The organism is Proteiniborus sp. (genome assembly GCF_040308045.1).
Classification (GTDB): Bacteria; Bacillota; Clostridia; order Tissierellales; family Proteiniboraceae; genus Proteiniborus.
Map to the genome: position 1 here is coordinate 1 of NZ_JAWRHZ010000043.1, position 41,226 is coordinate 41,226.

A 41,226-nucleotide genomic window follows, 5' to 3' on the forward strand; every position below is an offset into this window, starting at 1 on the left:
TCAGGCTTTATGCCTGCTCTCTTGATAGCCTCCTTTGCTGCAACTACTCCTAAGTCAATTGCAGACTTAGAAGCTAAGCTGCCTCCAAAGCTTCCTATTGGTGTTCTAGCAGCACCAACTATTACTACTTCTCTCATTAAAAAACCCTCCTTTTTTAGTTATGCTAATTTATATAGCAATCTCTGTGCCAAAATCAAAATCTGAATTATAATCGATGACAAATGGCTTGCTTTCAACGTTAATATTTTTTAGAGAGGAATACGTTTTCATGCTAAGGAAGGCATAGGTTAATCAAATTGTAGAAATTATTCTACAATTTTTCAGAATATTTCGACTGGATATTGTGGAAATGTCTGTTATGTGAGCTTGACAGAGCAAAAAAAGATGTAGCTATTTTTCTACACAAAAATGTGATTGTAGAAAAATAGCTACATGTTTAGTCAAGACCCTTCGTAAGTAAGGCTTATACTGTCCGTCTTAGGGTGATAGGATACGTGTCAGATTATACTGTCCGTCACGTGGTGACAGTTTTCTTAATTGTATTTATAATTCGTTGATATCTAACCCGTATGCATCTATTTTTTTATATAGGGCTGTTCTGTGGATTCCAAGTATTTTTGCTGCTTCTGTTCTATTTCCATCAGATTCCTTCAACGCTTCTCTAATAGCTTCTATCTCCGCTTTTGCTACTACGTCTTTTAATAATAGTTTGTTTTCGTCACTAGAATCTACTTCTTCCTTTACCCTATATGTCATATGATCAGGTAAGTGCTCTGGGCAGATGATATTACCCTTTACTAGGTTTAAAGCTGATTCTATTACATTTCTAAGCTCTCTTACATTTCCGGGCCATTGGTAGCTTTGGAAAATTTCCATAGTCTCTTGGGATATTTTTTTTGGTTGTATGCCAAGTTTATTAGATAGATCTTCTACCATATGTTCTGAAAGTAGAGGAATATCATCTAGTCTGTCTCTTAATGGCGGTATATTTAGTCTTATTACATTTAGACGATAGTATAAGTCTTGTCTGAACTTTCCTTTAGCTATTGCCTCCTCTAGTTCTTCATTTGTAGAAGCTATTACCCTTATGTCTAAGTCTATTCTTTCTGTTCCTCCTATTCTTTCAAATTCCCTTTCTTCTAATACTCTAAGAAGCTTTGTCTGCATCTCAAGGGGCATTATTCCTATTTCATCAAGAAGTACAGTACCTCCGTTAGCAATTTCTAACTTACCTAGTTTTCCTTCTTTCTTAGCACCTGTAAAAGCACCCTCCTCGTATCCAAAGAGCTCTGCTTCTAAAAGTTCTTTAGGTATTGCTGCACAGTTTATTCGTACAAAGGCTCCATATCTTCTGTAGCTGGCTTTATGAATACCATGGGCAAAATATTCTTTTCCAGTACCACTTTCTCCTTTTATGAGTACAGTTGAATTGCTATCTGCTGCTCTTTTAGCCACTTCCTTTAAATGCTCCATTCTTTTGTTTTGAGTTATTATATGGTCAAAAGAATAAGTAGCTTCGTGCATCATTTTAATTTCGCCTTTGTATTTATCAACATTTTTTTCATATGTTTCTATTCTATGGACAAGAGATTTAAGTTCTCTTACGTCTTTAAATAACACGCTTCCTATTGCACCTAGTACTTTCCCATCCTTTACTATAGGTATACGATTTGCAATCATGTCTTTTCCCTGTATCTTCTGTATATCATTAACTTCTTTTTTCCCTGTCTTTATAACTATATGGAGTCTTGTATTATCTATAACCTCATCTACATGTTTTCCTATTACATCCTTTTCTTTTATGCCTAGTAGTTTTTCGTAGTTGAATTTAACTATGTTTCCTTCGGCATCTACCAGCACCATCCCCTGGTACTCATGGTCTAGTACATCCTTCATGACATCTAAGCTTTGCTCAAGCTTTGTTAATTCAAATTGTTGATCAGTAGTATCATAAAAAACATTTTTTAATATAATTAAGTTAAATATATGATTATTGTCTTTAAAGAAAGGTGAAATTCTAATTGTTATGTCTCTACCTTTAAATATGGCATTCCTCTCTATTGTAAAGTTGGGATTTAGTAATGCTTTGTTTACTCCTTTATCTGCAATAATAGCAGCAAACGCCTTGTTATTAACTTCTTCTTTTTTCATTCCTAGTATTTTTTCACTACTACTATTTGAATATAAAATTAATCCTTTTGTATCGGTTATTATTATGCCACTGAATACAGATTCGACTACGCTATCTATTAGCCTAGTCAAATCCTCTCCAATATTTTGAAAAGTCTCTGTGAGTTTCATATTATCACCCTCTACCTCTTCAATTTTACATTTTTTACTTTTTTTATTATTCTATATTGATTAGGGAAAATCCTGCAAACATTAATGGAGAATGGAGAATTAATTAAGGATTAGGAATTAAAATTAGGAATTAAAGAATAAAAAAAGAGACCAAGTTGAAACCTCAGTCTCTCTATCCATATGAATACCTAAACCATCGTTACACTATTGTTACACTATTGTTACACTATTGTTAAACCAGATCCTTCGCTCACGCTCAGATACCATAGGATGACAATTCTTGTTTTAATAATTCTCAATTCTCAATTCTCAATTGTTTCACTATCGTTTCTACTATTCTTTCTGCTGCATGCCCATCTCCATATGGATTTACAGCATTGGCCATTTTATTATATTCTTCTTTGTTATTTAGGAGTAAATCTATTTGATTAAATACATTTTCGTATTCTACTCCAATAAGTCTTGCTGTTCCTGCCTTTATTCCCTCAGGTCTTTCTGTTTCTTTTCTAACTACTAGGACAGGCTTACCTAGTGTAGGTGCTTCTTCTTGTATTCCTCCAGAGTCTGTAACTATTAGATAACACCTCGCTTGTAGATTTGCAAAAGGTAAGTAATCAAGAGGTTCAATTATATGTACTCTTTCATTTCTACCTAGTATTTTATTTGCTATCTCTCTAACCTTAGGATTTAAATGTATAGGGAATACAACTTCAACATCTTTATTTTTGTTTACCAAATCATTTATTGCATTAAAAATGTCTTCCATAGGCTTTCCAATGTTCTCTCGTCTATGGGCAGTCATAGCAATAATCTTCTTATTTTTATAATCTAATTTATTTAATAACTCGTCTTCAAATATATAGTCATCAGATACTACTTGTAAAAGTGCATCTATGGCAGTATTTCCAGTTATGAAAATCTTATTGTCATCATAACCCTCTCTTAAAAGATTTTGTCTGCTCTCCTCTGTAGGAGCAAAATGAAAATCAGTTATAACTCCAGTAAGCTTTCTATTAGCCTCCTCTGGATAAGGAGAATACATATCGTGGCTTCTTAAGCCAGCTTCTACGTGTCCAATCTTTACCTTATGATAAAAACCTGCCAAAGCTCCTGCAAAAACTGTAGTAGTATCTCCTTGAACAAGAAGCACATCAGGCATAAAGTCTTTTACAACCTCTTCAAGTCCTTCAAGTGCTCTAGAAGTAATCTGTGTAAGAGTTTGTCCAGGTTTAAAGATATTCAAATCATAGTCTGGTACAATACTAAATATATCTAATACTTGATCAAGCATCTGTCTATGCTGAGCAGTTACACATACCTTATGCTCAATAAGTGAATTTTCATTGAGCTTTTTAATTATAGGTGCCATTTTCACTGCCTCTGGTCTTGTCCCAAAAACAGTCAACACTTTAATTTTATTCATTGACATCTATACCCCTTTATCATCTTTTTTCTCTGTTCTTTTTCTTTGCATCAATTACTCCAACAACCCCAAATCTTACAGCCCCAATAAGCACTAATGTTAGTACAATACTAGTAGCTATTGTTCCGTATTCAGGCTTCAAGCCTGCCATTAATATAGCTGTTGAACCAAATACAGCACTTACCATATAAAGTATCAAAACTACTTGTTTTTGGCTAAGTCCTTTAGCCAATAGTCTATGATGTACATGGCCTTTATCTGCTTCCATTATAGGTCTTTTATTAATGAGTCTTCTAAATATTGCAAATGCAGTATCAAATATAGGAAGTCCTAGGGCTAATATAGGCACTACTATAGTAATAGTAGCTACACTCTTCATAACACCTTCCATAGCAACTACTGAAAGCATATATCCTAAGAATAGGGCTCCTGTGTCTCCCATAAATATCTTAGCTGGATTAAAATTATGTGGAAGAAATCCAAATGCAGAACCAGCAATTATTGCGCACAATATCATTACCATACTTGTGTCAAAATAATCTATACCTGCAGCTACGAAAAATAATGATACTGCAGCGATAGCTCCTACTCCTGCTGAAAGTCCATCTAGACCGTCAATAAGATTTAGAGTGTTAGTTATTCCAACTACCCAGAAAATAGTTACTGGTATGGAAAATACACCTAGATTAATAATACCATGTTTAACAAATGGATTCCCAAAAAACTCAATTTTTACATCGCCCATTATAAGGACTGCTGCCGATAATATTTGAAAGAATAGCTTCCATCTTGCAGACATAGGTTTTACGTCATCTATAATACCTGTTATTACTATTATAGTTCCACCTATCATAATAGAAACCATTGTTTTGTCAATTGGAAGGAATATTAGCATAGATATTATTGAAGCTAAATAAATTGCAAGCCCACCTAATCTAGGAATAGGTACTTTATGTACCCGCCTGTCATCCTTAGGCACATCAATGGCACCTATTTTCTTTGCTGTGTATTTAGCCAATGGTGTCAATAAATAAGATAATATTATTGGTATAAGAAAGACTACATAATAATTAGTCATATTTAGCACTCCTCTTCTTTCGGGTAAGACTCGATGAATTGACATAAAAAAAATTAGTGAAATCAATTATTAGCCAAGCATATCTTCTAATTTTGATTTTACTCTAATTAACTTGTTTAGTCAATCTTAGTAAAGTTAATTGAAATATATGGAAAGCAACACGCCCATGTAGTTCCAATGTTTAAGGCTTTTATTACAAATTAATTACAGTTTAAATTCAAATTTTATTAGCTCAATTCCAGCTTCTTGTAGCATATTGGTAGATAATTCATCTGGATAGTCACCACTAAAAACTACTCTTTTTATACCTGCATTTATTATCATTTTTGCACATAATACGCATGGTTGGTCTGTTACATATATTGTTCCACCTTTTATACTAATACCTGAGTTTGCTGCTTGTACTATGGCATTTTGCTCAGCATGAAGACCTCTACATAGTTCATGCCTTTGTCCTGAAGGAACTCCAAGTTTTTCTCTTAAGCACCCAACCTCTTCACAATGCTTTAAGCCTATAGGTGCTCCATTATATCCTGTTGAAAGAATTCTTTTATCCATTACTATAAGTGCGCCAACTTGTCTTCTAGTACAGGTTGACCTTTTTTTCACAACGTTTACTATTTCCATAAAATATTCATCCCATGATGGTCGCATGTAATTTTCCCCCTTTGTTATATAACAGTAGTTTAACAGTAGTTGAGCAATCGTTACACTATCGTTAAACTATCGTTACACCATCGTTACACTATCATTTATATCATTCGCAAGCAGAGCCTTCGTAAGTAAGGCATATCCTGCCAGTTTCAGGTTGACAATTCTTTTAATTCTCAATTGCATTACTTATCTTTTGACGTAAAAAAATGGAGATGGGTTCCCCCATCTCTATTTTGTTCCGAATAATCTGTCTCCTGCATCTCCTAATCCTGGAAGAATGTATGCATGGTCATTAAGTTTTTCATCTACTCCAGCAACATAGATGTCTACATCTGGATGATCTTTATGAACAGCTTTGATACCTTCTGGAGCTGCTATTAAGCACATAAGCTTAATATTTGTCACACCTCTATCTTTAAGGAATGTGATAGCAGCCTTTGCAGAACCACCTGTCGCAAGCATTGGATCAAGTAAAATAAGTTCTCTTTCTACTGCATCATAAGGAAGCTTACAGTAATATTCTACAGGCTCAAGGGTTTCAGGATTTCTGTAAAGTCCTATATGTCCAACCTTTGCAGCTGGAAGTAAATTCAATAGTCCTTCTACCATTCCAAGTCCTGCTCTTAAAATAGGTACTATTCCAAGCTTTTTCCCAGCTATTACTTGTGATGTAGTCTTCGTAAGAGGAGTCTCAATTTCTATGTCCTCAAGTGGTAAATCTCTGGTAACCTCGTATGCCATAAGCATAGCAACTTCTTTCACCAATTCCCTAAATTCTTTTGGTCCAGTATTTTTGTCTCTAATAAATGTCAGCTTGTGCTTTATTAATGGGTGATCCATAACTATAACTCTGTTCACAAACATCTCTCCTCTCGATTTAAAAATTTCCATCAAACATTATATCACATATTTGTTTTCTATGTCTTTAATTTTATTTACTCTTCTTTCATGTTTTCCACCTTGGAACTCTGCCTTTAACCAAGTATCAATTATTTCAATGGCTAAATCTTTTCCTGTTACCCTAGCACCGATAGCAAGAATATTAGCATTATTATGCTCTATTGACATTCTTGCTGAGTAGCAATCACCACATAATGCACATCTTATTCCAGGAACCTTATTGGCAGATATTGATATTCCTATTCCTGTACCACAACAAATAATTCCTTTGTCGCATTCACCATTTTTTACTGCCTCAGCAACTTTTGCTCCAAAGTCAGGATAATCTACTGACTCTGTAGAGTTTGTTCCAAAGTCTATATATTCTATGCCTTTTCCGTCTAAATATTCTTTAATATGCCCTTTAAGCTCGTATCCTGCATGGTCACAACCTAATCCAATTTTCATATTATTCCTCCTCATTTTTTTCAGTTAATTTTTCCATAACATTAATAAGTGCTTTTTTTATCTCTATTAAACATTTTTCATATTCTTCCACTGGAAATCCATAAGGATCCATAATATCATCGTGTTTTCCTTTATCCTTATATGCATATTCTGTCAAGGTAAATGTTTTATCTATGGCATTATTGCTTATGGTTGCTATTGCTCTTTTATGTCTATTTGTCATTGCAAGGATTAAATCAGCCTTATCTAGCATCTCTTTTGTAAGCTGTCTTGATTTGTGACTAGATATATCAATTGAATGTTTCTCCATAGCTTCTATAGCTTGCAGTGATGCAGATTCTCCAGTTGCAGCAAATACTCCTGCAGATTCTATGTTGATTTCGTCTTGCAAGCCCTGCTCCTCAACCATATGTCTAAAAAGCCATTCTGCCATGCTGCTTCTGCAAGTATTCCCAGTGCATACGAAAAGAATGGTTTTCAATATATTACACCTCCTGCTGCTTTTTTCATTCTATTCATAATTGCTTTTCCTATACCTTTTTCTTCTACTCCTTCAGCTATTATTATATCTACATTTGTCTCATCAAATTCTCTTAAAACATTGAATAAGTTAGCTGCTATAGTCTCTAGAAAATCCCTGTCTCCAACTATAAGTGTATTTTCATTTTTGTATTTATAATAGGTCTGCTTAGTCGCCATTATGCCTACATCCATTCCCTTAGATTCATATTCTTTGGCAAGCTGTGTTGTTTTTTGAATTATTTCCTCTAAACTTCCCTTAACTATAATCATTTTAGCATTAGGAGAATAGTGCTTGTATTTTTGTCCAGGTGATTTGGGAATAATATTTTTGTCAATAACTTCAATAGCTCTGTCATATTCTACTTCTGGCAATACAGTCAACAAATCTTCTACTGTGACACCACCAGGTCGTAATATAGTAGGGATATCTCCAGAAATATCTAGAACAGTAGATTCTAGACCTACTCCTGTGCTTCCTCCATCAATTATCATATCAATTTTTCCAGATAAATCATGTATTACATGAGAAGAGTTTGTAGGACTTGGTTTTCCTGAAGTATTTGCACTTGGAGCTGCTATGGGAAGCCCTGAATGTTTTATTAACTCTAATGCTATATTGTTATTTGGCATTCTTATAGCTACTGTAGATAAGCCACCTGTTATCCTATCAGGGATTTTATTAGTTCTGTTAAATATAAGGGTTAAAGGACCAGGCCAAAATCTTTCCATAAGTAAGTATGCTTTCTCTGGAATATTTTCCACCAAATCATCAAGCTGAGCTATGCTACTTATATGAACAATCAATGGGTTGTCCTGAGGTCTGCCCTTGGCTAAAAATATTTTTTCTATTGCAGTTTCATCTAATGCATTTGCGCCTAAACCGTATACAGTTTCTGTAGGAAATGCAACAGTTCCACCACCTTTAATTATTTCTGCTGCTTCTTTGATTTTATTAAGCTCTGGATGAGACGGACTTATTCTTTGTATTTTAGTGTTTTTTTCTTGCATTATTTTTCCCTTCTTTATCTTTTGCTTATACAATTCTATTATCTGCCTTCTTAAAATATATATTATATTAGCTTTATAAATAATTCAATACATTATTGCAAATCAGATAACTGTTATTATTGCTCAGGGAGTGATATTATTGACTCAAACTTTTTTGATAACTATTATAGGTACATTAGTAGGTGTTGTTGGAACAGGTTTAGGTGGATTGGTAGCATTGTTTATAGTTAAGCCAAGCTCAAGGTTTATTGGAATACTGTTAGGAATTACAAGCGGTCTTATGCTAAGCGTAGTTACTTTTGACTTACTTCCAGAGGCTTATGAAATAAGTGGCTTAGGTACAGAAATATTAGGTATTTTTCTTGGAGTAGTAACAGTAGTTTTTATCGAAGGTTTTTTCCCTATTAGTGGAAAAGATAGCTTTTCTTCTAATTCTAAAAGGCGTTTTTTTAGGACAGGAGCTCTTTTGGGCATTGCAATAGCTATTCACAACTTACCTGAAGGATTAGCTGTAGGCTCTGGATATATGTTTACTTCAAAGCTTGGTATGACCATGGCTATAATAATTGCCTTGCATAACTTTCCTGAAGGATTGGCTATGGCTGCTCCACTCAGATTAAGTGGTTCATCTGCCTTTAAGGTATTGAGTCTTACTATTCTGGCTGGTATACCTACTGGCGTAGGTGCTTTTATTGGTGCATTATTAGGAAGTGTGTCTGATCTTTTTATAGGTTTGTGTCTGGCATTTGCTGGTGGAACTATGCTTTACATAACCTGTGGTGAAATGATTCCAGATGCTAAATCATTACATAATGGAAGGTCGTCTACTATGGGGATTGTTGTTGGATTTGTTATGGGGATAATTGTGTCGGTAAAGTTATAGGTACAAAAATAGTCGGGAAATCCCGACTATTTTTAGTTTACTTGTCTAAGTTTTTCTGCTTGGGCGCTTGTGATTAGTGCATCTAGCATTTCGTTAATATCTCCATCTAAAAATGCCTCTAATTTATAAACAGTTAAGTTAATTCTGTGATCTGTTATTCTTCCTTGTGGGAAGTTATATGTTCTGATTTTAGCACTTCTATCTCCAGTTCCAACTTGATTTCTTCTAGCTTCTGCAATTTCTGCATTTTGCTCTTCCATCATTCGGTCATAAAGTCTAGCCTTTAATATCTTAAACGCCTTTTCTTTATTCTTTAACTGAGATTTTTCGTCTTGACATGCTACAACCATACCAGTAGGTATATGTGTAAGTCTTACAGCTGAGTCTGTAGTATTAACACTTTGTCCTCCATTACCTGAAGAACGATACACATCAACACGTATATCTGCTGGACTGATTTCTATATCGATATCATCTACTTCTGGTAGCACTGCCACAGTAGCAGTTGAAGTATGGATTCTACCGCTTGACTCTGTAGCAGGAACTCTCTGAACTCTATGAACTCCACTTTCGTATTTAAGCTTACTATATGCGCCTTTACCTTTTATCAAGAATATAACTTCTTTAAAGCCGCCTATTCCTTGGTCATTAGAGCTCATCATTTCCATTTTCCAACGTTGTCTTTCAGCAAATCTAGTGTACATTCTAAATAAGTCCCCTGCAAAAATGCCTGCTTCGTCTCCTCCAGCTCCTGCACGAATTTCAACAATAACGTTCTTTTCATCATTTGGGTCCTTTGGCACAAGAAGTGCCTTTAATTCTTCTGTCAGCTCATCACATTTTTGAGTAAGCTCTTCAACTTCTAGCTTTACAAGCTCCTTAAAGTCATCTTCTAGCTTTTCTTTAAGCATTTCTTTAGATTCTTCTAATTGATTAACTACATCAGTGTACTCTCTATATTTTAATACTATAGGCTCAATTTCAGCATGTTCTTTAACATATTTCTGCCATTCTGTTATGTCGTTTATTATTTCTGGATCGCTTATTTTTTTACTTAGCTCTTCATATTTTTCTTCTGTAAATTTTAATTTATCTAACACGATTCTCACCTCTTCACTACGGAATTGTCCAGTTTAATATTATATCATATTTTCGTTGTTTACGCTACTTTTTTTAACAGTAGTTGAACAGTAGTTAATCTATGCGTTCATCTATGACAACATAGATTCTCAGTTGCTTCTAATTCCTACCACTACTCTATCATGCCCTGCTAAATCCTTTATTATCTTGATGCAATGGGGATGGTTCTTTTTGCTTATGTCCACAGGACTAGTTTTCTTGTCATCTAGCAGTTTTTTTAAGGCAGAACCTTGGTCATATCCTATTTCCATTGCTAAAATTCCATCATCAGAAAGATATTTATCATATCCATTTACTATTCTTCTATAATAGTCTAAGCCATCTTCTCCCCCATCTAGTGCAAGCTTTGGCTCGTATTCTGCTACTTCCTTTTGTAGCTCTGATATATCTTTTGTTGGAATGTATGGTGGATTGGATACGATTATGTCTATTGAGTTTTGTAGTCCTAACTTATCGATTGGTTCAAATAAATCTCCCTTAAGAAAGGTCACTTTTGATTCTAAACCTAATCTTCTTGAATTTTCAGTAGCCACCTGAAGAGCAGTGTCACTAATATCTACTGAATAAACATGAACATTTTTTAAATAATGCGCTAGGCTCAAAGTAATGGCTCCGCTTCCTGTACCAATATCTACGATTTTTAGTAAGTCTTTATCATTAAAGTACCCTTTATTTACAATGTCTATTATATATTCAACTAATATTTCTGTATCAGGTCTTGGAACTAGCACTCCTTCTTTTACATAAAAGTCTAGGCCCATAAATTCTTGCTTTTCTAATATATATTGAATAGGATATCCACTTTTCCTTTTATCAATAAGTTTTAAAAACTTATCCACAGATTGACTGTCAACTACTTGGTCTTTATGTGTATAAGTATATATTTTATCAACATTAAGCACATGGCAAAGTAATAGTTGAGAGTCAAGAAGGGGATTGTTATATTCCCCTTCGCCCAAAGTTTCTATACCTATTTTAATTAAATCTTCTATTGTATAGGCAACTACCAACGGTCTGCCTCCTTATCATCTACTAAAACTCCTTTTAAAGCCTCTATAGCCACTTCAATCATTGAATCATCTGGTTCTCTAGTTGTAGCTATTTTCTGAATTAGAAGTCCTGGATAAGAAAGAATATATGCTAACTTGCTACCACTTCTTCCGATAATCCTATTTACTTCATATGATATTCCAGCTATAACTGGAAGCATAATAATTCTTATTAAAAATCTCTTTAATGGATTTGGCCATCCAAAGAAAGAAAATACTAGTATACTTATTATCATTACCATAAAAAGAAAACTAGTTCCGCATCTAGGATGAAGAATAGGGTATTTCTTTACATTTGCCACAGTAAGCTCTTCTTCGTACTCATAACAGTGGATAGTCTTGTGCTCTGCACCATGATATTGAAATACTCTCTGTATATCTTTCATTTTTGAGATAGCAACTACATATACTAAAAACATCAATATTCTAATAAGTCCTTCTATTAAGTTTAGAATTATTGGTGCTTCTATGCTTCTCTTTATTAGATTAGTGATAAATGTTGGTCCTAGCATAAATACTACTACTGCAATTAACATTGAAATAAATACTGAAATATACATTGCCACATTCTCTGCTTTATCTTTAAAAATCTTCTCAAAAAACTTATCTATTTTTCCTGGCTCAGTGGCTTCTTCCTCCTCATAAAACTGTGCTGAATACATAAGGGACTGCACACCTATAACCATGGCTTCTACAAGGCCTACTACGCCTCTAATAAAAGGCCATTTTAAAAATTTGTATCTCGTTGATAATGTATTTATTGCTTCCTTCTTAAGTTCTATTTGATTATCGGGCTTTCTTACAGCTATAGCTATATCTTTAGGCCCTTTCATCATTACTCCCTCAATTAACGCCTGCCCACCAATAGTGGTTGCATGCTTTGGTGTCCTCTTTACATCTTTTATTTTTGGCAAAAAAACCACTCCTAAACTATAGTTTATAAATGTTATTATAACACATAATGGCAATATTGAATACAGAAGCAAAAAGTCAGAGGTTGTCCTCTGACCTAATAGTATTATTTATGTTTATTGTATTAATGACCTTATTTTTACTATATCTGACCAGTTATTAGCTGTTATTAATTCAACACCTGCAAGTCCTTTTTTAATGCTCTCTATGTCTCCCTTCATATGGGCTATGTCATTAGACATTTTGTCATGCTCTGCCTTATTTACCTGTGCTAAATGTTCTAAGGCTCTAAGAATTTGAGTATGTTCATCTAGCTTTGCCTTAATAGGTTCAAGTTTCTCATCTAGTTTCTTATCTAGTTTCTTATCTAGCTTCTCATCTAACAAGTCACCTAATAATTTTATTGTTTCTTTATCCATAAATTCACCACCTTTAATATATAGATTCTCTTACTAATTTTCGGACAATCGATATATGTTAAATATTATTATACATTATTAGTGATGATTTTGTTAGTAGTGAATTTAAAAATATTTTTAAAAAAGACGTAGATATACTCTATATCGCTCAATTTCTCAATGTAGCCTTCATTCTATTTTCACTTAATATAATATCAATAGCATCTTTTATGGATTTAGTTACTATATCTGAATGGGCCAAGAGTTTTCCGCTGCAGCCCTCGTTTTCTATAACAGCTATTGATATTTTGCATATTTTAAACATCTCTATATCGTTAAAGCCATTTCCTACACAAATAGTCTTTTCTGCACCTAGCTTTTCTACTATTTCTTTTTTTGAAATGCTTGCCATTTCTTTTGGAAAGGTAGCCACATTAACTCCAAGCATCATACACTCTTTTTCTACTGTCCCGTAGGTATCAGCAGTGAGGATGTATATATTGGCATATTCTTTTAGCTTCAAAATAAGCTCTTTAGCATCATCTATAAGTTTTCCATCTACTGCTATGGTTCCATTATAATCGAATACTACATTTTCTATTTCTATCTTTCCTATGCCTGGTATGTTATAATTTAACATAAAAAATCTCCTATCATAAGATTTGAGTACAATATTAGTAACATTCCAAATGCAATCATTAATGATATTGCTTGGTATGTACTCATATTACCTTGTCCATAGTTTACCATATTGATAGTTGTATCTTCAAGAGTTTTGTTTTGTATTATCCATATATTCCTTCAATATATTCTCTTGTTTTCTTATCTCTTGGAGCATTAAATATTGTTTCTGTTTCATCGTATTCTACAAGTTCCCCATCTAATATAAATGCTGTGTAATCTGATATTCTTTTAGCCTGTTGCAGATTATGAGTAACTATGATTATAGTATAGTTTTCTGAAAGTTTTAGGAGCATTTCTTCTATATTAGCAGTGTTCTTTACATCTAGAGCTGAGCATGGCTCGTCTAGCATCAATACCTCAGGCTCTACTGTAAGTGCTCTTGCTATGCAAAGTCTTTGCTGCTGTCCACCTGATAATCTCAACGCAGACATGTTCAAATCCTTCTTAACTTCTTCAAATAGTCCAGAAACTTTTAATTTGTTTTCAACTATTTCATCTAGCTTTTTTCTATTCTGTATTCCATAGTACATAGGAGCATAGGTAAGGTTTTTGTATATCGACATAGGAAAAGGAGCAGGTTTTTGAAACACTATTCCTATCCTTTTTCTCATATCATCCTTTGAATAAGATAAAATATTCTTACCATCAAATTTTATTTCACCCTGAGTACTTCCGCCGTTTTCTTCTAACATTCTATTTAAGGCAGCTAAAAGAGTTGACTTTCCACAACCTGATGGTCCTATTATTGCAGTTATTTTATTCTTTTTTATTTTCATATTTATATTATTTAATATTTTTTTATTCCCATAATATGCATCTAGGGATTTCAATTCTATAATATCCATTTATTTAAGCTCCTTTCGTTTAAATGTGAGAGCCATTGACAATATATTTATAATAAAAAGAAGCATTATCAGCACTAATGCTGTTGCATATGATTTCTCTAATGATATTCCCTCTCCTGTAAGAATGTATAGGTGAAATGGCAGTGCCATTACTGGAGAAGATAACGAGCTTGGAATAGGAGCAAATATTACTGCTGCTGTAAGTATTATAGGTGCAGCTGCTCCCATAGCGAAGCCTCCTGCCAATGTTATAGCAGAAACTATGTCCGTCTTACATATAGGTAAAATTAACTTGAAGAGAGTATATGACTTTGATACTCCAAGGGCATAGGATGAATTTATTAATGATGAACTAACCTCTCTTAATGTTTTCTCAACTCTTACCTCAATAAATGGGAATATCATAATCCCTAAAGTTATTCCACCTGATAATAAAGATCTGCCCAGTTTCAGATTAGCCACTAGAAGTGTATATCCGAAAAGTCCTAAAACTATTGAAGGAACCCCTGCCATACATTGTACTATGACATGTACTATGCCTTCTATTTTTTTAGATTCGCAATAAAATGTTACATAAACTGCTGTCGAAACAGCTAATATTGTTGCAAATATACATGCAATGAGCATTAAAAGCAAGCTACCTACAATAGCTGGAAATACGCCTCCTTCAGCTCCTATAGGAAAACCTTTAGGATTTCCAAATATGAATTCAAGGCTTATGGAGTTTATACCATTTTTAATTATATAAATAAATATAAATGCTGTTGAAGAAAGTACTATTATTGCACTTAAAATAATCCACAGTTTAAATAAAACTGCCTTAATCTTTTCCTTCATAATATTTCACCCTCAAGAATTACAAGTTTATATTCTTTTTTACATAATAGAGTACTGTGTTAATAACTAAAAGCATAGCCATCAATACAAATCCTGCTGCAAAAAGTGCATGATAATGCAAGCTGCCTACTTCTGCCATTCCCATTTCAAGAGCAATAAGCGAAGGTATGGTCTGTGCTTTTCCTAATAACTTTGGTGTCATAGGAGCATTTCCTACAACCATCATCACTGCCATAGTTTCTCCCATGGCTCTGCCTAGTGCTAGTACCGTAGAAGCTATTATGCCTTTTTTACTTTCAGGCAGAACAACTTTTCTTATAAAATAGTTTTTAGAAACACCTAAGGCTTGAGAAGAAGGCAAGTGATTTTCATATATTTTTTCCATAGTTTCATCACATGTAGATATTATATAGGGAAGTACCATTAATGAGAGAAGTATTCCTCCAGCTAAAACAGATTCTCCAGTTGGAAAGTCAAATTTGACCTCAAAGAACTTTACTAACACTAAAAGCCCTATGAAACCATATACTACGGAAGGTATTCCTCCTAAAATATCTATTATTCCTCTTATTATAACTCTTCTTCTTCCACTAACATATCCAGACAACAGTAATGCACTACCTACTCCTATTGGTAATGCTATGACAATAGCTACAAAAGATACATACAATGTGCCTAGTATTAGGTTTAGTATGGATAGCTTATCTGGAGATGATAAGGGGTTCCATGTCCTACCTGTTATAAATTTAAATACGGACACTTCCCTGAAAAAAACAAAACTTTCTTTAAATATAAATATTATTACAAACCCTAGTAATAATAAGGAAAATAGGGTTAGTAGTTTTATTATGATACTAAATGCCTTATCTAAAAATTTATACATGTTAGCACCTCACAAAGAAACTCTTCATTACGAGATTCTTCGCTTCGCTCAGAATGACGCACAAGTGTGTTCAAAATGACACAGACTTTTCATCCTGAGCCTATTGCGAAGGATCTCATAATAACAAAAAAATTCAGAGGCAGTTAGCCCCTGAATTTTTCTAGTAATTTATCTTACAGGCACAAATCCCATTTTTTCAACAATTGCTAGGCCTTCCTCAGATGTAACTGCATCCATAAAAGCTTTTTGCTCGGGAGTTAATTCTCCTCTTTTAACTACTATTAATGGTCTAGATATTTTATATGAACCGTTTACTATGTTTTCTTCTGTAGCTTCAATTCCATCTACTTTTAAAGGTATAAGCTTTCCTGCGTTTTGATTAACCATTCCAAAGGATGCATACCCTATGGCATCTTTATTTTCAATTACTTTTGTTACTAGAGCTCCCATTGAAGGTGATTGTATAGCATCTTCTCTGATTTGAGCATCTTTCATTACGCTTTTTTGGAATACTTCGTGAGCTCCACCGCTTAAGTCTCTAATAACTACTACTATTTCTCTATGTGGAAGACTACTTTCAACTTCGTCCCAATATTTATATTCGCCTGAGAATATCTTTCTAACTTCTTCTGTAGTTAAATCATCTTTTATTTGCAAAATAGGGTTTTCTGGGTTTACAGATACTGTTAAGGCATCTATTCCTAGTTTAAATACTTTTGCATCTCCGATTTTTTCTAATTCTTCGTCTTTTATTTCTCTAGCCAGCATACCAAAATCAGCAGTATTATCTAAAACAGCCTTAACACCTGCACCTGAGCCTCCAGCAGATACATAAATAGCTATATTTTCTTCTGGGAAGCTTGCATCTACTTTGTTCCAAGTAGTATATCCTTCAATAAAATCAGTTGCTATTGATGACATTACTGGTGCTAATGTAGATGAACCATTGAAAGTCATTTGAGCTTTAAATGTGCTTTCTTCCTTAGTTCCTTCATTAGCAGCTGTTTGATTTTCTTCTGCTTGGTTATTTTCGGCATCAGTTGATGCTGGAGTTTCACTTGAACATCCTGTTAAGGTTAGTGCAAAAATTAATAATAGACTTAATAGAATACTTATAGGTTTTTTTGCTTTCATTGATATTCCTCCTAGTGTAGCTTAATTTTTTACCCACTAGAATTGTATTACTTATGTTAAATTTTTACCAATAATTCTTTTCTATAGCTTGTCTAATATGTATAGATAAATTCTATAATTGCAAAATTAAACGCCCTACTACACCGAATATCATCTCATCACTTTTACCATCACAACTACCAGTAAAACTATAAATAATGCTCCACTAATAATAAACACCTCTAGCCCATATTCAGTTAGGAAATCCATGATTAAATCTAAAGTAAATTTTCCATTGTTATTCTTTGTATCATCATTAAATGCCTCTGTATCATCAAGCAAGTCTCCAATCTGGTTTTCATTTTCATCATTTTCTCCAATTTTATGCTCATTGTGAAACACATATTCGATATTCCCTGTTATATTTCCATCATCTAAAACTTTAGTACCCCAATCTGCTGATAATTCATTAATTAGCTCTATTATTTTTTCTCTATCTTCACCCTCGGCTATAGTTGGCTGACCTGCTTTTATCCTTCCGGGGATTATGCTAGTATTTATTATTCCATTCTTATTTATTTCCATATTAAATATCATAGTCTGAGAATTTCTTTCGTCTTTAGTACCAAATACAAAATTGCCTAAGCTATAAACTATGGGCCTATCTTTGTAAAATTCAATTCCTTGAAGCACATGAGGATGATGCCCCATTATACAATCAGCACCATTGTCAATTAGCTCTTTAGCTATAGCTACATCGTTGTCCCTAGGATAGTCTGCTCGCTCAATTCCCCAATGTAATGTTACTATGAGAAAGTCTACCTTTTCCTTTGCCTGTTTTACAGCTTGCATCATATTTTTTGCATTGCCATCATAACCATTTGTTGTTCCTGCTCTATTTTCTGTCGCATACCAATCTACATGAGGTGTTACTCTAGAAAAGCCTAAAAATCCGACTTTGATTCCATTTATCTCCCATATAGCAGGTTCAAAAGCTTCTTTAATATTCCTGCCGCCTCCAGTGTATTTAATGCTATACTTGTCTAAATTATCTAAAGTCTCTACAAAGCATTCTCTTCCAAAGTCAAGAGTATGATTGTTCCCTAGTGTAACTCCTTTAACTCCTGCATTTACAAGACCTTCTAATGTTTCAGGCTTAGCTCTAAATGTAAATTCCTTCTCTTGGGCTTCACCAACAGTGCCTACTGGACATTCTAGATTAATCAAGGATAAGTCAGAGTCTAAAAGTACCTCCTTTAAGTTCTCCCAAGGATAGTCAGCACCATGTGTCTCCATGTATTTTCCTATCCAAGAGCCTAATAGTACATCTCCTGCTAATGATATAGTTACACTATCTTTTTCAGCATATAAAAAGGTAGGAAGAGCTAAAAACATTATTAGAACTATTAATATTATTGATATGCGTTTTTTGTTTAAAATCATTCTCTACTTCTCCTTTAAAGGGTTTATTTCTATTATTACCCTAATTTCTGAAAAAGTTTAAGGTTAAATAAAAAAAACTATCTACAATGCTAGATAAAAAAAGGCTGGTGTGTCTGCCAGCCTATAAACTCTTTATGCAAAAGGAACCGTCCCCTGTGCTTTTTTTTCTCTTAAATAACATTCTCCACAAAGTGATTCGTATTCAATGCTGTTTTCACGGTCTATAGCTACTTGGTCGCCTTCAAATACGAACTTTCCATTAATTTTTCTTGCATTGCATACTGCTTTTTTGCCACATGAGCAAATAGTTTTTAGCTCTTCTATACTATGAGCTATTAGTAATAGTCTTTCACTACCTTCAAAGCCCCTCATCTGAAAATCGGTTCTCAGTCCATAGCAAATAACTGGAATATTCATCTTTACTGCTATTTCAAAAAATTCATCAATTTGATGCTTCGTCAAAAATTGTGCTTCATCTACTAAGATGCAATCTATATTCCACTTTTCTTCATTCCATTTCTGAATCTCATCATAGACGTTCTTATCTTTTTCTAATAGCATATCGACCTCTCGTGTTATACCTAGTCTAGATACTGTCTTATTTCCACCCTTTGTGTCTATAAAAGGTTTAATTATGATGACTTTCATTCCTCTTTCTTCATAGTTATATGCTACCTGCATTAAGTTAGTTGATTTACCGCAATTCATAGCTCCATATCTAAAATATAGCTTCGCCAACTCAACACCCCCAGAATATCAATAAGCCAAAACGTGATTCTTCACTAGCGCTCAAAAGGACAATAAAACAATAAAGGTTAGAAGCCAATGGCAACTAACCTATCAGACAGACTTAAGTAGTTATTATTCAATACCATATTTCTTCTTAAATTTATCAACACGTCCACCTTTATCAACAAATTTTTGACGTCCTGTAAAGAAAGGATGGCATTCTGAACAAATTTCAACTCTTAATTCTTCTTTTACTGAACCTGTTTCAAAAGTATTTCCGCATGCACAGTGTACAGTAGCCTTTTTGTAATTTGGATGTATACCTTCTTTCATTGATTTCACCTCTTTTCAAACTCTTGTTTACTGTATATTTAAAAGTAATCAGTTTTCAACTAGTATAGTATAGCATAAATCAAATACTATTTCAACATATTTTAACGATAGTGTAGCGATAGTTTAACGATTGTTTAACTACTGTTCCCCTAATGTTCTACTCCTACATTCTATTTCTAATACTACTTATAAACTCTTCATTAGTCTTTGTCAACATTAATTGGTTTATTAAAGATTCTGTAACTTCTGATACTGGAGCATTGCTCAATGCTTTCCTAATACCCCATATTGTTTCAAGCTCTTTTTGGTTCATAAGTAAATCTTCTCTTCTAGTACCAGACTTGTTTATATCTATAGCTGGGAATATTCTCTTTTCTGAAAGCTTTCTATCTAGATGGATTTCCATGTTTCCTGTTCCTTTAAATTCTTCAAATATTACATCGTCCATTCTACTGCCTGTCTCCACTAGGGCTGTAGCAAGTATTGTAAGACTTCCACCTTCTTCTATATTTCTTGCTGCACCAAAAAATCTCTTAGGCTTATGTAATGCCCCAGGATCTATTCCTCCTGACAATGTTCTACCTGTTGGCGGGATTGTAAGGTTATATGCTCTAGCAAGTCTTGTAATACTGTCTAAAAGTATGACTACATCTTTACCATGCTCTACTAGTCTTTTTGCTCTTTCAAGGACTATTTCAGCTACTTTTACATGATTTCCAGGCAATTCATCAAAAGTAGAATATACAACATCACCTTTAACAGATCTTTTCATATCAGTAACTTCTTCTGGTCTTTCATCTATTAATAATATTATGATTTCCATTTCAGGATGATTTTGTGCAATACCATTTGCTATTTTTTTTAGAAATGTAGTTTTACCTGCCTTAGGTGGTGCTACTATCATTCCTCTTTGTCCTTTTCCTATGGGTGCTATTAGGTCTAATAATCTTGTGGATAATTCGCTGTGATTTGTCTCTAATGTGATTCTCTTGTTAGGGAAAATAGGAGTCAATGTTTCAAAATCTGGCCTTCTATTAGCAGTTTCAGGGTTTTCATCATTTACTGCCTTTACATATAATAATGCTCTGTATCTTTCTCCTGATTTTGGCGGCCTAGTTATACCAAAAATTTTATCTCCAGTGCCTAAATTAAATCTTCTTATCTGAGAAGGCGATACGTATATATCTTCATCTCCAGATAAATAATTATCAGAACGTAAAAAACCGTAACCATCTGCATGAAGCTCTAATATGCCTGAAGCTTCAGATGAATCTGAATTTTGAGTATTCAAATGTATTTTTTCGTGCGGTCTTTTTGCTATGGTTTCAGTTAATGTAAAACCATTATTTTCCTCATTCTTGGGTTTCTCTTCATGAGACTGTTCTTGTGTAGAATTCTGTAGAATAATATCTATCAGTTCATCTTTTTTGTACTTTGTAATGCTTTTTATACCCAGATTTTTAGCTATCTGGCGAAGTTCATCCAACTTCTTTTTTTGTAAATCGTCTGGATTCAAATTTACACCTCCGAAAATAGTTAAATATATATCAATTTCCACAATATCGTAATATATGGGAAAAAAATAGACGTTGAGTAAGTGCCCTTGAGTATCCTATAAAATTCAGATAAGTAGATAGCCAGAATATACGATTCTGTACTAGTCACTTATGCAGTAGCTAATCATAAGAAAAGTAAAGGAGAAGGGTTTTAATTAAATTAATAGTACCATTTTTTTGGTTTTTAGTCAACAAGTTCACAAGATTCTAGTATTAATTTCCTGCAATCTTCTACAGTTAAGTATATCATAACAAAATGCCCTATATAGGGCATTTTATCTTTTTATTTTGCGTATTCAGGTTTTTTGTCTAATTTATGAATAGTCTCAATAAATCTAATAGTTCCTGTTTCTGATCTTGCCACCATTGAATGGGTTTTAGCCACATTATTTTGATGATAAACTACTCCTCTTAATAGCTCACCATCTGATATACCTGTAGCTGCAAAAAATACTTCGTTTCCTTTTGCTAAGTCATCCATAGTGAGTACTTTATTTACATCTCCTATACCCATGCTTATACATCTCTGCTTCTCTTCATCATTCATCGGATAAAGCTTTCCTTGGAACTCTCCACCCATGCATTTAAGTGCTGCAGCAGCAATTACACCTTCTGGCGCTCCACCAATTCCTAGAAGTATGTCAACTCCTGCATGCTCAAAACAAGTAGCCATAGCAGCTGCCACGTCTCCATCTGTAAAAAGCTTTATTCTAGCTCCTGCTTTTCTTACTTTATCTATAAGTTCAGTATGTCTTGGTCTATCTAATATAGTAACAGTTAAATCAGATATATCTTTATTTAGAGCTCTTGCTACTGCATTTAAATTTTCTTCCACAGGTGCATCTATATGAATTTTTCCTGCTGCCTTTGGTCCAACTGCTATTTTATCCATATACATATCTGGTGCATGAAGTAGGCAACCTCTAGGTGCCATAGCCACTACTGCAATGGCATTTGGCAAGCCTTTAGCTACTGCTGTAGTTCCATCTACTGGGTCTACTGCAATATCTACCTTTAAGCTTGTGTTAATACATCTACCTATTTGCTCACCTATGTAAAGCATAGGAGCTTCGTCCATTTCTCCCTCGCCAATGACTACAATACCATCGATATTGAGAGTATCAAACATCTTTCTCATACCGTCTACTGCAGCTTGGTCTGCCGCATTCTTATCTCCTCTTCCTAAGTATCTTGCGCTGGATAATGCAGCTGCTTCTGTAACCCTTACTAAGTTTAAGGCTAGATTTCTATCCATTAATTAACCCTCCTAAGTTTAGTGTTCCTTAATATTTATATAAATAGTATATTCCATTTAATGTTTATTTGTCAAAAGTATATCACATAAACAGAAAAAAGCCAAAGGATATATACCCCCTTTGGCTAAATATACTATTTTATTTTGGTACACCTTCCCAATCTTTTAAGAATCTTTCTATTCCTATATCGGTTAAAGGATGGCCTACCATAGCCTGGAATACTTTGTATGGCACTGTAGCAATGTGAGCTCCAGCCTTTGCTGACTGAATCACATGCATAGGATGTCTTATACTTGCGGATATTATTTCTGTAGTTATTCCATGTAAGTCAAAAATATCTACTATATCTTCTATTATATCCATGCCTTCATTGCTTATATCGTCCATTCTGCCTACAAAAGGACTTACATACGCAGCACCTGCTCTTGCTGCAAGAAGTGCTTGACTTGCAGAGAAGACAAGAGTTACATTAGTTTTGATTCCTTTTTTACTAAGTATACTAACAGCCTTTAAGCCTTCCTTTGTCATTGGAATCTTGATGACTATATTTTTATGAATCTTTACTAGCTCTAAAGCTTCCTTCACCATTCCTTCTGCTTCTAGGCTAATGACTTCTGCACTAATGGGTCCATCTACTATGTTAGTTATTTCATGAATAACTTCTTTAAAATCTCTACCTTCTTTAGCAATAAGAGATGGGTTTGTAGTAACTCCGCATATTACTCCCCAATCGTTTATTTCTCTTATTTCATCTATATTGGCTGTATCGATAAAAAGCTTCATTAAATCACTCCTTATGCTCTTCCTGCAGAGCCAAACATAATCATTTTTTCTGCTATTATCTTTTGCATAGCTTTTCTTGCTGGATCTAATAGCTTTCTAGGGTCGTATTCATTAGGGTTGTTTTTAACCACTTCTTTTACAGCATTTGAAAAAGCTATTCTAATATCTGTATCTATATTTATCTTATTTACTCCAAGGCTTACTGCTTTTTTAATACTTTCCTCAGGAACTCCTGATGAGCCGTGAAGTACTATAGGTATATTTAATCTTTCTTTTATAGCTTTTAGTCTATCAAAGTCTAGCTTTGGTTCTCCCTTATATTGGCCATGAGCTGTTCCTATAGCTATTGCTAGTGAATCAACTCCTGTTTCCTTAACAAATTTATCAGCTTCATCTACATCTGTAAATGTAGCTTCTCTTGCTGATACGGTAATGTCATCTTCTGTACCGCCTATTTTCCCAAGCTCTGCTTCAACAGATACTCCCACAGCGTGTGCTAGCTCAATTATTTTTTTGGTTATGGCAATATTCTCATCAAGCTGATGCTTTGAGCCATCTATCATAACTGAAGTAAAACCATGTCTAATACATTGCATTATTTGAACAAAGTCTGTCCCATGATCTAGATGGATAACTACTGGAACCTTTGTATTATTTGCAGCTATTTGAGCCATTTTAGCTATGTATTCAACTCCTGCGTATTTTAATCCACCTTGGCTAGCTTGAAGAATAACCGGTGAATTTGTTTCCTCTGCTGCTGCAACTATAGCCTGCACTATCTCCATATTATTTACATTAAAAGCACCTACAGCATATCCATTTTTATGAGCATGCTGAAGAACTTCCTTTCCTGATACTAGCATGTAAAAAAACCTCCTTTAAATTATATGACTATACTAATTAATTTGATGATAAACTAAACTCAGGATGACAATACCCTTACTTCTTATTCGCATCATTATTTTGATTTATAGCATCTATGCATTCAAAGCTGTTTTCACGTAGGACTATCTTTTCCTTGGATATAAAATTATTATAGTCATCATTATTTTCTGCATATATTAGTTTTATACCCTCGCAATTCATACATTTTAACTCTATTCGGTCTGGAAATATGTTCATCTCTATGTTATTGTCTCCACAAGTACAGCTAAGGAGTCCCTTGTTATCTAATTCTCTTATCCTTTCAAGAGACTTCATCATTATTTCATGATTATTGAAATAATCTAAAAACTCTAGCTCCTTGTAGATTCCATCTGCACTTCTTTCACATTTTTCTAGTATTTCATCTACTTCTCCCTGACTTACCATAAAGCATATTTCTATACCAGATTCTATACATCTAGTAATTATGTTTCCTCTCAAAATCTGTTTTAATGTATATTTAAATGTATGTTTGTCTTGACATACATAACAATCTATATCCATCCATAAAGACTTATGGTCCTTAGTCTTTATTATAGCATTATGTTGGCCACAGGTACATACTAGCTCTGTTTTCTCATTTGAAAAAAGCTCAAATATGGAAATATCATGAACTTTAAGACTTCCACATGCGCTACATCTTACAGCAATTGCTATATTTGTATTTACAAGCATGACCTTTCAACCTCCTTACTATATTTTAATTCTCTATTTGAATAATAATTCCTTCTTTATTAAAATATTATTCGAATAAAAAAAAGTAGCCAATACAGGTATTCTTACCTATTAGCTACTTTATGAATAATTCTTAATATTTATGAATATTTCGTCAAAATTCTGTTTTTTTAACAATAGTTGAACAATCGTTAAACTAGATCCTTCACTAGAGTTCAGGATGACAGAATGAAGAGTTCCTCAGTTCTCAATTATTTTAACCCAAGTATTTCACGTGCTTCGTCCGGTGTGGCTACTTCTCTGCCTAGCTCCTTAGAAATTCTAACTATTCTCTCAACAAGTTCTGCATTAGACTTTGCAAGGACTCCTCTGCTATAATAAATATTATCTTCAAAGCCAACTCTTACATGACCTCCAAGAGTTATTGCTGCTGCTGCTAATGGAAGCTCAAATCTGCCTATTCCTGCAACAGTCCAAGTAGAACCAGTAGGTATGCTTTCCACTAAGTACAAAAGATCTCTAAGTTCAGCTGTTATGGCTCCCGGAACTCCCATAACAAAGTCAAAATGAAGTGGTGTTTCTATAAGCCCCTTTTTAACAAGCTTTAAAGCATTATTTATCATGCCTCTTTCAAACACTTCAAGTTCTGGCTTTACCCCTAGCTCTTTCATCTTCTTTGCAAAGCTTTCCATGTATTCTTCACTATTCATAAATACATCAGGCCCAAAGTTACATGTTCCACAGCTAAGTGTAGCCATCTCAGGCTTTAGTTCTACAGGTTGAAGTCTCTCCTCTGGTGTATGCCATACTGCTCCTCCAGTTGAAGGTTGAAATATAACTGGACATTTTGCTTCAATCTTTTCCTTTATTTCTTTATATACTTCATAATCTTGAGTAGGATTTCCTTCACTGTCTCTTGCATGTACATGCACCATAGCTGCACCTGCTTTATACGCCTCATAAGCTGCTTCTGCTATTTCGTCTGGGGTTAATGGTAAATTAGGCTGTTCCTTTCTAGTTACCTCAGCTCCAGTTAGGGCTACTGTAATTATTAGTTTATCCATCCACTATTCCCCCTTTTTTCTTTGCTTATCCTTAGGAACTACACAAGTCCCTACTGCTCTACATACTACTATAGGCTCTTCTAAAACATCACATGCAGAATCATTAATATCTGGTCTTGGGGCTATAACCTTTCTAGCTTCAAATACCATTTTTCTAGAGGAATTTCCAACTTGAGTTATTTCACCTATAGCCTCGATATAATCTCCCGCATATACAGGTGCTTTAAATTCGACGCTTTCATATGCTACAAAAAGTCCTTCATCTCCGTCATGTCTTATTAATAGCTCTGTTGCCACATCTCCAAATAATTGGAGCATCTTTGCCCCATCAACTAGGTTTCCACCATAATGTGCATCATGTGAACTCATTCTTACCCTTATCATAGACTTCATAGTATATCCCCTCCTGATTTTCTCACTTAGCTACATTATACAAGATACTCTCGGAATTAATCAAATAATTAGTCAATTATGACAAATATTTAGCAAAATAAAAGAGAACAAAAATCTTCCTTTTCTGTTCTCTCCGTTTTGTATTTAAAATAAGATAATTAAATAATTAGTGCTTTAGCTAAATAACTTTGTATTTGCTACTAAGCTCTCTGACGCTGCTTTTAAGCTGTTCAACCTCAAATGGTTTAATTATGATTTTTTCAGGATTTGACTGTTTTATTTCCTCAATTAAATCACAGTCTTGATATCCAGTTAACATAATAGTTCCAATATTACCGTTGATTTGCTTTATCAATCTTAGTAAGTCAGTTCCCTTCATTTTTTCTAACTTCATGTCTAGTATTACCACTTGAGGTTCAAACTTTAAAACATTCTCTATGGCTTCTTCCCCTGTTTCTACTGCCATTACCTCGTAGTCACATTTTAAAATCTCTTTCAGTAATACTCTTATGCCATATTGGTCATCAACACACAAGACCTTTGGCTTTACTGAAGTTCCCCCACAAAAATTCCCCCCTGACAACTAGAATTCTTTAAAATATTCTTGATTTGTAATAAAATTCCTGCAGAACATATGTTTATTTTATAAGAATTTATCAACTAAATACGACAGGTTTAGAGTCTATTCCGAATATTCTGAAATATATAGCTAATTCTCCCTTATCTTCTAGAATATATTACAATACCAAACTACCTATTAGATTCAGTTGCATATAAAATTACGCCAACCATAATTCAACGATTGGCGTGCACAGCTTTTTGTTTTTTCACTATCTACTTGACAGAAAGCAGTTCAAAACTTCCCAACTTTTCTTTCTAAACAGGTGATTTTAGTCTTCAATGTAGATTTCTACAATGATATTATTTACTATCTTAAACTCACCTTCATCGCCTTTTAGTAAATCATCTATCTTGGCATTTCTCAAGTCTTCTATATACACCTTTGCATCTTTATGCACTGCATATGTGTATACTTTGTCTGTGTCGTCTTCCTCTATTTTTAATGTTGTACCTAAATTATCTTTTATAATATCTAATATCTCACCTTCAATAGTCACTTTAACATTCTCAGCATCTACAGATATTACTACACCATCTTCAAGTACCACTTCGGCATACATGCCTATTCTTAAATCACTTAAGGATTTATTTCTTCCATCTATTTTTACTTTCGCATCTGATGATAGGTCGTATGTTTTCTTGTCTATAGTAATTTCATTGTATCTTCTAGTTAATTCTATATCAGTTATATAACCTTCTACTTCTTTAACTTCTACTGCTGTGTCTATATATACTTCTACAATTACACTATTTTGTACCTCAAACTCACCTTTATCGCCTTTTCTAAGATCTTCTATCTTCGCATTTCTTAAATATTCAATAACAATCTTAGCTTCCTTGTCAATTAAATAAGTGTATTCCTTATTAGTTTTATTTTCTTTTATTTTTAGTGAAGTACCTTCTACACTTTTTATAATATTTGTTATCTCGCCTTTAACAGTCTTTTCTACATTTTCAGCATCTACATATACTATTACATCGTCTTCAAGTTCTGCTTCCGCATACATACCTATTTTTAAATCACTTAGTTTTTTGTATCTTCCATCTATTTTTACTTCTGCATCTGATGCTAGGTCATATGTTTTCTTGTCTATGGTAATTTCATTGTATCTTCTACCTAAATCTATATTAGTTATATAGCCTTTAATATTTTCAATTGGTTTTACATACTTCTTTGCAACTTCAATTTTAATAACTCTGTTTCTTCTATCAACTACTACTGTTACTTCATCTTCTTTTTGGATATCTGAAAAGCTTCCTTTTCCATCTCTAAAGATTACTTCTACATCATCTACCACTTCAAACATCATTACCATGGTTTCTGATTGAATAGCAAGTCTATATGGTTTTGATTTATCTATATCTTTTACAACACCAGAATATCTTGTAATTATTTTATCATCTTCAATTTTATCTACTACTTCAATAAATACTACTTTACCATCTTTGATTTCTATTTTTACCTTTGAACCTATTTTTATATCATCAATATCTATTCTCTTGTCGTTTTCATATACTCTAACTCTGCTATCTAAATCAAAGGTTTCTGTTTTATTTTTCACTTTTACTGATATTCTATCACTATAGATTCTAGTTACTTCTCCTGATACAGCTCTATCTTTTCCAGTGTCTACTTTATCATCAACTCTTGAGAAAAGAACTGCCATTTCTGCCCTAGTCATTGTTCCCATTGGATTAAATCTTTTTTGGTTGTCACCTTGCATAAGTTCAAGGTCATTTACTAGGTATACATACCCTACTGAGCCTTGTGGTACTAAGGAAGCGTCAACAAAAGGTAAATCTTTATTCATATTTTTTTGAGCTTCTTTTTCATAGCCTAATGCTCTGATGACGTATTTAGCTACTTCATGTCTTAAAGCAGGAGCAAGAGGTTTGAAGTACATCATATCAACATCATCAAGTATTCCTTTTTCATAAGCAAGTGCTACATAGCCTATAGCCCATTTGTCTACTTTGTCACCTTTATACTGCTTTGGAAGCTGTGTTATTACTTTTGCATCATCTTCCCAGCCCATTACTCTTAGAGCCATAGTAATAGCTTCTATCTTTGTAACATCACCTTTAGGGGCAAACTTGCCATCTCCTATTCCATTAATAAGCCCTTTTTGGAACATCTTTTCTATGGCCTTTTCCGCCCATTTAAATGCATCTGTATCATTGAAGATTTTTTTTGCTAATCCTGGGGGTACCTTCCCATTTCCCCAGCCATCTGCATATACAGATGTCATTCCTATACCAAGCACTAGTACAAGTGCTAGTGTTATTGATATTAATCTTTTCATCCTCATGAATTTACCTCCTTATATTTGTTTGTAATATATATTCGGGAGGCTAGCTAGATATTTCAAGGTTGATATATTTCATTTGTATTACAAATTTATGTCAAAAGGATTAAAATAATAGAAATGTATGCTAACTTGCAGTCAGAAAGGTAAGTTAGTAAATAATTAATAGCCAGAGGTGGTGGGGTTCCTCTGGCTACTTAAGTGGGGAAAGGTTATGAGCTTGTTTATATTGAAATATTTGGCAAGCTCTACCTAGCTTAAATAATACTACTAATACTATTTTCTTATTCTTCTGTTACTTCATCATCTTCAGTATTTTCTTCGTCTTCTTCAGCTACTTCTTCTTCATCATCTTCGTCATCTACTTCTTCTTCGTCTTCAACATCCTCATCTTCATCATCTACTTCTATTAGCCCAGTATCTTCATCATAATCAACTTCTAATCCTAAATTTTCTATAATAAATCTTAGAGGTACATAAGTACGGTTGCTGTATGCTGAAGAAGGAACATCTAACTCAACTTCTTCACCATTTACTATTGCAATATTGCTGTCAAGCTGAAGTACTATCTCAACATCTCCTTTTGTGATAGTTACCTTTTTCTCTTCTTGATTCCATTCTACCTCAGCACCAAATCCTTGAGTTATAGCTCTTACAGGAATCAATGTTCTTCCTTCTTTTATTACTGGTGGTGTGTCAAATTTTATATCTTTGTTTTTAATATTAATATTTTCTAATGGTAAGACATCAATATCTTCGTCTAATTCCTCTAATTCTTCACTGACTTTTCTAAGCTCTTCAAGTTCTTCAACGCTATATCTATTTTTAATTACTTCTTTCATTAAAGCTATAGTATTTTTCATCTCTGTTTTAATTTCTAGTCTTTGTCCTTCTAGTTCACCAATTTGAACCTTTAGCTGTTCTATAAGCTCTTTGTTTTCACTTGCTTCAGCTTCTTCAAGTTGTTTTTCTAGTTCATCTTTTTGAGCTTCAAGCTCGTCTTTTTGAAGTTCTAGTTCATCTTTTTTTGTTTGTACTAATTCTTTGGCTTCTTTCCAGGACTTGTCCTGACCTTTGCCTTGGTTTTCTTCCTTATTCTTTAATTCTTTATCTTCTTTAATCTTTTCTTGCTTTATTGGTTCTTTTACTTTGTTAGAATTTCCATTATCGCTGCCAGCTAGTCCAAGTATTGGAGTTGTGATTACAAGGGCTGAGGCAACAGCAATAGATACTACAGATTTAAATCTCTTCACTATAATTCCTCCCTTTAATTTAATCCTTTAATAATATAATTCGCATAATTATACTTTATTTTTAAGGTAATCTAAGATTTTTTTAAAAATTTTTGTGAATTTATCTACTACTAATAACTATACCCACCTAATTCTTCTATTTAAAATATTATCAAACATTTCTTTTCTATAAAATAGTGCTTAGGTTGGTTTTTGACATTTTTCTACATGTTTTATATATTGTTCATGTATATAATCAATAATCATATTAAAATACCAAAAAAGGGCAAGGTTTAATATCTTCCTTGCCCTTTTTCTATTATTTTATGCAAAAAGAACCGTCCCCAGTGCATTTACTTTTCATAAGGTATGATTATACTTTCCGCTTCTATGAATGTGTCACTATAGTTACCAATAACTATTACCTGATCTCCAACATCTAATGCACTTTCACGTACTGTTGCACCATATAAATCCATAACCGCAGTGTCACTTGTATAAACTATTGTTTTTTCTGCATTAATGCTATCTTCTGCATTGTCAACTGTTACTGTAATTATACCATGTTTAGTTGTTATACTACTTATAGTTCCTATAATAATTTGGTTTCTCTGTCTAGTAAGTGCATAAATTGATACTATTTCATCGCCTTCTGCAGTGAAATCAACATAATAACCTACTTTTAAGTCGTAAAGTTCTGCTCTTTCCCTATCCAATCTTACAGTTGCACCTAGTGCAAGGTAATATGTTTCTTTTTCACCTTTATTATTTATTATTGTAATCTCTGGTTTGTTAGCCTGTAGTATAGAAACTATAGAACCTTCTCCTTCTTTCTTAACTATTTTAGCTGTTATGTCAGTAATTACTCCATCTTCTATTTCTATAGTTACATCATCACCTTTTCTAAGGTCAATGACTTTAGCTTTACTTTTATTTCTATATATTGAAACATTCTTATCTATAGGATATTCAAATACTTCTTTACCTTCATCTTGGACAACTAGTGAATAATCGTTTGAAGTTAGTTTAATGTCTTTTATAGTACCTGAAATCTCTAAGTATTTACTTTTAGCTTTTATTTCAGTTATCTTACTGTTCCTTACTTTAATTTGAACAGTATCACCTTCGCTTAGTTGTCTAAAGAAAACTTCTTCTCCATTTAAGAAAATATCTACATTAGAGTCAAGATAGAAGGATTTTCTTTCAGTTGTTTTTGAATCCTTTTCAGGTTTGTATTCAATACTAAGCATTTGAGGATTACTTTGAACAACTGATCTTATCCTTCCTTCGTATTCTTCGTTTATTCCTTCTGCGCTAAAGGATACAACTTTACGATCTTCTGTAATCTCTGCTTCAAACTTAAGTCCTTCTATAAGAAGTTTATAATCAATCTCTTTATCATCTAGTGTTACTTTTGTCTTTCCATTAACTATATAAGTGGTCCTATTGCCTATTTTGTCTTCTACTGTGATATATAACTCATCAGGTGCTCTTAAAATACTAGATATAGTACCTGTTATAGTTTGTGTCTTAACTTCAATCCCACTATTACTAATGTCAAAAGGTCTGTTTAATAATAGGTTTGCTACCATATAGTCATAGCCTATAGATAACATTTTAGCCATAGCATCTCTTGTAATAGGTGAAGCTGGGTTAAACCTTCCCTGTGCATCTCCTTTTGCATCAATAATTCCTTTATTTATCATCATATATACATATTTTTGGTCTTCTACACTTATAAAATCTACATCCTTGAAAGTAAGCCTTATTATAGTAAGTTTTTTAGCTTCTTCTTCAAGACCCATAGCTTTAGTTAACCAACGAGCTATCTCTACTCTCTGAGCAACTGCCTCTTTTCCATTTAGATAAAAGCCTTTTACTTCAGCTTCAGATACTATTCCTGCTGCTAATGCTACTGCTATACCATCTTGAGCCCATGTTGGAATATTTTGTTGATTTAAAAATGTTTGATGTGCCTGCCTTGCTTGTGCTGTTTTAGTTGCATCTATACCCATCATTCTTGCCATCATAATAGCTGCTTGTACCTTTGAAACATTGTCACTAGGCTTAAAATTTCCTGCTCCATCTCCAGTAATTATACCTGCTTTACTTACTTTGTCTATGTAGTCTTTTGCCCAATGATTGCTAGGGACGTCTTTAAAACTTTGTGCAAATGCTATTGTGTTTGTAAGTATAAACAATAGAACTAGTACAACCGAAAGTCTTTTTACGTGTTTTTTTGTTGTAAACATTGATAAATTGCCCTCCCTTTTAATTTTAATAAATAATATATTCTTTAAAAAATGCTTAAATCCTTCTATTTTCGATAAAATATATTATTTTTAGTATATATTAACTACAGGTATTTGTACACTTATTTTGTTAGACGATAGAAAGACAATCTTTGTTCCTGAAATAAGTTTTTTGCCATTACCAATTTAAATTTAAGCTTAAAAGCTCATACCCTCCTGAGCAACATTTTACACTGCAGTGTTTTCTTTAGCAGTTTCTATTGAGCCTTCATGTCTGGTTCAAAGTAAAAACTTTAATGTTAGATTATGTCCAAAATAGCTATCTTTTTGGTTTTTATGACCTTTGAAAGATATTAACATTTCTATTATTATGTATTGACAAGATACTTGTCAAATGTTATATTAGAATCATGATTGGTAATATTTTCTTATAAATACAAACCTATCCACAACTGGAATAACAAAACATAGAGGGGGACAACAGTTTGAATAGTAACTGTGCCACAGTTTCACAAAAAAACATGGCAGCTTCTTTTGCGAAATCCCTACCAAAATTACGAAAAAAATATAATGTAACACAAACAAAGCTAGGAAACTATATTGGTCTTAGCCGTCAAACAATTTCTGCCATTGAACGCAACACTGTCCCTTTAGCATGGGATACCTGCTTAGCAATGATTTTGTTTTTTACAAAAAATGATGAAAATGCTTTTAAGTATATTAAAGATGATGATTTCTTAAATTGTTTAGAAGAGCTTTTAAAATTATCTGATATACCTAATTAGGAGGGTTTTATGTATGTATCTTATTGCTTTCCTAAAAAATCTTATTAAAAAAAACAACATCACTGCAAGCATTTATTTCCTCTTTAATATGTTTTTAGTGTTCTTAATATTTGGTGGAATACTGCTCTTTACAGAGGATGGAGCTAAGGGGTGGCAAATGGGATTTATAGGAATAGATAAAAGCGCCTACACTTCAAAATTACTTCCTTTATTCTATGACGTATATAATAGAGCAAGACAAATATCTCCATCAATAAGCAATAACATCTCTTTATTTTACTCTCTAGATGAATCTGCAAATGCCTTCGCAATTGGAAGAAAAACAATTGTTGTTACCAGAGGCCTAATGCAACTTCCCGATGAAAATATAAAAGCAATATTAGCTCATGAATTTGGTCATATTGCCCATAACGATACAGACATAGTATTAGCTATTACAGTTGGGAATTTCATTATCACATCTGTCTATATGTTCTTTCTAGTCATAATAAACATTAGTATTTTAATCGCAAAACTATTTTCTTCAAACAAAATTGGATGTATCATACAGGCAGTATTTAATGCTTTATTGGGCGGAGTATTTTGGCTTTGGATGAAATTCGGCCAAATCATGGTTATGAACTCAAGTCGTGCAAATGAATTCTCAGCTGATGAGTTTTCTGCTCACCCATCTACACCAATTAGAATAAAAAGACTTATTGATTTAGGAGCAACATATTATCAATACTGAAAAGAGGTTATAGTCATGTTAAATAGCAATTTCATGAATGTTTTTCTTGCCCTTGAAAGAATTATTAATGGATACGAAAGCATAAAAACTGATATGGTCAATCTCAACGAATTTAAGGTTGCTACGCTTGAGTTCACAAAGAAACTGCTTTCTGACCATAGAGTTGCATCAATTGCAAAGATAAAAGATAATCTGATAACAGATGAAAAAATCAATTTAGGAAGCTGTTTTAACAAACTATCTGCACCTCCAGAAATAGCAGCTATTATTTCGGATGCTTTTAAATCTACCTATCAAAATGGCACCTTCCAAATTCCATTCGAAATCGATTTGCACAAAAACTTTAATTTACTGTTTAATGTAGATGATTTTTCAAGGAATTTATGTGAGAATTTAATTCAATTCATACTCTTATCAACAGTCAAACATTTTCAACGCGGAGCTTTTGAATGGCGCTGTATTGACGCCCAGAGAAGTGGCAGTAGTTATGGGACTCTCATACAAATCATAAGTACTGATAAAAACTTGTTTGGTGGTGAAGTATTTGCAACTGACAAGTCAATTTCTAATGTAATAGATGAATTAGAGCAAAAATCTCGAGATAGAATTGCGCAATTACAAGGTCAATATGAATCAATTTATGAATATAACCAATATTCCTCAAAAAAGATTCCAGCTATACTGGCTGTGTTTTGTGATCTTTCCAGAGCTAATGGATATGACAATATACAAAAGCTAAACAAGGTAGTTGAAAGTGGCTGGAAAACTGGTATCAATGTAATTATTATTGAAGATAAAAATGTAGAAATCAAATTGAGCACAGCAGACTTCCTTCAATTCTCATTTGAAAAAGATGGTGAATTCATAACAAATGATAACTACAAAGCTCCTATTATATTAAACGATTTAGAAATATCAGTAAAAGATGTGAAATCAGTGGTTACTGAATTTTCAAAGATTGAAAAAGTCGATACTCGCTTTGAATCTCACTTTTCAACTCAAAATGATTTATTTACGATGGACTCCACTGATATGCTTCGCATTCCATTTGCATTTGATGAAGATGGTAAAATTAATTATCTTGAAATAGGTGGTGAAGCACCACCACACGCATTGCTTTCAGGCTCAACAGGCTCAGGTAAATCTGTGACTTTACATACTATAATTGAACAAATTATGCTTAATTATCACCCAGATGATGTTGAAATATGGGCTATTGACTATAAAGCTGTAGAGTTTGGATGTTATGCCGAAAAGAAAACTCCTCATATACGAATTGTCGGTCAAGATAATTCAGAAGATTTCTCATTGAGTTTGTTAGATCTTATTAATGCTGAATATGAGAGAAGAAAGAAATTATTTATAGATGAAAGTGTAAAAGACTTTAAGACCTACAGAAAAAAGTTTGGAAATCGTTCGCTACCACGGATCCTTATAATAATTGATGAATTTCATAATTTGACTCAGGCAGTTCAGAATTACAATGGTGATAAAAATTATAGAATAATTTTAGAAAACCTTTTAAGACAAATGAGAGCTATGGGCATGTCTTTCTTTTTCTGCTCACAAACCATAAATGCAGGACTTAGTGGTTTGACTGAAGCAGGAAGAAATCAAATCGGCTGTCGCCTGTGTATGAAGCATGAAGACGCATCCGAGATTAGAGAAACTCTCTCACTTTCTTCAACAAATACAATAGATATTGAGGATATAAAAAACATTAGAAGAGGACAGCTCATTTATAAAAAAATAAAGACCGAATCAATTATTGGTGACCAAAGTTTAGGCTATCACCTGCTTAAACTTAATGTAATATTTATTTCTGACGAAAAAAGAAATGAAATAATTGACATTGTAGTCGACTCTTTAGGAACAGATTTCATCCCCAAGGATGATATTATTTGTAAAAATAGTGAACGCTATTATGTTTCTGAAAAAGACAGGCATTCATTATCATTATTTTTAAATAGCAAATATCAACCTTCTTATGAAGGTATTGAGTTATTCTTTGGAGCACCCACCTCTCTTGATGATGAATTTAAAATAGTTTTAGAAAACGAATCAGGGGCTAACGTGCTGCTAATAGGTGAAAGCGACAATTTGAGGGAATCAATTATTGTAACTACTGTTTGTGGATTGCTTATGAATAAAAATAACTCAGTTATTGTTTCAATTATAGATGATAACAATGAAGATAGCCTTCGTCTTTATAAACATCTCTTAAATATTAAAGGAAATAATCTAACATTGCTATTCGGTGCATCTGAAGTGCTTAATCAAATAAGATGCTTGAATAAAATCAAACCCCTTCGTGGAGAACGCAAAATAATGCTTTGGTATGGTCTCAACAAACTAAAAAATGCTGTATATTTAATGTCACAAGAAGATGTAGAAATAAAAAACAGTATTCCACCCATTGACGACAATCCAATAAAAGCTATGCAAGAGTTGCTAAACAAAATAAAAGGCACTAGCGAAATAAATGAGCTTAATATTAATACGGAACAATTTAGTTTCGAGGATTACAAAGGTATTTTACAACGTCTATGGGAGTACGGACCTGAAAATGGCTACTTTAATATTGTTATATTTAATAATGTAAAGGCAATGAAAAAAACTACTATAACTCCTCTAAATGACTTTGAACATCGTATAGGTTTAAAAATGTCCACAGATGATTCTTACGATTTATTTGGCATATCAAACTTTACAAATAAGGCTGATGATAAAACTGCAATCTATTATAACGGAAGTCGAGTTGGTAAAACATTTAGGCCATTTTTAATTCCAACAGATGATTGGTTTAATGAATTTAATAAAAAGCTAGGAGGTAATATGTAATGGGCAATTTTATTGACCGAAATACTGATGACATGAGGGCTTTTGTTAAAAGCGTAAAAGAATATGTAGGTAATATGACTATGCTTATGCGAACTGCTCAAGGACTACTTAGCTCATATGAAGCTGACTTAGATAACAACTGTAAAGAGTGTATAGCAAAATTCAAAGATTGCTGTACTACCTTTTTAAAACAAATTGATTCATATAATGAGCTGGCTAAACTAATGGAAAGAAAAGCTGCTGCTCAGGATGCTGCAAAAAATATTAGGTTTTGAGGTGAATAAATATGGGAAATAAGTTTGATTTTTCAACAGCTGAAACCCTCTGTGAATTGCTTATAGACACTGCCGATACAATGGAATCTGAAAACACGAAAATGCAACATAACTTTGATGCACTGCATGAAAGTTTTAGAGATAGCACCTATGATGTGTTTAAATCTGAATTTTCTGATGCAGATAAGACCATTGCAGACGCTATCACTGCATTAAGAGAGCTTAATATAGCTTTGAGAAAATATAGCGAGCAAATGAGGGAAGCACTATGAGTAGAAGTATAGTACCTGAACTTTCTTTTTTTGAAAGACACATCGTTCAAATGAAGCAAATTTCTGAAGAAACCCTAAATATTACAAAAGATTTTATTTATGAAACAAAAAAATTGAAGGAAAACTTTGAATATAAGATGCAGCTTGTCACAAGTAGACTTTATGAATGTGAACAACAAAAAAGTAATCTAAGACACAGTTGCTATGACAACACCTTCAACACAACTATGGAAGAAATGCTCGAGCTTGAAAAACAATATCGTATTCTAATAGGTTATTTAGACAGATTAAATTCGTGCAAAGATACAATATTTGAAATTGAACAATTAACAAACCAATTAGCAAGCCAGTCAGTTGAACTATCAAATAAAATTCAAAGCTCAAATAACATAATTGTACAAACAGTAGAATATTATAGTCAAGCAAAGTAGGTGAAATTATGGATTATATTGAAACAGGAATTGAACTGTTAAAAGCTGGTAAAGCAGAACAAGCAATTGATGTATTGTATAATGGATTTTTTGATGAAGGAAATATTGACTGTTTAGGTATAGCAGCAGATGTTTTCAATAGTACTTTATCACATGAACAATATGCAGATTTTTATAAAATACTATTTTGGAATATATGCTGCCAGCAAGAAATACCAGTTACCTTGCATAATTTAGGAATAGAATACATAGTAGGAGACATTCTACAACAAAATAAAGAAAAAGGTCTATCTATGATTAGACTGGCTTCCAATAGCGGCTATTTGTCTTCAACAAAATATATGGGTATTAAAGCATATTATGATGATGACAATATAACAGCAATTGAATATTTAAGTAAATGCCTTTCAATGGAAGATGGCGAGGTATATGAAATTCTAGGAGATGCTTATAATTACTTAGCTCAGCCAAATTATCGCCAATCTATTCAGTATTTAGAAATTGCAGCCACTAAATATAACAGAGCCTTCGCTCAATACAAACTGGGACTAATGTACAGAGATGGGTTAGGTGTTATAGTAAATGTGAATAATGCTATAGCATATTTGCAACAAGCTGCACAGAATGGTGAAGAACGTGCTCAATATATTCTCGGAAAGGCTTACTTAACAGGTGACGGTCTTAATGTAAATCCTGATCCCCATATAGCTATACCTTATTTAACATCTGCTGCCGAATCCGGACATACAGATGCTGCTTATTTAATTGGCTTAGCATACTTCTATGGTGAAGGAGTACCAGTAGATTATAATGCTTCTATACATTGGTTAGAAAAAGCTAAGGAGCTCGGAGAAATATCAGCTTATTGTCGTCTTGGTCAGATACATTATATTCTAGGCAATTACTCACAAGCACTAAAAGAGCTTGAAACATCATTCAATGTTTACGGAATAAGAATAAACGTACTTACCTTAGGCATAATGTATAAGGATGGTCTAGGTTGTCCTGCAGATAATGCCAAGGCTTTTAAATGCTACATGTCAGCTTCTGAGGATGGGCTAGATACCTGCGAAATAAACGAATTTATTGCAGAGTGTTATTTTAACGGTACAGGGATTCCAGTAAATTTTGATTTAGCCTTTGAATATTATAGAAAAGCTGCAAATCAAGGTTCTGCCTATTCCAAGTATAAAATTGGGTATATGGCCACACATAAACTTACACCAAGAATACAAACTGAAAGCTGTCTGTATTGGCTTGAAAGTGCAGGTGGTGAAGGTTGCTTTGAGGCTTATTTAGAGCTAGGTGAATACTTAAAATCTATTGGTAACTATGAAAAAGCATTTCAGTATTATCAAAAAGCATTTAATGGCGGTATTGCTGATGCAGGTATTGCTATAGGACAAATCTATGAACATGGGCTAGGTAACACTAAGAAAAATATAAATTTAGCATACGAATGGTATTTGAAAGCAGCAAATAAAGGTAGTGCAAAAGCCCAAGCTGAATTGAAGTGCTTTAAGCAGGGATTGTTTGGTGGCTACAAGCGTGTATAATTAGGAGGAATTGAGATGAAACAAATGTCATTAAAGGATACTATCTATAAAACAAATACACAAATCGAAAATATTCAAGACTGCTGGCAAGATGATGTTTCTAAATTATATTTAGAAGCTCTTAATCATTATTATAGTGAATTAATAAAAATGGACAAAAGTATAGAAATTGGTACATTGAAGATGCAGAAAGTTCAATTGCTTTGTGATTCTATTAATGATTCGGATTCATGCAAAACTTATGGTCAAAAAGTTCTTAGACTTAAATAGTATTTGATTAAATGCGTATAACGCTTTAATAATAAAATTAAGGGGGAAATGAAATTGATTAGTGCTCAAGAATTTGACAAAGGGGTAGACAAAGCTTGCGAACTTCTCGATTCAGGACGTACAGCTGAAGCAATGTCAATCGCACAACAATTGGTGGACCAAAGACCAGGTGATGCTACAGCCTGGATTGTATGGAGTATGGCAAAAGAAGAATGGGAAGATTATGATATGGCAATAAAAGGCTATAAACAAGTCATCGCAATTGATCCTCAAAACGATTTTGCAATCGGACATCTTGGCTTATGCTATTTCAACAAAGAAATGTTTCAAGATGCACTTAGGGAGCTAGAAAAAGCTATCAGTTTAAATCCAGATGATGACTTTATGTATACTGCTGTTGCTGCTGTTGCTAATATTAACGGTATAGATGCAGCGATTGCAAAATGTAATACATATTTAGCTACTGCAAAAAATAAGATCCCGCTAGAAAACAAGCTTGGTCAATGTTATGTTGCAAAAGCATATACATTTTTTACTGAAGCACCAGACGGCCAATCCTATTTAACTAGTAAAACTGCAGTAAACAGCAGTCGTGAATATTGTAACAAAGCTCTTACATTAATGACTTTAACGGATTTATGTGCCGATGATATTAAGCAAGCACAGGAAATATTACGTCTTTGTGATATATCAGACTCGAAAAAATTCGCTGGTTATTTGTTAAAAGCAGCATTAATTTGGGTTGTTGTTGGCTTTATTGTAACTGCATTCCTTCCTTGGCTTGGTATCATTATGCTTATATTTGGTTGTGTTGGCATAGCTGCTTGCCGTGTTCCGCAATGGCGAATAAATGAACGAGCTCTTTCTGGCAAAAATAACTACACAATATTTCAAGCTGTTATGGATCTCTTTAAAAAGTAATATATTATTAAATGCCTCTGTCTTGCAAAGAAGCAAGACAGAGGCATTTTTGTTTGGATTTATATTTAAAATCCTGCACTTATTGTACTTTTTCCTAAACCTATACTATATTTAAAATCAAGCAATGCTAAGTTATATGCATGTATTTGCTTTGATAAATTCTTTTTAGCATCCATAAGCTCTATTCTAGCTTTGGTTACATCATTAGCAGTATTCTGACCTAGATTATAGCTTAATTCAGTTAACTCATATCCTTTTTGAGCATTCTCTACTGCTTTTTCATATGTCTTTATTTGTTTTTCAGATGTAATTAAGCTATAGTAAGCAGCTCTTACTGACATCTCTACACCATTATTAGCCATATCAAGATTTTTAGCTGCTTGCTCTACTGCTATTTCTTGTTCTCTGTATTTGTATTGATTTGGAGTGACGTATTTAGCCCTTACAGCCTTGAAAGTAAGCTCTGAAAGCTCGTATCCTTCTTGAGCTACCTTTAGCATT

General features: G+C 33.4%; 44 protein-coding genes. 10 read left to right on the forward strand and 34 right to left on the reverse strand.

The features are described 5' to 3' along the window. From ABV008_RS09080 to ABV008_RS09120, 9 genes are all read right to left on the reverse strand, one after another. Positions 1–137: thiolase family protein (locus ABV008_RS09080; RefSeq protein WP_502929754.1), on the reverse strand; the 137-nt coding region annotated here is incomplete at its 3' end. A gap of 406 nt (positions 138–543) precedes the next feature. Next, positions 544–2,301, reverse strand: a complete 1,758-nt coding sequence (locus tag ABV008_RS09085) for a sigma 54-interacting transcriptional regulator (protein ID WP_352419505.1) — start codon at positions 2,299–2,301, stop codon at positions 544–546. Between the two features lie 295 nt (positions 2,302–2,596). Next, entirely contained in the window at positions 2,597–3,724 is a 1,128-nt protein-coding gene (gene wecB, locus ABV008_RS09090; RefSeq protein WP_352419506.1) for a non-hydrolyzing UDP-N-acetylglucosamine 2-epimerase, read from the reverse strand. Between the two features lie 19 nt (positions 3,725–3,743). Then, on the reverse strand, positions 3,744–4,802 hold the full coding sequence (locus ABV008_RS09095; RefSeq protein ID WP_352419507.1) for a glycosyltransferase family 4 protein: 1,059 nt from the start codon (positions 4,800–4,802) through the stop codon (positions 3,744–3,746). Positions 4,803–5,006: 204 nt separating this feature from the next. Continuing rightward, positions 5,007–5,456 carry a deoxycytidylate deaminase gene (locus ABV008_RS09100; protein WP_352419508.1) on the reverse strand — a complete coding sequence of 150 codons (450 nt, stop codon included), beginning with the start codon at positions 5,454–5,456 and terminating at the stop codon, positions 5,007–5,009. A gap of 228 nt (positions 5,457–5,684) precedes the next feature. Continuing rightward, on the reverse strand, positions 5,685–6,296 hold the full coding sequence (gene upp, locus ABV008_RS09105) for a uracil phosphoribosyltransferase (RefSeq protein WP_502929767.1): 612 nt from the start codon (positions 6,294–6,296) through the stop codon (positions 5,685–5,687). Between the two features lie 57 nt (positions 6,297–6,353). Next, positions 6,354–6,803: a ribose 5-phosphate isomerase B gene (gene rpiB / locus ABV008_RS09110; RefSeq protein ID WP_352419510.1), complete on the reverse strand. Its 450-nt coding sequence runs from the start codon at positions 6,801–6,803 to the stop codon at positions 6,354–6,356. Between the two features lies 1 nt (position 6,804). Continuing rightward, positions 6,805–7,284 carry a low molecular weight protein arginine phosphatase gene (locus ABV008_RS09115; protein ID WP_352419511.1) on the reverse strand — a complete coding sequence of 160 codons (480 nt, stop codon included), beginning with the start codon at positions 7,282–7,284 and terminating at the stop codon, positions 6,805–6,807. Beyond that, the gene (locus tag ABV008_RS09120) at positions 7,281–8,333 is read right to left on the reverse strand and encodes an L-threonylcarbamoyladenylate synthase (RefSeq protein ID WP_352419512.1); all 1,053 of its coding nucleotides are present in this window, start codon (positions 8,331–8,333) and stop codon (positions 7,281–7,283) included. Before ABV008_RS09120 ends, ABV008_RS09115 begins: the two co-directional genes overlap by 4 nt. A 139-nt stretch (positions 8,334–8,472) precedes the next feature. On the opposite strand from ABV008_RS09120, the gene ABV008_RS09125 reads away from it, so the two are divergent. Further along, on the forward strand, positions 8,473–9,216 hold the full coding sequence (locus ABV008_RS09125) for a ZIP family metal transporter (RefSeq protein ID WP_352419513.1): 744 nt from the start codon (positions 8,473–8,475) through the stop codon (positions 9,214–9,216). Positions 9,217–9,248: 32 nt separating this feature from the next. On the opposite strand, the gene prfA is transcribed toward ABV008_RS09125, so the two are convergent. The 24 genes from prfA to ABV008_RS09245 form a co-directional block, all read right to left on the reverse strand. Next, entirely contained in the window at positions 9,249–10,316 is a 1,068-nt protein-coding gene (prfA, locus tag ABV008_RS09130; protein ID WP_352419514.1) for a peptide chain release factor 1, read from the reverse strand. A gap of 129 nt (positions 10,317–10,445) precedes the next feature. After that, positions 10,446–11,366, reverse strand: coding sequence for a peptide chain release factor N(5)-glutamine methyltransferase (prmC, locus tag ABV008_RS09135; protein WP_352419515.1), 921 nt, complete (start codon positions 11,364–11,366; stop codon positions 10,446–10,448). Beyond that, positions 11,360–12,241, reverse strand: a complete 882-nt coding sequence (locus ABV008_RS09140; protein ID WP_502929768.1) for a DUF1385 domain-containing protein — start codon at positions 12,239–12,241, stop codon at positions 11,360–11,362. The genes prmC and ABV008_RS09140 overlap by 7 nt, the downstream gene beginning before the upstream one ends. A 192-nt stretch (positions 12,242–12,433) precedes the next feature. Next, complete coding sequence (locus ABV008_RS09145; protein ID WP_352419517.1) at positions 12,434–12,736, reverse strand: hypothetical protein; 303 nt, start codon at positions 12,734–12,736, stop codon at positions 12,434–12,436. 148 nt (positions 12,737–12,884) lie between these two features. Further along, positions 12,885–13,355 (reverse strand): HAD family hydrolase, encoded by a 471-nt coding sequence (locus ABV008_RS09150; RefSeq protein ID WP_352419518.1) that lies wholly within the window; start codon positions 13,353–13,355, stop codon positions 12,885–12,887. Continuing rightward, positions 13,349–13,465, reverse strand: coding sequence for a putative holin-like toxin (locus ABV008_RS09155; protein WP_352419519.1), 117 nt, complete (start codon positions 13,463–13,465; stop codon positions 13,349–13,351). Before ABV008_RS09155 ends, ABV008_RS09150 begins: the two co-directional genes overlap by 7 nt. Positions 13,466–13,500: 35 nt before the next feature. Further along, on the reverse strand, positions 13,501–14,244 hold the full coding sequence (pstB, locus tag ABV008_RS09160) for a phosphate ABC transporter ATP-binding protein PstB (RefSeq protein WP_352419520.1): 744 nt from the start codon (positions 14,242–14,244) through the stop codon (positions 13,501–13,503). Then, positions 14,245–15,081 (reverse strand): PstA family ABC transporter permease, encoded by an 837-nt coding sequence (locus tag ABV008_RS09165; protein ID WP_352419521.1) that lies wholly within the window; start codon positions 15,079–15,081, stop codon positions 14,245–14,247. A gap of 19 nt (positions 15,082–15,100) precedes the next feature. After that, a complete protein-coding gene (pstC, locus tag ABV008_RS09170) occupies positions 15,101–15,964 on the reverse strand; it encodes a phosphate ABC transporter permease subunit PstC (RefSeq protein ID WP_352419522.1) in 864 nt (287 codons plus the stop codon). A 168-nt stretch (positions 15,965–16,132) separates the two neighbouring features. Beyond that, a complete protein-coding gene (locus ABV008_RS09175; protein WP_352419523.1) occupies positions 16,133–17,098 on the reverse strand; it encodes a phosphate ABC transporter substrate-binding protein in 966 nt (321 codons plus the stop codon). 150 nt (positions 17,099–17,248) lie between these two features. Next, positions 17,249–18,520 (reverse strand): CapA family protein, encoded by a 1,272-nt coding sequence (locus ABV008_RS09180; RefSeq protein WP_352419524.1) that lies wholly within the window; start codon positions 18,518–18,520, stop codon positions 17,249–17,251. A gap of 132 nt (positions 18,521–18,652) precedes the next feature. Then, the gene (locus tag ABV008_RS09185; RefSeq protein WP_352419525.1) at positions 18,653–19,258 is read right to left on the reverse strand and encodes a thymidine kinase; all 606 of its coding nucleotides are present in this window, start codon (positions 19,256–19,258) and stop codon (positions 18,653–18,655) included. A gap of 123 nt (positions 19,259–19,381) precedes the next feature. Continuing rightward, complete coding sequence (gene rpmE, locus ABV008_RS09190) at positions 19,382–19,582, reverse strand: 50S ribosomal protein L31 (RefSeq protein ID WP_352419526.1); 201 nt, start codon at positions 19,580–19,582, stop codon at positions 19,382–19,384. A gap of 163 nt (positions 19,583–19,745) precedes the next feature. Next, positions 19,746–21,098, reverse strand: coding sequence for a transcription termination factor Rho (gene rho / locus ABV008_RS09195; protein ID WP_502929766.1), 1,353 nt, complete (start codon positions 21,096–21,098; stop codon positions 19,746–19,748). Positions 21,099–21,421: 323 nt separating this feature from the next. Next, positions 21,422–22,393 carry a class II fructose-bisphosphatase gene (glpX, locus tag ABV008_RS09200; RefSeq protein WP_352419528.1) on the reverse strand — a complete coding sequence of 324 codons (972 nt, stop codon included), beginning with the start codon at positions 22,391–22,393 and terminating at the stop codon, positions 21,422–21,424. Positions 22,394–22,532: 139 nt separating this feature from the next. Beyond that, a complete protein-coding gene (gene fsa, locus ABV008_RS09205) occupies positions 22,533–23,177 on the reverse strand; it encodes a fructose-6-phosphate aldolase (protein WP_352419529.1) in 645 nt (214 codons plus the stop codon). A gap of 11 nt (positions 23,178–23,188) precedes the next feature. Further along, positions 23,189–24,040, reverse strand: coding sequence for a class II fructose-1,6-bisphosphate aldolase (locus ABV008_RS09210; RefSeq protein ID WP_352419530.1), 852 nt, complete (start codon positions 24,038–24,040; stop codon positions 23,189–23,191). A 76-nt stretch (positions 24,041–24,116) separates the two neighbouring features. Next, positions 24,117–24,776, reverse strand: coding sequence for a hypothetical protein (locus ABV008_RS09215; RefSeq protein WP_352419531.1), 660 nt, complete (start codon positions 24,774–24,776; stop codon positions 24,117–24,119). Positions 24,777–25,027: 251 nt separating this feature from the next. Beyond that, entirely contained in the window at positions 25,028–25,840 is an 813-nt protein-coding gene (kce, locus tag ABV008_RS09220) for a 3-keto-5-aminohexanoate cleavage enzyme (protein WP_352419532.1), read from the reverse strand. Positions 25,841–25,843: 3 nt separating this feature from the next. Continuing rightward, entirely contained in the window at positions 25,844–26,233 is a 390-nt protein-coding gene (kal, locus tag ABV008_RS09225; protein ID WP_352419533.1) for a 3-aminobutyryl-CoA ammonia lyase, read from the reverse strand. Between the two features lie 178 nt (positions 26,234–26,411). Beyond that, positions 26,412–26,768: a response regulator gene (locus tag ABV008_RS09230; RefSeq protein ID WP_352419534.1), complete on the reverse strand. Its 357-nt coding sequence runs from the start codon at positions 26,766–26,768 to the stop codon at positions 26,412–26,414. Positions 26,769–27,123: 355 nt separating this feature from the next. Then, complete coding sequence (locus ABV008_RS09235; protein ID WP_352419535.1) at positions 27,124–29,163, reverse strand: S-layer homology domain-containing protein; 2,040 nt, start codon at positions 29,161–29,163, stop codon at positions 27,124–27,126. Positions 29,164–29,444: 281 nt separating this feature from the next. Continuing rightward, positions 29,445–30,413 (reverse strand): copper amine oxidase N-terminal domain-containing protein, encoded by a 969-nt coding sequence (locus ABV008_RS09240; RefSeq protein ID WP_352419536.1) that lies wholly within the window; start codon positions 30,411–30,413, stop codon positions 29,445–29,447. Positions 30,414–30,745: 332 nt separating this feature from the next. Next, positions 30,746–32,644, reverse strand: coding sequence for an S-layer homology domain-containing protein (locus ABV008_RS09245; protein ID WP_352419537.1), 1,899 nt, complete (start codon positions 32,642–32,644; stop codon positions 30,746–30,748). A 485-nt stretch (positions 32,645–33,129) separates the two neighbouring features. Between ABV008_RS09245 and ABV008_RS09250 the strand changes: the two genes are divergently transcribed. From ABV008_RS09250 to ABV008_RS09290, 9 genes are read left to right on the forward strand one after another with little or no spacing between them, the layout of a single operon-like run. Beyond that, positions 33,130–33,429, forward strand: coding sequence for a helix-turn-helix transcriptional regulator (locus ABV008_RS09250; protein WP_352419538.1), 300 nt, complete (start codon positions 33,130–33,132; stop codon positions 33,427–33,429). Positions 33,430–33,442: 13 nt separating this feature from the next. Then, the gene (locus tag ABV008_RS09255) at positions 33,443–34,159 is read left to right on the forward strand and encodes a M48 family metalloprotease (protein ID WP_352419539.1); all 717 of its coding nucleotides are present in this window, start codon (positions 33,443–33,445) and stop codon (positions 34,157–34,159) included. 15 nt (positions 34,160–34,174) lie between these two features. After that, the gene (locus ABV008_RS09260) at positions 34,175–37,000 is read left to right on the forward strand and encodes an FtsK/SpoIIIE domain-containing protein (protein ID WP_352419540.1); all 2,826 of its coding nucleotides are present in this window, start codon (positions 34,175–34,177) and stop codon (positions 36,998–37,000) included. Continuing rightward, positions 37,000–37,275 (forward strand): hypothetical protein, encoded by a 276-nt coding sequence (locus tag ABV008_RS09265; RefSeq protein WP_352419541.1) that lies wholly within the window; start codon positions 37,000–37,002, stop codon positions 37,273–37,275. The genes ABV008_RS09260 and ABV008_RS09265 overlap by 1 nt, the downstream gene beginning before the upstream one ends. An 11-nt stretch (positions 37,276–37,286) precedes the next feature. Next, the gene (locus ABV008_RS09270; protein ID WP_352419542.1) at positions 37,287–37,547 is read left to right on the forward strand and encodes a WXG100 family type VII secretion target; all 261 of its coding nucleotides are present in this window, start codon (positions 37,287–37,289) and stop codon (positions 37,545–37,547) included. Then, positions 37,544–37,978, forward strand: coding sequence for a hypothetical protein (locus ABV008_RS09275; protein ID WP_352419543.1), 435 nt, complete (start codon positions 37,544–37,546; stop codon positions 37,976–37,978). Before ABV008_RS09270 ends, ABV008_RS09275 begins: the two co-directional genes overlap by 4 nt. An 8-nt stretch (positions 37,979–37,986) precedes the next feature. Then, entirely contained in the window at positions 37,987–39,534 is a 1,548-nt protein-coding gene (locus ABV008_RS09280; RefSeq protein WP_352419544.1) for a tetratricopeptide repeat protein, read from the forward strand. 15 nt (positions 39,535–39,549) lie between these two features. Beyond that, positions 39,550–39,804, forward strand: a complete 255-nt coding sequence (locus ABV008_RS09285; protein WP_352419545.1) for a hypothetical protein — start codon at positions 39,550–39,552, stop codon at positions 39,802–39,804. 54 nt (positions 39,805–39,858) lie between these two features. Beyond that, on the forward strand, positions 39,859–40,725 hold the full coding sequence (locus tag ABV008_RS09290; RefSeq protein ID WP_352419546.1) for a tetratricopeptide repeat protein: 867 nt from the start codon (positions 39,859–39,861) through the stop codon (positions 40,723–40,725). A 65-nt stretch (positions 40,726–40,790) separates the two neighbouring features. Here the strand turns inward: ABV008_RS09290 and ABV008_RS09295 are convergent. Continuing rightward, the coding region (locus ABV008_RS09295; RefSeq protein ID WP_352419547.1) for a TolC family protein at positions 40,791–41,226 on the reverse strand (436 nt) is incomplete at its 5' end.

What these genes read in the sequence shown, in the direction of transcription:
- ABV008_RS09085 (WP_352419505.1), bottom strand. Translation starts at nt 2,301, where the DNA reads ATGAAACTCACAGAGACTTTTCAAAATATTGGAGAGGATTTGACTAGG.
- wecB (WP_352419506.1), bottom strand. Translation starts at nt 3,724, where the DNA reads ATGAATAAAATTAAAGTGTTGACTGTTTTTGGGACAAGACCAGAGGCA.
- ABV008_RS09095 (WP_352419507.1), bottom strand. Translation starts at nt 4,802, where the DNA reads ATGACTAATTATTATGTAGTCTTTCTTATACCAATAATATTATCTTAT.
- ABV008_RS09100 (WP_352419508.1), bottom strand. Translation starts at nt 5,456, where the DNA reads ATGCGACCATCATGGGATGAATATTTTATGGAAATAGTAAACGTTGTG.
- upp (WP_502929767.1), bottom strand. Translation starts at nt 6,296, where the DNA reads ATGGATCACCCATTAATAAAGCACAAGCTGACATTTATTAGAGACAAA.
- rpiB (WP_352419510.1), bottom strand. Translation starts at nt 6,803, where the DNA reads ATGAAAATTGGATTAGGTTGTGACCATGCAGGATACGAGCTTAAAGGG.
- ABV008_RS09120 (WP_352419512.1), bottom strand. Translation starts at nt 8,333, where the DNA reads ATGCAAGAAAAAAACACTAAAATACAAAGAATAAGTCCGTCTCATCCA.
- ABV008_RS09140 (WP_502929768.1), bottom strand. Translation starts at nt 12,241, where the DNA reads ATGATGAAAGGGCCTAAAGATATAGCTATAGCTGTAAGAAAGCCCGAT.
- ABV008_RS09145 (WP_352419517.1), bottom strand. Translation starts at nt 12,736, where the DNA reads ATGGATAAAGAAACAATAAAATTATTAGGTGACTTGTTAGATGAGAAG.
- ABV008_RS09150 (WP_352419518.1), bottom strand. Translation starts at nt 13,355, where the DNA reads ATGTTAAATTATAACATACCAGGCATAGGAAAGATAGAAATAGAAAAT.
- ABV008_RS09155 (WP_352419519.1), bottom strand. Translation starts at nt 13,465, where the DNA reads ATGGTAAACTATGGACAAGGTAATATGAGTACATACCAAGCAATATCA.
- pstB (WP_352419520.1), bottom strand. Translation starts at nt 14,244, where the DNA reads ATGGATATTATAGAATTGAAATCCCTAGATGCATATTATGGGAATAAA.
- ABV008_RS09165 (WP_352419521.1), bottom strand. Translation starts at nt 15,081, where the DNA reads ATGAAGGAAAAGATTAAGGCAGTTTTATTTAAACTGTGGATTATTTTA.
- pstC (WP_352419522.1), bottom strand. Translation starts at nt 15,964, where the DNA reads ATGTATAAATTTTTAGATAAGGCATTTAGTATCATAATAAAACTACTA.
- ABV008_RS09175 (WP_352419523.1), bottom strand. Translation starts at nt 17,098, where the DNA reads ATGAAAGCAAAAAAACCTATAAGTATTCTATTAAGTCTATTATTAATT.
- ABV008_RS09180 (WP_352419524.1), bottom strand. Translation starts at nt 18,520, where the DNA reads ATGATTTTAAACAAAAAACGCATATCAATAATATTAATAGTTCTAATA.
- rpmE (WP_352419526.1), bottom strand. Translation starts at nt 19,582, where the DNA reads ATGAAAGAAGGTATACATCCAAATTACAAAAAGGCTACTGTACACTGT.
- glpX (WP_352419528.1), bottom strand. Translation starts at nt 22,393, where the DNA reads ATGGATAGAAATCTAGCCTTAAACTTAGTAAGGGTTACAGAAGCAGCT.
- fsa (WP_352419529.1), bottom strand. Translation starts at nt 23,177, where the DNA reads ATGAAGCTTTTTATCGATACAGCCAATATAGATGAAATAAGAGAAATA.
- ABV008_RS09210 (WP_352419530.1), bottom strand. Translation starts at nt 24,040, where the DNA reads ATGCTAGTATCAGGAAAGGAAGTTCTTCAGCATGCTCATAAAAATGGA.
- ABV008_RS09215 (WP_352419531.1), bottom strand. Translation starts at nt 24,776, where the DNA reads ATGCTTGTAAATACAAATATAGCAATTGCTGTAAGATGTAGCGCATGT.
- kce (WP_352419532.1), bottom strand. Translation starts at nt 25,840, where the DNA reads ATGGATAAACTAATAATTACAGTAGCCCTAACTGGAGCTGAGGTAACT.
- kal (WP_352419533.1), bottom strand. Translation starts at nt 26,233, where the DNA reads ATGAAGTCTATGATAAGGGTAAGAATGAGTTCACATGATGCACATTAT.
- ABV008_RS09235 (WP_352419535.1), bottom strand. Translation starts at nt 29,163, where the DNA reads ATGAGGATGAAAAGATTAATATCAATAACACTAGCACTTGTACTAGTG.
- ABV008_RS09245 (WP_352419537.1), bottom strand. Translation starts at nt 32,644, where the DNA reads ATGTTTACAACAAAAAAACACGTAAAAAGACTTTCGGTTGTACTAGTT.
- ABV008_RS09255 (WP_352419539.1), top strand. Translation starts at nt 33,443, where the DNA reads ATGTATCTTATTGCTTTCCTAAAAAATCTTATTAAAAAAAACAACATC.
- ABV008_RS09260 (WP_352419540.1), top strand. Translation starts at nt 34,175, where the DNA reads ATGTTAAATAGCAATTTCATGAATGTTTTTCTTGCCCTTGAAAGAATT.
- ABV008_RS09265 (WP_352419541.1), top strand. Translation starts at nt 37,000, where the DNA reads ATGGGCAATTTTATTGACCGAAATACTGATGACATGAGGGCTTTTGTT.
- ABV008_RS09270 (WP_352419542.1), top strand. Translation starts at nt 37,287, where the DNA reads ATGGGAAATAAGTTTGATTTTTCAACAGCTGAAACCCTCTGTGAATTG.
- ABV008_RS09275 (WP_352419543.1), top strand. Translation starts at nt 37,544, where the DNA reads ATGAGTAGAAGTATAGTACCTGAACTTTCTTTTTTTGAAAGACACATC.
- ABV008_RS09280 (WP_352419544.1), top strand. Translation starts at nt 37,987, where the DNA reads ATGGATTATATTGAAACAGGAATTGAACTGTTAAAAGCTGGTAAAGCA.
- ABV008_RS09285 (WP_352419545.1), top strand. Translation starts at nt 39,550, where the DNA reads ATGAAACAAATGTCATTAAAGGATACTATCTATAAAACAAATACACAA.